This is a genomic window from Mycolicibacterium arabiense (genome assembly GCF_010731815.2).
In the GTDB taxonomy this organism is placed as follows: Bacteria; Actinomycetota; Actinomycetes; order Mycobacteriales; family Mycobacteriaceae; genus Mycobacterium; species Mycobacterium arabiense.
This window is the reverse complement of record NZ_AP022593.1, coordinates 2,757,826-2,812,971: the sequence shown is the minus strand read 5'-3', so window position 1 is coordinate 2,812,971 and position 55,146 is coordinate 2,757,826. Positions and strand designations below refer to the sequence as shown.

Below are 55,146 nucleotides of genomic sequence, written 5' to 3'. Positions count from 1 at the left end.
CCCGCGGCCTGCGGGCGCTGGTCGCCGACGACGGCTGGGTGTCGATCGAGGTGCACCACGCGCTCGCCCTGATCACCCAGGCCCAGTACGACACGATCTACCACGAACACTTCCAGTACTACACCGTGGCATCGGCGACCAATGCGCTCGCCACCGCGGGCCTGACCGTGGTCGACGTCGAACTCATCGAAACCCATGGCGGCTCGATCCGGCTGTGGGCCCGGCCCGCCGCGGCCGCGGGTCCGCCCAGCGCGCGGGTCGCCGACGCGCTCGCGATCGAGGCCGACGCCGGCCTGCACGACGTCGCGGGCTACGTCGGTTTGCAGCACCGGGTGGAGCTGCAGCGCCAGCAGCTGCTGGGCTTCCTGCTCGAGTGCCGCACAGCGGGCAAGCGCGTGGTCGGCTACGGCGCACCCGGCAAGGGCAACACCCTGCTGAACTACTGCGGCATCCGGTCCGACCTCATCGAGTACCTCGTCGACCGGAACCCCTACAAGCACGGGAAGTTCACCCCCGGCGCACGGATCCCGGTCCATCCGGTCGAGGTGCTCGACAAGGACCGGCCCGACGTCATCGTCGTGCTGCCGTGGAATCTCGAGGCGGAGATCACCGCCCAGTTGGCCTACACCGCGGAGTGGGGCGCCGTGCTCGTCTACCCGCTACCGAACCTCCACGTCGTGGACGCGCTCTCCGGAGCCAAGGAAGGAATGCAGTCATGAAGGTCGTGCTGTTCTGCGGCGGTTACGGAATGCGGATGCGCAACGGGGATGACGACACGATCCCCAAGCCCATGCAGATGATCGGGCCGCGGCCGTTGATTTGGCACGTCATGCGCTACTACGCGCACTTCGGGCACAAGGACTTCATCCTGTGCCTCGGCTACGGCGCCGCGCACATCAAGAACTACTTCCTCTCCTACCAGGAGTCGGTGTCCAACGACTTCGTCATCCGCGGCGGGCAGGTGGAACTGCTGCAGTCCGACATCAGCGACTGGTCGATCACCTTCGTCGACACCGGCCCGGAGTCGCCGATCGGCGAGCGGCTGCGCCGCGTCAAGCCGTTCGTGGAGGACGAGGAGTACTTCCTGGCGAACTACTCCGACGTGCTGACCGATGCGCCGATGAACGAGATCATCGACGAGGTACGCGAATCCGGCGCCGCAGCCTCCATGCTCGTCGTCCCACCGCAGTCGTCGTTCCACTGCGTCGACATCGAGGGTTCCGGCGCGGTCACCGGGATCACACCGGTGTCGCGGCTGCCGATCTGGGAGAACGGTGGCTTCTTCGTCCTGTCGAACGAGGTCCTGAACATGCTCACCGAGGACTGCGACCTCGTCGAGGACGTGTGCGGTGCACTCGCCGCCCAGGGCCGGCTGCACGGGTACAAGCACCTGGGCTTCTGGAAGCCGGCCGACACCTTCAAGGAGCGGGCCGAACTCGACGCGGGATACGCGCGCGGCGACCGACCGTGGATGCTCTGGGAGCACGCCAAGGACGCCGTGCCGGAGTTCGCGGTCACGTGATCTCCCTGCATGCAGGCGATCTCGCCGAGATCGCGGTGCTCGGCGCGCACTGCGACGACATCGCCATCGGCATGGGCGGGACGCTGCTGGCCCTGGCGCGGTCGCGTCCCGGCCTGCGGGTGCACGCACTGGTGCTCAGCGGCGGTGGCACCGAACGCGAGGCCGAGGAGCGCGCGGCCCTTCATGCGTTCTGCCCCGGCGCCACGGTCGCGTTGACCGTGCTCGACCTGCCCGATGGCCGAGCCCCGCAGCACTGGGATCGAATCAAGCAGGCGCTGGCGGACTTTCGCCGCACCTGTGAACCCGACGTGGTGTTCGCCACCCAACGCAACGACGCCCACCAAGACCACCGGCTGCTCGCCGAATTGGTGCCAACGGAGTTCCGCGACCACCTGACGCTGGGCTACGAGATCCTCAAGTGGGAGACGGACACCCCGACCCCCAACGTGTTTCATCCGCTCGGTACCGAGATCGCCGAGGAGAAGGTGAAGCTGCTGCACGAGCACTACCCGTCCCAGGTGGGTCGGGACTGGTTCGACGACCTGTCGTTCCTCGGCCTGTCCCGGTTGCGCGGCGTGCAGTGCCGCAGCCCGCACGCCGAGGCGTTCGTGGTGGACAAGACGATCATGACCCTTGGAGTGAACACATGAGCCAGCGCGTCCTCGTCACCGGTCACCAGGGATACCTGGGCACCGTCATGGTGCCCGTCCTGCGCAACGCCGGGCACGACGTCACGGGTCTCGACAACGGCTACTTCGCCGACTGCGTGCTCGGCCCGGAGCCCGTCGACCTGTCGAACCTACCGGTCGACCTGCGCGACGTCACCGCCGAGCACCTGCGGGGCTTCGACGCGGTGATCCACCTCGCGGCGCTGTCGAACGACCCGTTGGGCGCACTCGACCCGCAGATCACCTTCGACATCAACCACCACGCGTCGGTGCGACTGGCTCACGCGGCCAAGGAGGCAGGCGTCTCACGCTTCCTCTACGCCTCGACGTGTTCGGTGTACGGGGCGGCTGGCCGTGATCTCGTCGGCGAGGACGCCGAGCTGAACCCCATCACGCCGTACGCCATCAGCAAGGTCCGCGTGGAGGACGACGTCGCCGCGCTCGCCGATGCACGCTTCACGCCGGTGTTCCTGCGCAACGCAACGGCATTCGGGTTCTCGCCCCGCTTGCGCGCCGACATCGTGCTGAACAACCTGATGGGACACGCCGTGCTGTCCGGTGTCGTGCGGGTGCTCTCCGACGGCACGCCGTGGCGTCCGCTGGTCCACGCCGCCGACATCGCCCGGGCGTTCGCGGTGTGCCTCGACGCCCCGGCCGACGTGGTGTCGTGCCGCGCCTACAACATCGGCACCGAGGCCAACAACCTGACGGTCGCCCAGATCGCGGACGCAGTGTGCGAGACCGTGCCTGCCGCGATGCTGTCGATCACCGGGGAGAGTGGCGCCGATCCGCGGTCCTACCGGGTCGACTTCGCCAGGGCGCGTACCGAACTCGGCTTCGATGCGCAATGGTCGGTCGCCGACGGTGCTCGCGAGCTGTACGAGGCCTACACCGCGTACGGGTTGACCACCGACGACTTCGGGCAGAACTTCACCCGGCTGGCGCGACTGCAGGCGCTGCGTTCGAGTGGCTCGATCGACGGGGCGATGCGCTGTGTCAGCGCAGCAGTGTGAGCAGATCCTGCCAGCTGCCCGCCGCGGCGTCCCGCGCAGACACGACGCTCACCGGCAGGGGCCAGCCCAACGCGAGGTCGGGGTCGTCGTGAGCGACGGCGACGTCCTCACTCGGGTCGTGCGGCGTGTCGATGCGATAGCAGACGTCCGCCGTCTCGGTCAGCGCCTGGAATCCGTGCAGCATTCCCGGCGGTACGTAGAGATGCCGAAACTCGCTGTCGTCCAACGTGAATGCCTCATGGCGGCCGAACGTGGGGGAATCGGGTCTGGCATCGACCAGCACGTCGTGCACCGCGCCGTTGGCGCACCGCACCAGCTTGGCCTCACCCCGCCCGCGCCTGCCGTGCATGCCCCGGATCACGCCGCGGCGCGACCGCGACTGCGAGTCCTGCACGAACCGCGCCGCAGTGCCGGGCGCACCCGCCCAGTCGTCGAACACGTCGGCGTCGAAGGTGCGGGTGAACAGTCCCCGGTCGTCGTGGAACGGCTGCGGGACCAGGACGACGACGCCCGCCAGGGACGTCTGCTCGATGCGCACCGGGTCATGGTCGCATGAGTGTCTGCCGGGCCTGCGCTGCGCCGCAGCCACATCGCGTGCTGGACCTCGGTGCGGTGCCCGCCGCCGACCACTTCCCGCCGGCCGGTCTGCCCGTGCAGCCCGGCGAGGCCGACCATCCGTTGGCGATGGACCTGTGCACCGCGTGCGGGCTCGCACAACTGGCCGACGACGACACCGTCACCGCCGAACCGCGCGGCGTCGAACCGCAGGCGCTCGTCGACCAGGCCGCCGACGCGGTCGCCCGGGTGAGCGCCGACGGCTGGCTCACCGGGACGTCGGTGCGCGAGTTCGGCAGCCCGCACGGCGGCAGTTGGCTGCCGCTGCTGGCCGAGCGCGGCATGGCGTCCACCGACGGCCGGGCCGACGTCGTCCTCGACTGCTTCGGCATCATGCACGAACCCGACCAGCGGGCGGCGTTCGCGCGGCGGGCGGCCGCCACCGCGCCGGACGGCGTCCTGCTACTGCAGTACCACGAACTCTCGGCCATCGTCGACGGCGGTCAGTGGAATGCGTTGCGGCACGGACACTTCGCCTACTACTCGATGGTGGCGCTGCGGATCCTGCTCGCGGGCGCAGGTCTGCGTCCCATGGCGGCATGGCGATTCCCGCTCTACGGCGGCACCGTGCTGGTGGGCGCGGTGCACCGCGGTTCGTCGCGCGACGGGACACCCGACCCGGAGATTGGCAAGCTCACCGCTGCGGACGCGACCGTGGCCCGGCCCGAGGGTCTCGCCCCGCTGCAGTCCGCCGCCGACCGGCACGCCAACGCCCTGCGCTCCTATCTGCGGTGGCAGCGCGATGCGGGCCGGCGGGTGTACGCCTACGGTGCGGCCTCGCGTGCGGTGGCGCTGTTCGCGCGCGCCGGGCTGGACTCCGGGCTCCTCGGTGCGGTCGCCGACGCGTCAGCGGCCAAGCAGGGCCGCCGCATGCCCGGCACCGACATCCCGATCATCTCGCCCGACGCGCTCGTCGCCGCCACGCCCGACGTGGTGCTGCTGACCCTGGCGGACCTGCTGCCCGAGGTGTCGGCGCGGCTACCGGAACTCGCCGGGCGCTGGGTGACCGACGAAGCGGTCGCCATGGCTTCGACAGGAGGAGGCCGGCCATGACCGACCCAGGAATTCCGCCGCGCACGTTTGCGCGGTCGCGCGCGATGCAGGACCGGTTGCACGACCTGGTGCCGGGCGGCGCGCACACCTACGCCCGCGGCTCCGACCAGTTCCCCGAGTTCATGGCGCCGGTGCTGGTACGCGGACAGGGCTGCCGGGTGTGGGACGTCGACGGCAACTCCTACGTCGAGTACGGCATGGGCCTGCGCTCGGTGACGCTGGGGCATGGCTATCAACCCGTCGTCGACGCGGTCACCCGGACCATCGCGCACGGGGTGAACTTCAGCAGGCCGACGGAGCTGGAACTCGCTGCCGCAGAGGACTTCCTAGGCCTGGTGCCCGCGGCGGACATGGTGAAGTTCGCGAAGAACGGCTCGGACACCACCACCGCGGCCGTGCGACTGGCACGCGCGGTCACCGGGCGGACCAAGGTCGCCGTCTGCAGGCAGCCGTTCTTCTCCACCGACGACTGGTTCATCGGCACCACCGCGATGAACGGCGGCATCCCCGCCGCCGCGGTGGAGACGACCGTCCGGTTCGACTACAACGACCTGACCTCGGTCGCCGCGGCGCTGGCGGGTGACGACGTGGCCTGCGTGATCCTCGAGGCAGCCACCGCGTTGGCCGAACCGCAACCAGGGTTCCTCGAAGGTCTTCGTGCGCAATGCGACTCGCACGGCACGCTGCTGGTGTTCGACGAGATGATCACCGGCTTCCGGTGGTCGGCCGGCGGCGCGCAGGGGGTCTACGGCGTCGCGCCGGACCTGTCGTGCTGGGGCAAGGCGATGGCCAACGGCTTCCCGCTCTCCGCTCTGGCCGGCAAGCGGGAGTACATGGAACTCGGTGGGCTGCGAACCGAGGAGGACCGCGTGTTCCTGCTGTCCACCACGCACGGCGCCGAGACGTCGGCGCTCGCGGCGTTCCGCGCGGTCGTGCACGCTTACCGCACGCAGAACCCGATCGGCCTGATGGAGGCCGCGGGCAGGCAGCTGTCCACCGAGATCACCGCGGCCGTGCGCGACGCGGGACTGGACTACTACGTGGAGGTCCTCGGCAGGCCGTCGTGCCTGCTGTTTGCCACCCGCGGTCCGGACGGGCAGCCGTCGCAGGCGTACCGCACCTTGTTCCTGCAGGAGCTGCTGCGCCGGGGCGTGCTCGGCCAGTCGTTCGTCACCTCCGCCGCGCACGCCGCAGCCGACGTCGACCAGACGGTGGCCGCGGTCACCGAGGCGCTGGTGGTCTATCGCCGCGCCATCGAACGCAAGACCGTCGAGGGGCTGCTGGAGGGTCGCCCGGTGGCGCCGGCGATCCGGCGCACCGCCGAGCCTCGGTACATCGCCCGGGCGTGACCGTCAGTGCGCGGCGCGGGTAGCGGGGTGCACGGCGATCAGGCCGAGGCCGCCGCGGCGCTTGCACAGCGCCGCGAGTTCCGCATAGGCCTTCGCGCCCAGCAGCACGGTCAGCTCGGGGGCGTAGGACTCCCACACCGGCCGTGAGCCGACGTGCGCGGCGGGGTCACCCGTGCAGTACCAGTGCAGGTCGGCGCCACCCTCGCCCCACCCGCGGCGGTCGTACTCGGTGATGGTGGTCTTGAGTACCTGCGAGCCGTCCGGCCGCTCGACCCACTCCTCGGTGCGGCGGATCGGCAGCTGCCAGCAGACCTCGGGCTTCATCGTCAGCGGCTCCACGCCCAGCTTCAGCGCCTTGGAGTGCAGCGCACAGCCGATGCCGCCCGGGAAGCCGGGGCGGTTGAGGAAGATGCAGGCGCCCTTGTACTTCCGCGTCCGCAGGTTGGGGGTGCCGTCGATCTCGTCCATCTCGAGGTATCCCTTGCGGCCAAGACCCTTGTCCCGGAACTGCCAGTCCTCGTCGGTCAGTTGCGCTGCCGCGTCGTCCAGGCTCGCCCGGTCGTCGTCGTCGGACAGGAACGCGCCGTGGGAGCAGCAACCGTCGTCGGGCCTGCCCTCGACGGTGCCCTGGCAGGCGGGTGTGCCGAACACGCACGTCCACCGCGACAGCAGCCAGGTCATGTCCGCCGCGATCAGACGTTCCGGGTCGTCGGGATCGAAGAACTCCACCCATTCGCGCGCGAAGTCGAGTTCGACCTCTCCCGGCGGGGTTGAACTGCTCTTCGCGCCAGCGCTCATCGCTACACCGCTCACGGAAAGCAACGGTAGACCCGATAACGTGGGCACCGTGCGATTGGGCGTGCTCGACGTGGGCAGCAACACAGTTCATCTGCTCGTCGTCGATGCGCGACGGGGTGGTCATCCGACGCCGATGAGTTCCACCAAGGCGTCGCTGCGGCTGGCCGAGTCCATCGACGGCTCCGGCAAGCTGGTCCGCAAGGGTGCCGACAAGTTGGTCGACACCATCGACGAATTCGCGAAGATCGCCGCGAGTTCCGGGTGCTCGGAGCTGATGGCGTTCGCCACCTCCGCGGTGCGGGACGCGACGAACTCCGACGACGTGCTGGCCCGGGTGCGCAACGAGGCGGGCGTCAACCTCAAGGTGCTCAGCGGCGTCGACGAATCACGGCTGACCTTTCTGGCCGTGCGCCGGTGGTACGGCTGGAGCGCTGGTCGCATCATCAACATCGACATCGGCGGCGGATCACTGGAACTGTCCAGCGGCGTCGACGAGGAACCCGACGTGGCGCTGTCGTTGCCGCTGGGCGCGGGCAGGCTGACCCGCGAGTGGCTGCCCGACGATCCGCCGGGCCGCCGCCGCGTCGCGATGCTGCGCGACTGGCTGGACACCGAACTGGCCGAGGCGGGCGCGAAGGTCCTCGACGCCGGTACCCCCGACCTCACCGTGGCGACGTCGAAGACGTTCCGGTCGCTGGCGCGACTCACCGGTGCCGCGCCTTCCGGCGCGGGACCCAGGGTGAAGAGGACACTGACAGCAGCGGGCCTGCGGCAGCTCATCGCCTTCATCTCTAGGATGACCGCCGCGGACCGAGCGGAACTGGAAGGGGTGAGCGCTGAGCGCGCGCCGCAGATCGTGGCAGGCGCACTGGTAGCCGAGGCGAGTATGCGGGCACTGTCGATCGACACGGTCGACATCTGTCCCTGGGCGTTGCGAGAGGGGTTGATTTTGCGGAAACTCGACAGTGAAGCCGACGGGGCCGCATTCGCCGACGGAGTGGGCATCTCAGCCGTGGTGAAGAGATCCGCCGACTCAGCCAAGGCCAGAGGCGACAAACGATGACAGATCCAGACGACAGCGCCACCCGGCCGATCTCCGTCGCCGAGCTGCTGGCGAGGAACGGCACCATCGGCGCGCCGCCGGCAGGTGGTCGACGCCGTCGCAGGCGCGGCAACTCTGATTCCGTGACCGTCGCCGAACTCACCGGCGAGATTCCGATCGTCAGCGCCGCACCCGAGCAGCTCGTCCAGGAACGTCGGGAACCTGCCCCGACCCCGGAGCCGGTCGTCGAGGAGCCGCCGCGGCACGAGGAGCCTGCGGCAGAGGCCGAGCCCGAGGCCGGCGTCGAAGCGGAAGCCGAGCCCGAGGTCGAGCCGGAGGTCGTCGCCGAGTCCGAGGAGTTCAGCGAGCTGGCGCCCGCCGAGGTGGACGCCGACGAAGCAGCCGAGCAGCCGACCGACGAGGCGCAGGCTGACGAGGCGCAGGCCGAAGACGTCAGGGCCGATGCCGACCTCGAAGCCGAGTACGCCAGCCACCTCGAACAGCGCGACGCCGATCCGCTGCCGATCGAGTTCACCCCGCTGCCCCGCCGGTCGCGGACTGCCACTGCCTACGACGCCGCCGGCGGCGCCGAGCAGATGAGCCCGGACCCGGTCACCGACGACGATGACGACGCAGCCGACGACCTCGAGCTGGACTTCGCCGGGATCGCCAGCAGCGCGACGGACACCAGGGACGACACCGACGCAACGAAGGACACCAAGCCGTCCTATCTGCGCTCGGGTGCCGACACGCTGTTCGGGGGCGGCCAGTCCGTCGCCGATGACATCGCGCGCCGCAGCAGGCAGCCGGGTCCCGAGGAGATCGACCTCGGCGACGACGCGCGCGCCGACGGCACGGTCGACGTCACCCCGGACGAAAAAGTCGAGTCGCCCGGGTCGACGTTCCTGAGCGGCCTGTGGATCGTCGCGCAGTGCGTCCTGGCCGTCGCGTTCGGCGCCGGTCTGTTCGTCGCCTTCGATCAGCTGTGGAAGTGGAACAACATCGTCGCGCTGGTGCTGTCGGTGCTCGTGATCCTCGGGCTCGTCGTCGGCGTCCGCGTCGTACGCAAGACCGAGGACATCGGAAGCACCCTGATCGCGGTGGCGGTGGGAGCACTGGTCACGCTGGGCCCGCTGGCGCTCCTGCAGTCCAACTGACCCGACGAGACGAACGGGTTTGGATTCAGTGCGCCCCGCCATCAAGGTTGGTCTCTCGACCGCCTCGGTCTATCCGCTGCGGACCGAGGCGGCGTTCGAGTACGCGGCGCGGCTCGGATACGACGGCGTCGAACTCATGGTGTGGGCCGAGACCGCCAGCCAGGACGTCGACGCGATCGCCAAGATGTCGGCGCAGTACGACGTGCCGGTCCTGTCGGTGCACGCGCCCTGTCTGCTGATCTCGCAGCGGGTGTGGGGCGCCAACCCGATCCCGAAACTCGACCGCAGCGTGCGCGCTGCCGAGGAACTCGGCGCCCAGACCGTGGTCGTGCACCCGCCGTTCCGGTGGCAGCGCCGCTACGCCGAGGGCTTCGCCGACCAGGTCGCCGAACTCGAGGCGTCCAGTGACGTGATGGTGGCGGTGGAGAACATGTTCCCGTTCCGCACCGACCGCTTCTTCGGCGCGGGGCAGTCGTCGATCGAGCGGATGCGCCGACGCGGCGGCACGCCGGGGGTCGCCGTCTCCGCGTTCGCGCCGTCCTACGACCCGCTCGACGGCGACTACGCGCACTACACGCTGGACCTGTCGCACGCTGCGACGGCAGGTACCGACGCCATCGAGATGGCGAGCCGCATGGGCGTCGACGGACCCGACGGCCTGGTGCACCTGCACCTGTGCGACGGCAGCGGCGCCGCCACTGACGAGCACCTGGTGCCCGGCCACGGCTCCCAGCCTGCCGCCGAGATCTGCCAGATGCTCGCGGCGAGTTCGTTCGCCGGGCACGTCATCCTCGAGGTCACCACGTCGCGGGCGCGTACAGGCGCCGAACGCGAGCAGCTGCTGACCGAATCACTCGAGTTCGCGCGAGAACACTTGCTGCGCTGACGGATTGGAAATCCCTTGACCACCGATTCGACTTCCACTGGCGTGTCCGCGTCGACGTCGTTCACCGATGCCATGCGGCTGACGCCGGTGTCGAGCGACGGGACCGTCAGCCGCTTCGACGGCGAGCTGAACGAGAATTGGACCATCGGGCCCAAGGTGCACGGCGGCGTGATGCTCGCGCTGTGCGCGAATGCGGCGCGGACGGCTTTGCGCGGCGGGCAGGAGCGCAGCGACTCGGGGGATCAGCACGGCGGGCAGGGCGTCGAGCCCATCGCGGTCTCGGGCAGCTTCCTGTGGGCACCGGATCCCGGGCCGCAGCGAGTGACAGCGACGATTCGCAAGCGCGGCAGGCGAGTCAGCCTCGTCGACGTTGAGCTGAGCCAGGGCGACCGGGTGGCCGTGCACGCGGTGATCACGCTCGCCGAACTCGAGACCGACGACGCACCGCTGCTGTCGGACAATCCCGTCATCCCGCTGATGACGCCTGAGCCGCCGCCCGGACTCGACCCGATCGGTCCTGGCCACCCGATGGCCGACATCGTGCACCTGGCGCGCGGCTGCGACATCCGCCCGTCGCTGACCACGATGCAGCCGCGTTCCGACGGTGGGCCGCCGGTCATCGAGTACTGGGTCCGGCCGAGGGACTGCGCGCCGGACGTGCTGTTCGCGCTGGTGTGCGGCGACGTGTCGGCGCCCGTCACCTTCGGGGTCAACAGGTTCGGCTGGGCGCCCACGGTGCAACTGACGGCCTACCTGCGCGCCGTGCCCGCCGACGGCTGGCTGCGCGTGCTGTGCACGACGATGCAGATCGGCCACGAGTGGTTCGACGAGGACCACGTCGTGGTGGACGCCAAGGGCCACGTCATCGTTCAGTCACGCCAGCTGGCGATGGTGCCTGCCGAGGCGTGAGCCCGCGGGCGTGGGATGCTTCACCCCGTGTCGAGAATCGCGATTATTGGCGGCGGAAGCATCGGTGAAGCGTTGCTGGCCGGGTTGATCCGGGCCGGGCGGCAGGCGAAGGACCTCGCCGTCGCCGAGAAGAGCCCCGAACGCGCCAAGCACCTGTCCGAGACGTATTCGGTGCTGCTGACGTCGGTGGCAGACGCGGCGGAGAACGCCACCTACGTCATCCTGGCCGTGAAGCCGGCCGACGTCGCGGGCGTCGTCAACGAGATCGCCGACGCCGTGGGCCGTGCGGAGGACGACAGCGCCGAGCAGGTCGTCGTCTCGGTGGCCGCAGGCGTTGGCACGACGTACTTCGAGTCGAAGCTGCCCGCCGGGTCGCCGGTGATCCGCGTGATGCCCAATGCGCCCATGGTGGTCGGCGGGGGAGTGAGCGCGCTGGCGCGCGGCCGCTACGCCACCGACGAGCAACTCAAGGACGTCGCCGCGATCTTCGACGCCGTCGGCGGTGTGGTCGTGGTCCCCGAGGCCCAGATGGACGCCGTGACGGCGGTGTCCGGCTCCGGGCCTGCGTACTTTTTCCTGATGGCCGAGGCGCTCGTCGACGCCGCCGTGGACGCCGGGCTGCCGCGTCAGGTGGCGACCGACCTGGTGGCTCAGACGATGGCGGGTTCGGCGGCGATGCTCCTCGAGCGGCTCGACACCCAGCCGTCGGAAGGGGGCGCAGCAATGGACACCAGCCCGGCGCAACTGCGGGCCACCGTGACGTCTCCGGGGGGCACCACTGCCGCTGGTCTGCGGGAACTCGAACGGGGTGGGCTGCGCGCTGCGGTCGGCAACGCCGTATCGGCGGCAAAAACCCGCTCTGAGCAGCTAAGAATTACATCTGAGTAGTTCATGAATTTCAGACGGATTACCCCACACCCGTCGCAATAACATCACCCGCCACGCTATTCTCCTCGTTGTATGCACGTACCTGCGCCAGCGGTGGGGAAGCCGCTGGCAAGGACGTGCCTGATTGATTGGGTTGCGATGACGTCTATGAACGGTCCATCGGCGCGCGATTCTGCTGGCGGCAAGGGTGCGCGTGACGCTGCCGCCGGCAGCGGCGACGGCGGCCAACCGGCACGTGCTCAGCAGTTCCTCACCGTCGCCGAGGTGGCCAGCCTGATGCGGGTCAGCAAGATGACGGTCTACCGACTGGTCCACAACGGCGAACTCCCCGCCGTCCGGGTCGGCCGGTCCTTCCGGGTGCACGCCAAGGCGGTGCACGACCTCCTGGAGACGTCGTACTTCGACGCTGGCTAGCCAGGTCGCACCGAGTCGGCCACCGACGGGCGTTTTCGCTCCGCCGGTGCCTGCCGGGTAAGGTGACCAGGTCAGTTCACGGGGCGTATTCGAGATCGTCAGCCTCGGTTGTCTTCGGTTTTGCATAGGTAGCGGAGTAAATGGGTTCAGTCATCAAGAAGCGGCGCAAGCGCATGTCGAAGAAGAAGCACCGCAAGCTGCTTCGTCGCACGCGGGTGCAGCGCAGAAAACTCGGTAAGTAGTCCTTATTCGCGGCCGTTAGGCTGACGCGATGGATGCTGACGGGCGCTCGGGCGGGCGGCCCCCACAGGGGCCGGGCCAGAGCGGAACTGCCGAGCCACGGGATCCGGCGCTCCACCCGAAGGTGGTTCTGGTCACCGGCGCATGCCGGTTCCTCGGTGGCTACCTCGTCGCGCGTCTCGCGCAGAATCCCCAGATCGATCACGTCATAGCGGTCGACGCGGTGACGCCGAGCAAGGATCTGCAGCGGCGGATGGGCCGGGCGGAGTTCGTCAGGGCCGACATCCGAAACCCGTTCATCGCGAAGGTGATTCGCAACGGTGACGTCGACACCGTGGTCCATGCGGCCGCGGCGTCCTACGCTCCACGGTCGGGTGGCCGGGCAGCGCTCAAGGAACAGAACGTCATGGGCGCGATGCAGTTGTTCGCCGCGTGCCAGAAGGCGCCGTCGGTGCGCCGGGTCGTCCTGAAGTCCACCTCGGAGGTCTACGGCTCGAGCGCGCACGACCCGGTGATGTTCACCGAGGACAGCAGCTCGCGCAGGCCGCCCGGTGAGGGCTTCGCCCGCGACAGCATCGACATCGAGGGCTATGCCCGCGGGCTGGCGCGACGCAGGCCGGACATCGCGGTGACGATCCTGCGGTTGGCCAACATGATCGGCCCCGGCATGGACACGGCGCTGTCGCGCTACCTGGCAGGACCGGTCGTGCCGTTCGTGCTGGGCCGCGACGCCCGCCTGCAGCTGCTGCACGAGCAGGATGCGCTCGGGGCGATGGAGCGCGCGACGATTGCCGGCCGCGCGGGCACCTTCAACATCGGCGCCTCGGGCATCATCATGATGTCGCAGGCCATCCGCCGTTCTGGCCGCGTACGGCTGCCGGTGCCGAAATCGGCACTGTCTGCCGTTGATTCGCTGAGACGGGCGACCCGTTACACTGAGGTCGATCGCGAGCAGTTGAACTACTTGAGCTACGGACGTGTCATGGACACCTCGCGGATGCGCAAGGACCTGGGTTATATCCCGAAGTGGAGCACGGCGGAGGCTTTTGACGATTACGTGCGCGGGCGCGCTTTGACACCGATCATCGACCCGCGCTGGGTACGCTCGGTGGAGAATCGCGCGGTAGCAGTGGCGCAACGATGGGGCCGGTAGGGCAGGGGTCTGAACCGGGGTGGAAGAGGGAAACGACGTGGCGGGTGACTCGAAGGCGAAAGTAATTCCGCTGCACGGCAATTCAGGGCGGGCTTCGGCTGCGCGCCGGTCCGCCGCGCGGGCGGAGAGTTCGCGCAGACACCCGTCCCTGATGGCCGACGCCGGCACTCGCGCCTCGGCCGAGCAGATCGCCGCGGTGGTCCGCGAGATCGACGAGCGGCGCAGTTCGGTCGGCGGCTCACCGGAGTCCGACGATGCGCCCAACGAGCTGGCCCAGCGCATCTCCGCGGTGGCCGAGTTCGTCCGCAAGCGCATGAGCGGTGACTACGAGGTCGACGAGTTCGGCTTCGACCCGCACCTCAACAACGCGATCTTCCTACCTTTGCTGCGCGGGCTGTTCAAGTCGTGGTTCCGCGTCGAGGTGAGCGGTATCGAGAACCTGCCGCTCGACGGTGCGGCGCTCATCGTCGCCAACCACGCAGGCGTGCTCCCGCTCGACGGGCTGATGGCCTCGGTGGCCGTCCACGACAACCATCCCGGTCACCGGGATCTGCGACTGCTGGCCGCCGACATGGTGTTCGACATGCCCGTCATGGGCCAGGCGGCGCGCAAGGCCGGGCACACCATGGCATGCACCGCCGACGCGCATCGCCTCCTCGCCGCCGGTGAGCTGACGGCCGTGTTCCCCGAGGGCTACAAGGGCCTCGGCAAGCCGTTCCGGGACCGCTACAAGCTGCAGCGATTCGGTCGCGGCGGGTTCGTCTCGGCCGCGCTGCGCGCCCGCGCGCCGATCGTGCCGTGCTCGATCGTCGGGTCCGAGGAGATCTACCCGATGCTCGCCGACGTGAAGCTGCTGGCGCGCCTGTTCGGGCTGCCGTACTTCCCGGTGACACCGCTGTTCCCACTCGCGGGTCCGCTCGGCCTGGTGCCGCTGCCGTCGAAGTGGCACATCCAGTTCGGCGAGCCGATCGTCACCGAGGACTTCGACGAGTCGATGGCCGAGGACCCGATGGTCACGTTCGAGCTGACCGATCAGGTGCGCGAGACCATTCAGCAGACGCTGTACCAGTTGCTGGCCAACCGCGGCAACACGTTCCTCGGCTAGGCGGGCCTACTCCGCGGCGGGGCCTTGCGACCTCTGCCCGGCGACCATCCTGACGAGGGCCGCGTCGCGGCCTGCGGCGATCTTTGCGCTTACCTCGTCGGATTCGTCGCGGGTCGCCTCGCCGAACATCGTGACGATCGAGGTGAGCACGGGCTTGCCCTCGTCGTCGGTGACCTCGGCGCGGACCTCGGTGATCACGGCACCGTGCGACTCGATGACCGAATCCAGGTACGAGTCGAACCACAGCTTGTCGCCCACCACGATGGGACGGTGGAAGATCAGCTTCTGGTCGCGGTGCAGCACGCGCTCGAGGTTGATCGGCACGTCGAACTGCCTGAAGATCTCGAGCTGCACGCGTCGCCCGGCCACCGCGACGAACGTCAGTGACGCGATCAGCGCGTCGTAGCCGCACTCTTCGGCAGCGGCCTCGGTGTAATGCGCGGGATGGTCGTCCTTGACGGCCTTGGCGAACTCGCGGACCTTCTCGCGGTCCACCTCGAAGTAGTCCGGATACCGGTAGTGGGTTCCGATGATGTCGGCGGCGATGCTCATGGTTCGTGGTGCTCCCCGGGCAGTCGGGCTTGGCAGTCCAAGCGGCGCGAGCCTATCAGCGCCGGTCGGGGCGGCCTGCTCAGTTGCCGTCGCGGCGGGAGACCACCGCGGCCAGCGCTCCGCCCACCGCCCCGAGTGCCAGCGCCGACGGCACGCCGATCCGGGCGGCCTTGCGGGCGGTGCGGAAGTCCCGGATCTCCCAACCACGCTGGCGTGCGAGGTCGCGCAGCGCGCCGTCGGGGTTGATCGCGACTGCGGTCCCGACCAGCGACAGCATCGGCACGTCGTTGTAGCTGTCGGAGTACGCGGTGCAGCGCTTGAGGTTGAGGCCCTCGCGGATGGCCAGCGATCGCACCGCGTGGGCCTTGCCTGCGCCGTGCAGGATTTCGCCGACGAGCCGGCCGGTGAACACGCCGTCGACGGACTCGGCGACCGTCCCGAGCGCACCGGTCAGGCCGAGCTTCTTGGCGATGGTCGCGGCCAGCTCGTAGGGCGTCGCGGTCACCAGCCACACCTGCTGGCCCGCGTCGAGGTGCATCTGGGCGAGCGCGCGCGTGCCGGACCACAGCTTGTCGGCGATGATCTCGTCGAAGATCTCCTCGCCCAGCTCGGCGAGTTCGGACGTCTGGCGGCCCTCGATGAAGGCCAGCGCCTTGCGTCTGCCCTCGGCGACGTCGTCGCTGTTCTCCTTGCCGGTCAGCTGAAACTTGGCCTGGGCGTAGCCGAACCGGGCGAGGTCGCCATAGGTGAAGTACTTGCGCGCCGCCAGGCCCCTGGCGAAGTGCACCAGCGAGGACCCCTGCACCAGGGTGTTGTCGACGTCGAAGAACGCGGCCGCGGTCAGATCGGGAGGCGGTGCCTGCGGGGCGGTCGCCTGCGCCAGCACGCCGTTCTGGTCGACCAGCACCTCCGCGGTGGGATCGGCGTCAGCCCTGGAGTCGGACACGGTTCAACAGTAGGGGACGCGATACTGGCAGTCATGAGGCACTCATGAGCACCGGCGGGCAGGAGCGCAGCGACATGGGGGATGGGCACAGCGTGGAGTTGCTCACGCGTGCCGGCTGCAGCCTGTGCGCGCGGGCGGGCACACAGCTCGCGAGCCTCGCCACCGAGCTGGGGTTCGAGATGACCACCACCGACGTCGACGCGGCCGCCGCGGCCGGGGACGCGACGCTGCGCGCCGAGTACGGCGACCGGCTGCCGGTGGTGCTGCTCGACGGGCGCGAGCACAGCTACTGGGAGGTCGACGAGGCGCGGCTGCGCTCGGACCTGTCGGGGTGAAGGCGCGAAACGGCGGGTGTGATGTACGACCGGCTGTGACGTTGCTCAGCAATTTGGTTTCGTGACTAACCAACGACTACCTTTGGAAATCGTGGTGACGAGGCCATGAGCGTTCTCCTATTCGGCGTTTCGCACCGCAGCGCGCCTGTGACCGTGCTCGAACGTCTGAGCACCGACGAGTCCGATCAGGCCAAGATCGTCGAAGAACTCCTGCGATCCTCCCTGGTCACCGAGGCGATGATCCTGTCGACCTGCAACCGGGTCGAGGTCTACGCGGTGGTCGAGGCGTTCCACGGCGGCCTGTCGGTCGTCGGTCAGGTGCTCTCCGAGCATTCCGGAATGTCGCTGGGCGATCTCACCAAGTACGCCTACGTTCGCTATGCCGAGGCTGCCGTCGAGCACCTGTTCGCCGTCACCAGCGGACTGGACTCGGCCGTGATCGGCGAGCAGCAGGTGCTCGGACAGGTCCGCCGCTCCTACGCCGCCGCCGAGGCCAACCACGCCGTCGGCCGCACTCTGCACGAACTGTCCCAGCGCGCGCTGTCGGTCGGCAAGCGCGTGCACTCCGAGACGGGCATCGACGCCGCGGGCGCCTCGGTGGTGTCCGTGGCGTTGGACATGGCAGGCGCGAAGTTGGGTTCGGGAGCGCAGGAGCGCAGTGACCAGGGAGGTGTGAACGGCCTGGCCGGTCGCAGCGCCGTCGTGGTCGGCGCGGGCTCCATGGGTGCTCTGGCGGCCGCACACCTGGTGCGGGCCGGCATCGGCCGGGTACACGTGGTGAACCGCTCGCTGCCGCGCGCCGAGCGCGTAGTGGCGAACCTGCGCAGCCAGGGCGTCGACGCGCATGCCTTCCCGTTCGACCATCTGCCGCCGCTACTGACCGACGCCGACGTGGTCGTGAGCTGTACCGGCGCGGTGCGCCCGGTCGTGTCCCTGGCCGACGTGCACCGCGGCCTGGCCCACGGCCAGGAACCCAAGCAACTGGTCATCTGCGACCTCGGCATGCCGCGCGACGTCGATCCCGCGGTGGCAGGCCTGCCAGGGGTCTACGTCATCGACATGGACCGCATCCAGCGCGAGCCGTCCGCGCGCGCGGCCTCGGCCGACGCCGAGGCGGCGAAGGCGATCGTCGCGGCGGAGGTCGCCAACTATCTCGCAGGCCAGCGGATGGCCGAGGTGACGCCCACCGTGACGGCGCTGCGCCAGCGGGCGGCCGACGTGGTCGAGGCCGAACTGCTGCGACTCGACAACCGGCTGCCAGGGCTCGACTCCGTGCACCGCGACGAGGTCGCCCGTACCGTGCGACGCGTCGTCGACAAGCTGCTGCACGCTCCGACGGTGCGGGTGAAGCAGCTCGCGGGTGCGCCGGGCGGCGACAGCTATGCCGAGGCGCTGCGCGAACTCTTCGAACTCGACCCGCAGGCCGTCGATGCCGTCGCCGGTGGCGAATTGCCCTTGGTCGCAGAAGATTTGATCGCAGGCGATCTGGCGCTGGACCTGCCCTCCGACGTGGACAAGACCGAGTAGCGCTTGCCCACCTCCGCATCGAGCAACGACACGATCATCCGGATCGGCACCCGAGGCAGCCTGCTCGCCACTACACAGGCCGGGACCATCCGGGACGCTCTGATCGCCAGGGGGCACGCCGCCGAACTGGTCATCGTCTCCACCGACGGAGACCGCTCCAGCGCGCCCATCGCCGACATCGGCGTGGGCGTGTTCACCCAGGCCCTGCGCGAGGCGATCGCCGACAACCGGGTCGACATGGCGGTGCACTCGTACAAGGATTTGCCGACCGCCAACGACGAGCGCTTCGTGATCGCCGCGATACCCGTCCGCGAGGACGCCCGCGACGCCCTGGTGGCCCGCGACGGCATGGTGCTGGGGGAGTTGCCGCCCGGGTCCGTGATCGGCACGTCGAGCCCGCGGCGGACGGCGCAGCTTAGAGCACTGGGTCTCGGTTTGGAAATTCGCCCCCTACGAGGCAACCTAGACACCAGGTTGAACAGGGTTACTAACGGTGATCTCGACGGCGTCGTCGTCGCCCGTGCGGGTCTCGCCCGCATCGGTCGGCTCGACGCAGTCACCGAGACGATTGAGCCGGTGCAGATGTTGCCGGCGCCGGCTCAAGGTGCGCTTGCGGTGGAGTGTCGTGCGGGCGACGTCGAGTTGGCCGCGCTGCTCGGGCAGTTGGACGATCCCGACACGCGCGCCGCGGTCACCGCCGAGCGTGTCCTGCTCGCCGAACTGGAGGCGGGGTGCTCCGCGCCGGTGGGAGCGATCGCAGAAGTGGTCGAGTCCATCGACGAGGAGGGCAATGTCTTCGATGAGTTGTCGTTGCGCGGCTGCGTGGCGACGCTGGACGGATCCGACGTGATCCGTGCGTCCGGCATCGGGGCTCCCGATCGGGCACGAGAGCTAGGGCTCTCGGTGGCCGCGGAGTTGTTCGAGCTGGGTGCGCGAGATCTGTTGGCGGAGCGGACTGAAAGCGGGAGCGAAGGATGACCATCCGAGGGCGCAAGCTGAAGCCCGGCCGCATCACCTTCGTCGGTTCAGGCCCGGGTGACCCCGGCCTGCTGACGACGCGGGCACGCACAGTGCTCACCAATGCTGCGCTGGCCTTCACCGACCCAGACGTGCCCGAGGCGGTGCTGGCCCTGATCGGGTCGGACCTGCCTCCGGCATCGGGTCCCGAAGCGCCGGTGGACGACCCGGCGGGCGACACCGACGCCGTGCCGACCGGTGCAGGGCTGCCGAGTGGCGTGGACGTGCGTCCCGCGCTCGGAGACCCGGCCGAGGTCGCCAAGACCCTGGTCAACGAGGCTCGCACCGGCGTCGACGTGGTGCGACTGGTCGCGGGCGATCCGCTGTCGGTGGACGCCGTGCTGGCCGAGGTGACCGCGGTGGCGCGGACGCAGGCGAACTTCGAGATCGTGCCCGGGCTACCCGCCACGACGGCCGTGCCGACGTATGCCGGTCTGCCGCTGGGCTCTTCGCACACCGTCGCCGACGTGCGTGGCGACGTGGACTGGGCTGCGCTGGCCGCCGCCCCCGGCCCTCTGATCCTGCACGCCACGGCGTCGCACCTGCCGGAGGCCGCCCGCACGCTGATCGAGTACGGCCTGACCGACACCACGCCCTGCGTGGTCACCGCGAACGGCACCACGTGCCAGCAGCGTTCGGTCGAGACGTCGCTGTCGGGTCTGCTCGACAAGGCCACTCTCACGGGCAGTGAGCCTGCCGGACCGCTGGCAGGCCCGTTGGTGGCGACGATCGGCAAGACCGTCGCCAACCGCGCGAAGCTGAACTGGTGGGAGAGCCGGGCGCTGTACGGCTGGACCGTGCTCGTCCCGCGCACCAAGGACCAGGCCGGCGAGATGAGCGATCGCCTCGTCGGCCACGGCGCGCTGCCGATCGAGGTGCCGACCATCGCCGTCGAGCCGCCGCGCAGCCCCGCCCAGATGGAGCGTGCGGTCAAGGGTCTGGTCGACGGCCGGTTCCAGTGGGTCGTGTTCACCTCCACCAATGCCGTTCGCGCCGTGTGGGAGAAGTTCAACGAATTCGGTCTGGACGCGCGGGCCTTCTCCGGCGTCAAGATCGCGTGCGTTGGACAGGCCACCGCCGACCGGGTGCGCGCGTTCGGGATCAATCCGGAGCTGGTGCCCTCGGGTGAGCAGTCCTCGCTGGGCCTGCTCGACGAGTTCCCGCCGTACGACGACATCTTCGACCCGGTGAACCGGGTGCTGCTGCCTCGTGCCGACATCGCCACCGAGACGCTGGCCGAGGGTCTGCGCGACCGCGGCTGGGAGATCGAGGACGTCACGGCCTACCGCACGGTGCGTGCCGCACCGCCGCCGGCCCAGACCCGCGAGATGATCAAGACCGGTGGCTTCGACGCGGTGTGCTTCACGTCGAGTTCGACGGTGCGCAATCTCGTCGGCATCGCGGGCAAGCCGCACGCCCGGACGATCGTGGCGTGCATCGGGCCCAAGACCGCCGAGACCGCAGCGGAATTCGGCCTCCGCGTCGACGTGCAGCCCGAGACGGCGGCCGTGGGCCCGCTGGTCGAGGCGCTCGCCGAGCACGCAGCGCGGCTGCGGGCCGAGGGTGCACTGCCGCCTCCGCGCAAGAAGAGCCGTCGCCGGTAGATCCGGTAGACCTCAGTGGCCTTTCCCCGTCACCGTCCCCGGCGGCTGCGCAGCACCCCGGCCATGCGCCGGCTGGTGGCCCAGACGTCGCTGGAGCCACGGCATCTGGTGCTGCCGATGTTCGTCGCCGACGGCATCGGCGAACCGCGCGCCATCGCGTCGATGCCCGGCGTCGTGCAGCACACCCGCGAATCGCTGCGGCGCGCCGCCACCGATGCGGTGGCGGCGGGCGTCGGCGGACTGATGCTCTTCGGCGTGCCGCGGGACGAGGACAAGGACGCACTCGGGTCGGTCGGCATCGCGGAGGACGGCATCCTCAACGTCGCGCTGCGGGACCTGTCGGCCGAGGTCGGTGACGCCACGGTGTTGATGGCCGACACCTGCCTCGACGAGTTCACCGACCACGGCCACTGCGGCGTCCTCGACGTCGAGGGGCGGGTGGACAACGACGCCACCAACGATCGGTACGTCGCTCTCGCTGTAGCGCAAGCCAATTCGGGTGCCCACGTGGTCGGCCCCAGCGGCATGATGGACGGCCAGGTGGCCGCGATCCGCGATGGACTCGACGCCGCGGGCCACACCGACGTCGTGATCCTGGCCTACGCCGCGAAGTTCGCGTCCGGCTTCTACGGCCCGTTCCGCGAGGCGGTGGCGTCGAGCCTGGCGGGGGACCGGCGCACCTATCAGCAGAACCCGGGCAACGCGCGCGAGGCCCTGCACGAGGTGGAACTCGACATCGACGAGGGCGCCGACATCATCATGGTGAAGCCGGCGATGGCGTACCTCGACGTGCTCCGCGCGGCCGCCGACACATCGCCGGTTCCCGTTGCCGCGTATCAGGTGTCGGGCGAGTACTCAATGATCAGCGCCGCCGCCGCGAACGGCTGGGTAGACCTGCCCACCGTGGCGCTGGAGACGTTGATCAGCATCCGGCGCGCGGGGGCCGACATCGTGCTGACCTACTGGGCGGCCGAGGCCGCCACCTGGCTGGCGTGAACCCGACCGAACCCACCGACCAGACCCCGGGCGGCCCACCCGAGGACGTGGTGACCGGCTTCTGGTTGTGGGCGGTTGCGCTGCCGCTGATGACGGCGGGCTACGTCATCGACCAGGTCACCGCACCCACGCGAGCGATGAGCGGGATCGTCGACGCCTTCGCGGGCTTCGTCGCGGTCGTGGTGCTGGTGCTGGTGTCCACGCTGCTGCTGTTGATGCGCGCACGGTACCGGTGGGCGCGTACCGTCCTGACCGGTGGCGGCGCCGCGTCGGTGGTCTACGTGGTCGGCAACCTGTTCGGCAGCGAACGGTCCGCGGTCGCCGCGTCGGCGTATGCGGTGTGCGTGATCCTCGGCGCCGTGCTGATTGCGGGAGGCATCTACCTGTTGCACCGCAAGGACGCTCACGGGTTCTTCACCCGATAGGCTGGCCCGACCATGCCCGACACCCCTGCGCAGCGCCCGCGCATCGTGGACACCGCGTTCTGGTGCTGGGTGACCGCAGCCGTCCTGATCGCCGCGTTGGGCATGCTGACGCTGAGCCAGGGAGGCGCGCCCCTGGTGATCGTCACCGGCGTCCTGCTGATCGCGGCAGGCCTCGCGCAGGGTTACCTCGCGGGCCGGGCTCGTCGGGGTGAGGCCCGGTTCGCCAGCGCGGGCGTCGGTCTGGCCATGGCGTCGGTCGCGTTCATGGCGCTGCTGCTGCTGCTCGGCGCGGGCATCGCGGTGATCGCGATCGTCGGCGTCTCGATGATCCTGTTGATCACCGGTGCCCTGCTGCTGCGCCGCGAACCGGTCCGCGAGTGGTTCGGAGCCAAGACGTGACCGCCACCGACCAGCAGGTGCTGTTCCGCGAGCCCGGCGCCACGTGGTGGTGGGCCGCGGCCGGGCCCGCATCGGGCGGCGCCATGCTGCTGATCCAGGTCTGGGCCGGGTACGGCATCGACCTGCTGGTGCCGTTCGTGTTCTTCGTCCTGGTCACCGGCTTCCTGTCGATCCAGGTGAAGGCGGCTCGCATTCACACCTCGGTCGAGCTGACCCCGGAGTACCTGCGCCAAGGCGCCGAGACCATCCGGATCGCCGAGATCGTCAGGATCTACCCGGAGGCCTCCGGGTCGGAGGTCGAGAAGTGGCAGTCGGCGCGCGCGATCGGCGAACTGACCGGCGTGCCCAGGGGCCGCACGGGCATCGGATTGAAGTTGTCGAACGCCAGGACCGCGCAGGCGTGGGCACGCAAGCACCGACAGCTGCGGGCCGCACTCGAGTCGCTGGTGGACGAGTCGTGAGGGTGCGCGCGATCGTCGAACTCGTTGTCGCCGTGCTCGCGGCGGTGGGATGCGTGGCGTGCTGGATCGCCGCCCGTTCGAACCAATTGGCGCCGCCGGTCGCGGCCAACGAGCCGCTGCGGACCATCGACGCCTACGACCCCTCGCTGATCACGCTGTCGCTGGTCCTGGCCACGGTCGCCGGGGTCCTCGCCGTGGTCGGGGTGGCTCGCGCGCGCGGTCGGTGACCCTGCTCACACCAGCATTGGTACAAAGTACGGAATCTGTAACACTGTTCCGATGACCGAACTCGCCGAGAATGGACGCCGCGCCGACGCGTCGCCCGCCGCGCACGACGACGCACTGCCGCTGGGTCCCGATTCGCTGGTGTGGAAGTACTTCGGCGACAACCGGATGTACCTGATCGGACCCCGGCCCGCCGTGCTGCAGAACATGCTCGCCGAGCTGGGCCAGGGCGTCCTGGATCACTCGGTCTTCTTCGACGACACCGCCGCGCGGGTCAAGCGCTCCATCCCCCCGATCATGACGACGGTCTACGGCAGCGACGACGACCATCCCGGTACGCAGGTGCGCGACTTCCACCGGGACATCAAGGGGGACATGCCGAGTGGCGACAGGTACCACGCACTCGACCCCGAGACGTACTTCTGGGCGCACGCCACGTTCGTCGAGCAGGTGCTGTACTTCGCCGACACGTTCGTCAAGCGTCTGACCGACGCCGAGAAGGAACGGATCTACCTTGAGTCGAAGACGTGGTACCGCCGCTACGGCGTCAGCGACCGGCCCATGCCCGCCGACTACGCCGGCTTCGTCGAGTACTGGGACCGGATGATGAACGAGATCGTCGTCGCGCATCAGACGGCCCGGTACGGCGTCGGCTACGTCACCAAGGGATTCCCCAAGCCCAAGGGCGTCGCACCGCTGGTGTGGCGCGTCGTCGCGCCGCTGTTCAACCCCGTCGCGGCGTTCCTCACCACCGGCGGACTGCCGCCACGGGCCCGTGACCTGCTCGAGCTGCCGTGGACCGACCGACAGGAGAAGGCGTACCAGGCGTTCGCCGCGCTGTGGCGCTCCGCGCCGGTGAACTGGGTGTGGAACCGGCTGCCGATGAAGGTGCGCTACAACACCTACGCGCAGACCGGCTATGGCCGGGTCTGACGCGACGGAGCTGATCCTCGACGCCGCCCTCGTCGAGTTCGAGCGGCACGGCTTTCGGCGGGTGGCCCTCGACGACGTGGCGCGCCGCGCCGGGGTCAGCAGGACCACGATCTACCGCCGGTTCGCCAACCGCGACGAACTCGTGGGCGCCGTCATCGAGCGCGAGAACGTGGCGCTGTTCGCCGACATCGCGCAGGAGCTGAGCCAGGCCGGACCGCAGTCGAACTACTACGTCGAGGCCTTCACGAGCGCGATCCTGCGGTTCCGCGGTCACCGGGTGCTCAACCGGATGATGACCGAGGAGCCCGCGCTGGTGCTCGACCTGGCGCGCCAGCACTACCCGGCGGCCATCGAGCGGATGGCCGAGGCGCTGCGGGTGATCTTCCCGCCCGGCTTTGCCGACCGGGTGGGTGCCGACGTGGTCGACGACCTCGCCGACACGATCCTGCGGTACGCGGCCATGGCGCTGTTGCTGCCGACCGCCGAGCGCCTCGACACCCCCGACCAGATCCGCGAGTTCGCTGCGCGGCACTTCCTGCCCAGCCTGCCTCTCGCACTGAGAGGTGCCCGGGTCTGACCGGCGCACTGTTTCGTAGATCACAGTTTTGGGCAGCCAGTGGTCATGACGGACCAGGACACGAGCGACAAGAGCGAGCAGGACGCCGACGGCCAGGAGAAGCAGCTGACCGAGAAACCCGAGGTCACCGATGAGCATCGCGAGGCTGCCAAGGAGATGGCGCGCAGCCAGGACGACACCCGGGAGACGCGCGTGATGCCGGGCACCAGCAACACCGTCACGGGTACAGCGGTCGCCGATTGGCTGGACGACGACGGCAACCCGAAGTACGGCGAGGTCGCCGAAGGCGGGATCAAGCGTGAGGACGTGATGGGCGGCGAGCAGAACGCCAGGGGTCACGAAGCGGACGAGTAGCCCCCTAGGCTTGGGGCGTGAACTCGCTCGTTCGAGTCGCGCCTGCGTTCCGCGACATGGCACATTCCATCGTGTGGGCGTCGGTCGCGACCGTCGACCCCGACGGCAGGCCGCGCACCCGCATCCTGCATCCCATCTGGGAGTGGGACGGAACCGACCTGACGGGCTGGATCGCCACCGTGCCGACGCCGATCAAGCGGGCCCACCTCGATGCCCATCCCGAGATGTCGGTGAGCTACTGGGCGCCCACGCACGACACCTGCAGCGCCGACTGCGCCGCGCAGTGGCACACCGACGACGAGACCCGAAAGGCCGTGTGGGACAAGTTCCTTCACGGTCCCGAGCCCGTGGGCTACGACCCGAGGATCATCCCGATGTGGGCGGACGGACCCACGACCGAGCAGTTCGCGGTCCTGCGCCTGCGGCCGTACCGACTGCGAGTAATGGCGGGCACCGTGATGACCAAGGCCGAGGGCGAGCCGCTGGTGTGGCGCGAGAGGGAGACCGCGTGACCGATCCGGCCGCGCTGCCGCTGGTGCCGCGCAACCCGCTGCCCTACCGCGAGCTGATCAAGGCGGTCCGCAACCTCGACTCCGGCCAGGAGGTCATCCGCGCCGCGGGCGGCCGCATCACGCGCGTTGCGATCGGACCCAAGTGGCTGGTGCCGCCGCTGGTGTCGGTGATGTCGCCGAGCGCGGTGCGCGACGTCCTCGGCCGCAGCGACGCCTTCTCCGAACGCTGCATCGTGCACGAGGAAGTACGCCACATGGCGGGCGACAGTTTGTTCGTGCTGCCCAACGAGCAGTGGCGGCCCCGCCGCCGCGCGCTGCAGCCGGTGTTCACCAGGCCGCACGTGAAGGCCTTTGGCGGCCACATGTCGCGTGCCGCTCAGGTCTTCGTCGACGAGTGGCGATCCCGCGGTGCCGCCACCACTGCCGGTGCCGACATCGACCTCGATCTGGCCTGCCGCAGGATCACCATGCAGTCGCTCGGCCGATCGGTGCTGGGGATCGACCTCAACGAACGTGCCGACGAGATCGCGGCGCACATGCACGTCGCCTCGTCCTATACCGCCGACCGCGCGCTGCGGCCGTTCCGCGCGCCGCGCTGGTTGCCCACCCCGGCACGCCGGCGCGCCCGCATCGCGGTGGCCGCGATGCGCAAGGTCACCGACGACATCCTGGCGGCGTGCCGCGCGGACCCGAGCCGGGACGCCCCGCTCGTCCACGCCCTGATCGCCGCGACCGACCCCGAGACCGGGCGCCCGATCTCCGACGACGACATCTCCAACGACCTGCTGATCTTCATGCTGGCAGGCCACGACACCACGGCGACCGCGCTGACGTATGCGCTGTGGTCTCTGGGTCACCACCAGGACGTGCAGGACCGCGTCGCCGCCGAGGCCGCTGCACTCGGCGACCGCGAGATCACGTCGGCCGACGTCGGCCGGCTCGGCTACACCGTGCAGGTGCTGCGTGAAGCGCTGCGGCTGTGCCCGCCCGCCGCCGGTGTCGGACGGCTGGCCACGCGCGACATCGAGGTCGACGGCTACCGGGTGGAGAAGGGCACGCTCGTCGCCGTCGGGATCTACGCCCTGCACCGCGACCCCGAAGTCTGGGACGACCCGCTGACCTTCGACCCGGACCGCTTCACTCCCGAGCGGATGAAGAAGCGCAACCGCTGGCAGTTCATCCCGTTCGCCGGCGGTGCGAGGTCCTGCATCGGGGAGCACTTCGCGATGCTCGAGACCACGCTCGCGCTCGCGACCATCGTCCGCGCGGTCCGGGTGCACTCGCTCGACGCCGAGTTCCCCGTCGACGTGCCGTTCACCACCGTGGCGAAGGGGCCGATCCGGGCGCGCGTGCAGCCCCGGTAGGCGACGTGTGCAGGCCCACTACACCCTGTAGTTGACGCTGCAGGGCCGACTGGGAGACTGGAGTCATGCCAGTTAGCGACCGGACGGCCAAGCGATCCACCGAGGTATCGGCGCGCCTGTTCGCCGAGGCCGCCGCCGTCATCCCGGGCGGGGTCAACTCGCCGGTGCGGGCGTTCAACTCCGTCGGCGGCACCCCGCGCTTCATCACCTCGGCCAAGGGCTACCGGCTCACCGACGCCGACGGCAACGAGTACGTCGACCTGGTCAACTCCTGGGGTCCCGCGCTGCTCGGGCACGCGCACCCCGAGGTCGTCGAGGCGGTCCGGCGGGTGGCGGTGGACGGTCTGTCCTTCGGTGCGCCGACACCGGCGGAGACCGCACTCGCCACGGAGATCATCGAGCGGGTGGCGCCGGTCGAGCGCATCCGCCTGGTGAACTCGGGCACCGAGGCGACCATGAGCGCGATCCGGCTGGCGCGTGGCTTCACGGGCCGGCCGAAGATCGTCAAGTTCTCCGGCTGCTACCACGGGCACAGCGACGCCCTGCTGGCCGACGCGGGCTCGGGTGTGGCGACGCTGGGCCTGCCGTCCTCACCGGGTGTCACCGGCGCTGCGACCGTCGACACCATCGTGCTGCCCTACAACGACGTCGCCGCCGTCGAAGCCGCGTTCGCCGAGTTCGGCGATCAGATCGCATGCGTCATCAGCGAGGCCGCGGCGGGCAACATGGGCACCGTCGCCCCGCTGCCGGGCTACAACGCCGAACTGCGCCGCATCACCGACGCCCACGGCGCCCTGCTGATCCTCGACGAGGTGATGACGGGTTTCCGGGTCAGCCGCGCGGGCTGGTTCGGCATCGACGGCGTCGCCGCGGACCTGCTGACGTTCGGCAAGGTGATGAGCGGTGGGCTGCCCGCCGCGGCATTCGGTGGCCGCGCCGACGTGATGGAGCGGCTCGCACCGATCGGCCCCGTGTACCAGGCGGGCACGCTGTCGGGTAACCCCGTCGCGATGGCCGCCGGGCTCGCCACGCTGCGCGCCGCCGACGATGCCGTCTACGCCAGGGTCGACGCCAACGCCGACCGGCTGTCGGGCATGGTGAGCGACGCGCTCACCGAAGCCTCGGTGGCACACCGCATCTCGCGCGCGGCCAACATGTTCAGCGTGTTCTTCTCCGATGCCCCGGTCACCGACTTCGCATCGGCCAAGGCGACCGACACGTGGCGGTTCCCTGCGTTCTTCCATGCCCTGCTCGACGCGGGCGTGTACCCGCCGTGCAGCGCGTTCGAGACGTGGTTCTGCTCGGCGGCCCTCGACGACGAGGCGTTCGAGCGCATCGGCGCGGCCCTGCCTGCCGCGGCGCGCGCCGCAGCAGAAGCAGAGCAGCCCGCATGAGCGACATCACGACGGTGCACGTGATGCGCCACGGCGAGGTGCACAACCCCGAGCAGGTGCTCTACGGCCGACTGCCCGACTACCACCTGTCGGACCGGGGCCGGCGCCAGGCGCAGTCCGCCGCAGACTGGTTGGCGCGCAACGACGTCGTGTACGTGGTCGCCTCGCCGCTGGAGCGTGCGCAGGAGACCGCCGCGCCGATCGCGGCCGCGCACGGTCTGCCCATCGACACCGACGCCGACCTCATCGAGTCGTGGAACCAGTTCGAGGGTGAGAAGGTGGCGCCCGGTGACGGCGCGCTGCGCGACCCGCGGAACTGGCTCAAGCTGCGCAACCCGCGCAGGCCGTCGTGGGGCGAACCGTACGAGGAGATCGCGCCGCGCATGATGGCCGCGCTGCACCGCGCCAGGGCACGCGCTGTCGGTCACGAGGCGGTGTGCGTCAGCCACCAGTTGCCGGTCGAGACGCTGCGACGGGCGATGACGGGCCGCAAGCTGCCGCATCTTCCGTTGCCGCACAGCAGGTTGTGCAACCTCGCGTCGATCACGTCGTTCACGTTCGCCGGTGACGAGCTGGTCCGCTGGGGCTACACGGAGCCCTGGGGACTCTAGTGAGACGTCTGCTCGCGTGTGTGGTGGCGCTGTCGGCGGTGCTGCTCAGCGGATGCTCCACCGGGGACGACGCCGTCGCGCAGGGCGGGACGTTCGAGTTCGTGGCGCCCGGCGGCAAGACCGACATCGTCTACGACCCGCCGGAAGCGCGCGGCAAGCCGGGTTCGATCAAGGGCCCGGAGCTGCGGGACCCGGCGAAGACCGTGTCCCTTCAAGACTTCGAGGACCAGGTCGTGGTGATCAACGTCTGGGGGCAGTGGTGCGGTCCGTGCCGGTCGGAGATGCCGGAGCTGCAAAAGGTGTACGACGCGACCAAGGCCAAGGGCGTGGCGTTCCTCGGCATCGACGTCCGCGACAACAACCGCGACGCCGCCGTCGACTTCGTCGTCGACCGCAAGATCACCTTCCCGTCCATCTACGACCCCGCGATGCGGACGATGATCGCGTTCGGCGGCAAGTACCCGACGACGGTGATCCCGTCGACGATCGTGCTGGACCGCCAGCACCGGGTCGCCGCGGTGTTCCTACGCGAACTGCTCGCCGAGGACCTGCGGCCCGTCGTCGAGCGGCTGGCGGCCGAGAAGTGAAGTCCCAGCCGCAGTGACCGTTCTCGCCGCCACCTTCGACCAGGTCGACCAGTTGATGGCGACCGGGCCGTTGGCGTTGGCGCTGGCGGTCAGTGCGCTCGCCGGGCTGGTGTCGTTCGCGTCGCCGTGCGTGGTGCCGCTGGTGCCCGGCTACCTGTCCTACCTCGCGGCGATCGTCGGCGTGGAGGACGAGCCGGGCGGCGGCCCGAGCACGAACACCGCGGTGCGCACCGCGCGGCTGCGGGTCGCCGGCGCGACGACACTGTTCGTGGCGGGCTTCACCGTGGTGTTCGTGCTCGGCACGGTGGCCGTGCTCGGCATGACGACTACGCTGATCGCGAACGAGGTTCTGCTGCAACGCATCGGCGGCGTGGTGACGATCGTGATGGGCCTGGTGTTCATCGGCTTCGTCCCCGCGCTGCAGCGTGACACCCGGTTCACCCCGAAGCGGGTGTCGACGCTGGCCGGGGCGCCGCTGCTCGGTGCGGTGTTCGGGCTGGGCTGGACCCCGTGCCTGGGTCCGACGCTGGCAGCGGTGATCGCGATGGCCTCGGCGACCGAGGGCGCCAACGTCGCCCGCGGCGTGACGCTGGTGATCGCGTACTGCCTGGGTCTCGGCATCCCGTTCGTGGCGTTGGCCTTCGGCTCGGCGCGGGCGATGCGCGGGCTGGGCTGGCTGCGCAGGCACACCCGGACCATTCAGCTCTTCGGCGGCGCGCTGCTGATCCTCGTCGGCCTCGCGCTGGTGACGGGGCTGTGGGCCGAGTTCGTGTCCTGGGTGCGCGACGCGTTCGTCAGTGACGTCAGGTTGCCGCTGTGAGACGCGTCTTCGCGCTGATCCGCAACACGTGGCGGACGCTCACCTCGATGGGCACCGCGCTCGTGCTGCTGTTCCTGCTGGCGCTGGCCGCGATCCCGGGCGCGCTGTTGCCGCAACGCTCGCTGAACCAGGGCAAGGTCGACGAGTACCTCGCCGAACACCCGACGATCGGACCGTGGCTGGACCGACTGCAGGCGTTCGACGTATTCGCCAGCTTCTGGTTCACCTCGATCTACGTGCTGCTGTTCGTGTCGCTGGTCGGGTGCCTCACGCCCCGACTCGCCGAGCACGTCCGCAGCCTGCGGGCCACGCCGGTGGCGGCTCCGCGCAACCTGGGCAGGCTGCCCAAGCACCACCGCGCCGACGTACCCGGTGAGCCCGCGACCGTCGTGGCCGAGGTGGAACGCAACCTGAAGGGCTGGCGGCGCACCACCCGCACCGATGGCGACGTCACCGAGATCTCTGCCGAGAAGGGCTATCTGCGCGAGTTCGGCAACATCGTCTTCCACTTCTCGCTACTCGGACTGCTCGTCGCGATCGCCGTCGGCAAGCTGTTCGGGTACGAGGGCAACGTGATCGTCATCGCCAACGGCGGGCCCGGATTCTGCTCGGCGTCGCCTGCGGCGTTCGACTCGTTCCGCGCGGGCAACACCGTGGACGGCACGTCGCTGAATCCGATCTGCTTGCGCGTCAACGACTTCGACGCCGACTACCTGCCCAGCGGTCAGGCCCTGTCGTTCGCCGCGAACGTCGAGTACCAGGCGGGCGAGGACTTGAACTCCGACACCTGGCGGCAGTACCGGCTGGAGGTCAACCACCCGTTGCGCCTCGGCGGCGACCGCATCTACCTGCAGGGCCACGGTTACGCGCCGACGTTCACCGTGACGTTCCCGGACGGCCAGACCCGCACCCAAACCGTGCAGTGGCGGCCCGACGAGGCACTGACGTTGCTGTCGTCGGGAGTCATGCGGTTCGACCCGCCCGGCGGCACCTACCCCGACGACCGCGAGCGGCGCCGCAACCAGATCGCCATCCAGGGCCTGTTCGCGCCGACTCAGCAGCTGGACGGGACGCTGCTGTCGTCGAGCTTCCCCGCGCTCAACGACCCCGCGGTGGCCATCGACGTGTACCGCGGTGACACCGGCCTCGACACCGGAAGGCCGCAGTCGATCTTCTCGCTCGACCCGCGCCTGATCGGCCAGGAGCGGCTGAAGAAGGAAGCGCGCGTCAACCTCGCCGAGGGGGAGTCGACCCGGCTGGCCGACGGCACGGTGATCCGCTTCGACAGCGCCGAGCCGTTCATCAACCTGCAGGTCTCCCACGATCCGGCGCAGGTGTGGGTGCTGGTGTGGTCGATGACGATGATGGCCGGTCTGCTGGTGTCGCTGTTGGTGCGCCGACGGCGCGTGTGGGTTCGGATCACGCCTACTGGGGCGGGTACCGTTGGCGTCGAGCTGGGCGGCCTCGCACGCACCGACAACTCCGGCTGGGGCGACGAGTTCGAGAAGCTGACCGAACGGCTGCTGCCGGGGTCGCAAGACAAGCAAGGCGGGATCGCGTGAACACATACGACATCGACATAGGCCTGGCCCGCTACTCGGACTGGGCGTTCACGACGTCCGTCGTCGTGCTGGTCGCCGCGCTGCTGCTGCTGGCCGTCGAACTGGCCTACAGCCGGAGCCGCAAGGTCGAGGCCCGCGAGCTGGTCACCTCCGGCGGCGGCGCCGTGACCGCCGACAGCGCCCGGCCCGGCGTCGTGACCGACGCGCCGCGGCGTCCGGTCGACGAGAGAATCGGCCGCGCCGGTCTCGCGCTGGCCTACGTCGGCATCGCGATGCTGTTCGTCTGCATCGTGCTGCGCGGCTTCGCCACCTCGCGCGTGCCGTGGGGCAACATGTACGAGTTCATCAACCTGACCTGCTTCTGCGGGCTGGTGGCGGCCGCGGTCGTGCTGCGCCGCCCGCAGTTCCGCGCGCTGTGGGTGTTCGTGCTCGCGCCGGTGCTGATCCTGCTGACGGTGTCGGGCAAGTGGCTCTACACCCACGCCGCCCCGGTGATGCCCGCGCTGCAGTCGTACTGGCTGCCGATCCACGTGTCGGTGGTCAGCCTGGGATCCGGGGTGTTCCTCGTCGCAGGCGTGGCCAGCATCCTGTTCCTGGTCAAGATGTCGAAGCTCAACGACCCGGGCCGCGATGGCGTCATGGCGACCATCGTGTCGCGCCTGCCCGACGCCCAGACCCTCGATCGCATCGCCTATCGCACGACGATCTTCGCGTTCCCGATCTTCGGGTTCGGCGTGATCTTCGGCGCGATCTGGGCCGAGGAGGCGTGGGGCCGGTACTGGGGCTGGGATCCCAAGGAGACGGTCTCGTTCATCGCCTGGGTCGTCTACGCCGCGTACCTGCACGCCCGGTCGACCGCAGGCTGGCGCGACAAGAAGGCCGCGTGGATCAACGTCGTGGGCTTCGTGGCCATGGTGTTCAACCTGTTCTTCATCAACCTGGTGACCGTCGGGTTGCACTCGTACGCAGGGGTCGGCTGAGTTGAGCTTTCGGGCCCAGGGCCGGTTCGTCGACCCGTCGGAGACCGTGCCACCCGAGTGGACTGCACCGACGCCGCCGCACGGCATACCCGTCGCCCCGCTGCGGGCCGCGGCCGCCCAACCCGCGCCACCGGCCACCGAGCCCGCGCTGCCCGCGCCGTACCTCGACCCGACGACCGTCGCGCTGCTCGGCCGGCCCAAGCAACAGCCGCCCAACGGCTGGCGCCGCTGGGTCTACCTGGGCACCGGCACGCTCGTCAACGTCGGCGAGGGGCCGAACGAGCTTCGGCGCAGGACGCTCACCGCGCAGGTGGACCGGCCGCTGCGCGGGTGCTACCGGATCGCACTGCTGTCGCTCAAGGGCGGTGTCGGCAAGACCACCGTCACCGCGACGCTCGGCGCGACGTTCGCGTCGATCCGGGGTGATCGGGTCATCGCCGTCGACGCCAACCCCGACCGCGGCACGCTGAGCCAGAAGGTTCCGCTGGAGACGCCGTCGACGGTGCGCCACCTGCTGCGCGACGCCGAGGGCATCACCAGCTACAGCGACGTCCGGCGCTACACCTCCCAGGGGCCGAGCCGCCTCGAGGTGCTGGCGTCGGAGAGCGACCCCGCGGTGTCGGAGGCCTACAGCTCGGCGGACTACCAGCGCACGCTCGAAGTGCTGGAGCGCTACTACAGCCTGGTGCTGACCGACTGCGGTACCGGCATGCTGCACTCGGCGATGTCGGCGGTGCTGGACAAGGCCGACGTGCTGATCATCGTCAGCTCGGGCGCGGTCGACGGTGCCCGCAGTGCGTCGGCGACGCTGGACTGGCTCGATGCCCACGGCTACCAAGATCTGGTGCGCAACTCCATCGTGGTGGTCAACGCGGTCCGCGGACGCCGGGGCAGGGGCGGTACCCGCGTCGACATGGAGAAGGTGGTGGACCACTTCGCCCGGCGTTGCCGGGCGGTCCAGACGCTGCCATTCGACCCGCATCTGGAAGAGGGCGCAGAGGTCGACCTGGAACGGCTGCGGGCAGAAACCCGCGAGGCGCTGGTCGAGTTGGCGGCCACGGTTGCCGGCGGATTTCCCCCGGCTGGCTGAACCCCGCGCCGCACCCGCTCAGGTGCGGCTGTCGGGGTCCGGATGGTTGAGCCTGCGAAGGAAGTCCGGGTCGTCGTCCGGGCCCACGATCTTCGGCCTCGGGGCACTGGCGGATGCGCGCATCAACCGCCACGCCGCGTACGCCAAACCCGCCAGAATGAGGACGAGGAGTAAATACTGCACGAAAACCTCCTTGCCACCAGCATACGCGTCGTCGGTAGTGTCAGACCCGTGTCTGATGGTCGGCCCGGATCCCGAATGCTGCTCGACGTGGTGGCTTACGCCGCCGCACGCCTCGTGCTCGTGGCAGTGCTCACGGGGGTGATCTACGCGGCCGGCAGCCTGGTGGTCGACCAGTTCCCGCTCGTCGTCGCGCTGCTGTTTGCGATCGTCGTCGCACTGCCCCTTGGCATCTGGGCCTTCGCGCCGTTGCGCCGCCGGGCCACGGCCAGCATCGCGGCGTTCGACGAACGCCGTCGCACCGAACGGGAACAGCTGCGCGCCCGGCTGCGCGGCGACGACTCCACCTCGGGGTGACGAGTTGATGACGTCCGGCAGCCCTGCCGCCCGCCACGCCTTCGGTGCCGAGTTCCCCGGCGCGGTCGGCTTTCTGAATTCGCCGACCTACGGGCTGCCGCCCACGTTCCTGACCGACGAGCTGTCCGAGCATCTGAGGCAATGGCAGGCGGGCACCATGGCGCCGCCGTCGTTCGACGAGCACGTACTGCGCGGGCGGACGGCGTATGCGGCGCTCACTGGAACCCGGACCGAGTCGGTGGCGATGGGCGGCAGCGTCTCGGCACTGCTCGCACTGGTGGCCGCGGCGGTCCCGGATGGCAGCCGGGTCGCGACGCTGGCCGGCGAATTCACCAGCACCACCTTTCCGTTCGCCGCGCACGTGGGCCGCGGCGTCACCGTCACCGAACTGCCGCCGGAAGAGTTGCTGGACGCGGCCGACGCCTACGACGTCGTGACGGTCAGCCTGGTGCAGTCCGCGAGCGGCGCCGTCCTCGACGCCGAGGCGCTGCGCTCGCGCCTGGCGGGCACCGACGTGCTGTCGGTGGTCGACGTGACCCAGGCCGTCGGCTGGAAGCGGCTGGATCTGGGGTGGGCCGACGTCACGGTCGGAGCGGTCTACAAGTGGCTGCTGGCGCCGCGCGGCACCGCGTGGATGTCTCTGAGCGACAGGGTGGCCGACGCGATGACACCACTGGCGGCCAACTGGTACGCCGGTGAGCACCCGTGGTCGACGATCTACGGGCTGCCGCTGCGGTTGGCGGGCGACGCGCGCCGGTTCGACGCGTCACCGGCGTGGTTCGGGGCGCTCGGATCGGGGTTGACGTTGCCGTGGCTCGCCTCGCTGGACGCCGCCGCGGTCGAGGCGCACTGCGTCGGGCTGGCCAACCGGTTGCGGGCCGAGCTGTCCCTGCCACCGTCGGCGCCGGGCTGCGAGTCGGCCATCGTGTCGATCCCCGCGGGCGTCTCGGCCGACGCGGCGGAGCTACTGGCCGGCGCAGGCATCCGCGCCGCGGTGCGGGCGGGTGCGGTGCGAGTGGGCTTCCACCTCTACAACACCGCGGACGACCTGGACCGGTTGGTCGACGCGCTGGGCTAGCCCGGCGTCAGCCGAAGGCGAGCGCCGCGGCCACCGCGACCGACCACACCAGCATCGTGAGCCCGGTGTCGCGCAGCACGGGGATGAGGTCGCGGCCGCCGAGGCCCTTGCGCACGGGGGCCGAAGCTCGCACGGCCAGCGGCAGCGCCAGCAGCCCGGCCGCACACCACGGCGTCGCGAGCACCAGCACCAGTGCCGCCACGACGGGGACGGCCAGCAGCACGTGGAACAGCACGCGGGTGCGGGGGTCGCCGAGCCGCACGGCCAGGGTGATCTTCCCGGACTCCCGGTCGGTCGGGATGTCGCGCAGGTTGTTGGCGACCAGCACGGCCGACGACAGCGAGCCGACGGCCACCGCGGCCGCGGCGCCGACCCAGTCGATCCGCAGCGCCTGGGTGTACTGGGTGCCGAGCACCGCGACCAGGCCGAAGAACACGAACACCGCGACCTCACCCAGCCCGAGGTATCCGTACGGCTTGGAGCCACCGGTGTAGAGCCAGGCGCCCGCGATGCAGGCGGCACCCACGGCGATCAGCCACGGCTGGCTGACGATGGCCAGCGCGAGGCCTGCTGCGGCGCCGATGCCGAGGCTGACGAGCGCGGCGGTCAGCACCGCGCGGGGTGACGCCACCTTCGACCCGACCAGGCGCAGCGGGCCCGCGCGCACGTCGTCGGTGCCGCGGATGCCGTCGGAGTAGTCGTTGGCGTAGTTGACGCCGACGATCAGCGCCAGCGACACGACCAGCGCCAGCAGCGCCTTCCACCACACGGCCTCGCCGAGCCAAGCCGCCGCGCCCGTGCCCGCTATCACCGGGGCCACCGCATTCGGCAGCGTCCTGGGGCGGGCGCCTTCGATCCACTGCCCGACGGTCGCCATGCGCGACATCGTGCCACGCCGGGCGTCGTCACCTCTCCGGCTGCACCGCCGGGACGCCGTGAATCCCGGGCACCAGGCGTCGTGTGACGGCGTGGGAGTAGTCGTCGACGGCGGTGGTATCGGGCGGCAAAAGCAGGCCGCCCCAGTCGACCTCGGGTCGGCCGCGCAGCCGCGTCGGCATCTCGTGCAGGTCGTCGAAGGCGACGAGTCCGGCGAAGCTGCCGCCGATGTCGGCCTTCCGGTCGTCGGCGGAGTACGGCCGCGGCGACTCGATCACCGCCCGCGGTGTCTGGACGACGCCCGCGACGATGGTGGGCGCGTCGCGCACGCACGGGAAGAGGAACGCCTGCGGCCAGCTGACGAGCACTGGGCCGCGGGTGTCGAGGAAGCGGTTCAGCGGCACCACTGATCGCAGTCGCGGGCCCGTCACCGCAAGCCAGCCCAGGGCGTCGGTGCGGCCGTCGTCAGCGCGGATCCTGACGCGGTCGGCGCCTGCGGGGACGTCAGGTGCGTCGATGCCGATCGACCGCCACAGCGGTTCGGCCGAATCCTCGTCGGATGCGGGCCGGTCGGCGGGGGAGCGCTCACCCAGCGGCGTCACGTCGGCGCCGTCGGCGCGGCCGAAGTCGAAGACCAGTCGGTTGCCGTCGTCGGTGCGGCCCGCCACCGACACGGCCAGGCCACCGTCGGCGGCGAGTGCGGGCACCGCGAACCAGCGGCTCGTCAGCGACGCCCGGCCGGGGTCGGGTTCGGCCCAGCTGCCCCAGAGGAATTCCGACGTGCCCACGCCGGGCGGGTCGGGAGGCGCGGCGTCGGGTGGGTAGCCGTCGGCACGGACGAAGCCGTCGAGTTGGTCGGCGTCGGCGTCGCGGTCGGGGTCGGTGTCGGGGGCGGCGCGCAGCACCGGACCGTCGGGCAGCACCTCCACGTCGTCGGCAAGGCCGCACACCCGCTCCCCGGTGAGCCGACCGATGTTAGCCCTCGCGAGCGAGCCCTCCGGCCGCCGCAGCGGCGCGGCAACGAAGGAGCCCAGCATGACGGCCACCGACGTAGCAAGGGCGACGACGACGAGTGCCGCGGGCGCTTCCGTTACCCGCCCGCTGGCTAGTAATACCAGCGCCGCGCCGGCGATTATCAGCCACACCAGTGAAATACCCTGCGGCGCAGGAGATTCCGTCGGCCACGGCACGTCGTAGACCGCGGGGACCCACCATGCGTTGGGTCCGGCGAACGACACCACCGCAGCCCACGTCAGGAGCGCGGAGCCGAATGCCGCGGCCACGACGGTACGGCGGTCCGGCGTCCGCGCCCGCCGCGCGACGAGCACCACCGCGACCACCAGCAGCGCGGCGAACGGTCCTGCCGCCGCGCCCAGGTGGTACGACCACTTCGACGGGGCCAGCGAGAACAGTGCCAGCGTCAGCAGCACGACCGCGGCGAGGCGGGCCGCCGCCCGCGCCACGAAGTCCGGACGTCGCCACCGCAACACCAGGACTACGAGAACCATTGCGACGGTAAGCAGTACGGCCGCCCGCTTGGCGAAGCTGCCCTGCTGATCGGACTGGAGTAGGTACGCGTAGCGATCGGGCTCCTCATACCACGGAAGCGCCGGCCCGTAGAACGTATGCCAGTCGGTGGCGGTGATCAGCGCGTCCGACGTCTGGTCGCCGAAGACGAGCACCACGGACACCGCGGCCACCGACGCGAGCGTCAGCACGTAAGCCGCGGCCCACGATCGCGATGCCGCACCCGACCGCAGCGCCGCCCACAGCGTCGGGGCGAACACCACCACCGGCGCGACCACCAGCGCGCCGTTGGGGCTGATCGGCACGACGAGCGCGGCCGACAGGATCACCAGTCCGACGTCACGAGGCGAACGAGCACGCATCGCCAGCGCGAGAACGGCGGTGACGCCGAGGGCGACGTAGGACTCCGGCCGCGTGCCGAGGTTGAACGGCAGCCACGTGGCGAGCAGGCACAGCGCCGCGAGCAGTCGTCCACGGACCGTTGCCGACCGCACCGGCAGCGCCGCGCCGAGGACGCCGCGGCTGAGCACGAACCACGTGGCGATCGCCAGCGCGGTGCTCGGCAGCCGCAGCCACAGCGGTGCGACGCTGACAGTCGTCAGCCCCGACAGCAGTTCCTGGCTGAATGCGAACGGCACCTCGGCGGCGTTCCACCAGCGGTAGTAGTTGCCCGGATTGCCGGTGGCGGCGACGTTGCGGGCGATCATCGTGGCCCAGCCGTCGTCGACCGCGAGCGGTCCGATCACCGCCCAGCCGGCGAGAACGCCGACCACCCCGGCGTCGACCCACCACACGCGGCGCGGTCGCCACCTGGGTCGTCTCGAAGGCCGCCGCGACGGCGATCCCGGCAGAAGGACCAGGCTCCCCGTCGCGGCCAGCAGCGCCACCACGATAAGCGCCCACTTCAGCGGCGACGGCGAAGTCGTGAACCGGTCGATCGTCGACAGCGTCACGGTCAGGCCCGCGGCATCGGCCTCGTCGAGTGCGGTCTGGAAGCCGAACACCCGGGGCACGGGTGCGCTGGCCAGCGTCACGGTCCGGCCGTCGGCGGTGTCGACGGCCATGCCGTCGGGCGTCGACCGGATGACGGTGCGGCAGTCACCGGGCGGGACCGGGACGGTGACGCGCTGGTCGCCGACGATCGCGGCCGCGCCGGCGGCGTCGGCGGTAACGAGGACGCCACCGCCGCCGGTGTCGAGCACCGTCGGCGCGTTCCGGTCGGCTGCGGCGCGCAGCGCCGAGCACGGGACGACGGCGGTCACGCTCGCCGGCCGGTACGGGACGATCATCGCGGTGCTCGACGCGGTCTCCCGCGTCGGGTTCGACGTGGCTGCCCGGTCCGGGTCCGGCCACGTCAGCGTGCTCGACGCCACCCACACCGGCGCGAACGGCAGCGCCAGCGCGGCCAGCACGCCCACCAGCCCGACGATCAGTGCAGGCCACGGGCTCTGGGCGGAACGGTCGGGTCTCGTTTGTATCGTCGTCACGTCCCCTCGAGGCTGTCACCCGTAGGCCGCGTCGTGCACGGCAAGCGTGCGAAGTCACCCCGGCGTCAGAAAGTCGGCCGACGGGTATGGGCGATGATGGAGCTGAATCGACGTGAGGAGCAGTGCATGCTGGGTGTGATTGGTGGCAGCGGTTTCTACTCCTTCTTTGGAGAGGACGCCCGTAGCGTCAACCTCGACACCCCTTACGGACCGCCGAGCGCACCGCTCACGGTCGGCACGGTTGGCGAGCATGAGGTGGCGTTCCTGCCGCGTCACGGCGCCAACCACGAATTCTCGCCGCACACCGTCCCGTACCGCGCCAACATGTGGGCGCTGCGGGCGCTGGGCGTGCGGCGGGTGTTCGGTCCCTGCGCGGTCGGCAGCCTCAAGGCCGAACTCGGACCCGGCTCGATGGTGGTACCCGATCAGCTCGTCGACCGCACCAGCGCCCGCGCCGACACCTACTTCGACTCCGGCGGCATCCACGTGGGCTTCGCCGATCCGTACTGTCCGACGCTGCGGAGCGCGGTGACGGGCCTGCCCGACGTCGTCGACGGCGGTACCATGGTCGTCATCCAGGGCCCGCGCTTCTCCACTCGCGCTGAGAGCCGCTGGTTCGCGAGTGAGGGCTTCTCTCTGGTCAACATGACCGGCTACCCGGAGTCTGTCCTCGCGAGAGAACTCGAGATGTGTTATGCCGCAATCGCATTGGTGACTGACCTGGACGCGGGTATCGAGACCGGCGCGGGCGTGACCGCGGTCCACGTCTTCGCCGAGTTCGAGAAGAACCTGGTGCCGTTCAAGCAGTTGGTGCACGAGGCGATCGCCCAGGTCGACGTCGAGAACGCGTGCACGCACTGCTCGCCGCACGCGGGCGTCCACTTGCCGATCGAGCTGCCATGAGGGTCTTGCTCACCGGCGCAGCCGGTTTCATCGGATCGCGCATCCGCGCAGCGCTCACCGACAAGGGCCACGAGGTCGTCGCCGTCGACGTGATGCTCGACGCCGCCCACGGTGCCGGGGCGAGCGCACCCGACGGCGTGCTCGACGTCGACGTGCGCGACGGCGCCGCGCTGGCGGCGGTGTTGCCCGGCGTCGACGTCGTCTGCCACCAGGCAGCGGTGGTCGGTGCGGGCGTCGACGCGTCGGACGCCCCGTCGTACGGCAGCCACAACGACTACGGCACCACGGTCCTGCTGGCCGAGATGTTCGCCGCGGGCTGCCGCAAACTGGTGCTTGCGTCTTCGATGGTGGTCTACGGTCAGGGCCGCTACGAGTGCGCCGAGCACGGCACCGTCGACCCGCTACCGCGGGAGCGCGCGGCGCTCGACGCCGGTGACTTCGAGCACCGCTGCCCCTTGGGCGGTGAGTCGCTGCAGTGGCGGCTGGTCGACGAGTCGGCCGCGATGCGGCCGCGCAGCCTGTATGCGGCCAGCAAGGTCGCCCAGGAGCACTACGCGCTGGCGTGGGCCGAGGCGACCGGTGGCTCGGTGGTCGCGCTGCGCTACCACAATGTCTACGGCCCGCACATGCCGCGCGACACCCCGTACTCCGGGGTCGCGGCGATCTTCCGCTCGGCGATCGAACGGGGCGAGCCGCCAAGGGTTTTCGAGGACGGCGGTCAGATGCGCGACTTCGTCCACGTCGACGACGTGGCGGCGGCCAACGTCGCCGCGGTCTCCGACGGTGCGGGCGGGTTCGCGGCGTTCAACGTCTGTTCGGGCAAGCCGATCGCCATCCGCGACGTCGCGGCACGGCTGTGCGAGGTCCGCGACGGGGAGCCGCCGGTGGTCACCGGGCAGTACCGCAGCGGCGACGTCCGCCACATCGTCGCCGACCCGGCGCGGGCGGCCGAGGTGCTCGGTTTCCGTGCGGCGGTCGATCCGCGCGACGGCCTTGCGGACTTCGCGTTTGCGCCTTTGCGCGGCTGAGCCGTACGGCATGCGCATACTGACGGTGTGAAACTCGACATCTGTCAACAATTCGGCATCGACTTTCCGCTGTTCGCGTTCAGCCATTGCCGCGACGTCGTCGCCGCGGTCACCAACGCCGGCGGTTTCGGCGTGCTCGGTGCGACGGCGTACACGCCCGAGCAGCTCGACCGGGAACTGTCCTGGATCGACGATCACGTACACGGCAAGCCCTACGGCGCGGACATCATCGTGCCCGCGAAGTTCGAGGGCAAGGGCGAGAAGCTGTCGAAGGGCGACCTGGCCGGCCGCATCCCGGTCGAGCACAAGGAGTTCGTCGCCGGCCTGCTCGCTGAGCACGGCATCGAGCCGGAGGCCTCGCCGCGGATCGGCGGCACGATGCTCTCGGGTGACACCGGTCCCGAGCTGCTCGAGGTCGCGATGAGCCACCCGATCAAGCTGATCGCCAACGCGCTCGGCGTCCCCCCGGACTACATGCTCGAGGCGGGCCGGGAGCGCGGCGTTCCGGTGGCCGCGCTGGTCGGCGCCAAGGAGCACGCGCTCAAGCAGGCGGCGGCCGGGGTCGATCTGATCGTGGCCCAGGGCACCGAGGCAGGCGGACACTGCGGTGAGGTCAGCACGCTGGTGCTGATCCCCGAGGTGCTCGACGCACTCGAGGCCAACGGCAGCGACATCCCCGTCCTCGCGGCGGGTGGCATCGTCACCGGACGGCAGATGGCCGCGGCCGTGGCGATGGGCGCCTCCGGTGCGTGGACGGGTTCGGTGTGGCTGACCACCGAGGAGGCCGAGACCGCGCCGCACACCGTTCAGAAGATGCTCGCCGCGACCTCCCGTGACACCGTGCGGTCGGCGGGCCGTACGGGCAAGCCGTCGCGACAACTGGTCTCGGACTGGACTAACGCGTGGCTGCCCAACGACGAGGGCCGCAAGCCCCTGCCGTTGCCGCTGCAGTCGATGCTCAGCGAGCCCGTGTTGCGCCGCGTCGACGCGCTCGCCGAGCAGGGTCACCAGGGCGCCCAAGCGCTCGCGACGTACTTCGTCGGTCAGGGCGTCGGGATGATGAACAAGGTGAAGCCCGCGCGCGAGGTCGTCGCCGACTTCATCGAGGACTACCTCGCGGCCGCCGAGCGGCTGGGGCGCTCGCTGCCGGAGTGACCCTGGGGCCGGGCTATTCCTCGCCTGCCAGCGGTAGGCGCACCTCGAAGCGTGCGCCGGTGCCGAGGTTGTACGCCGACACCGTGCCGTGGTGGGCCTGGACGAGCCCGGCCGCGATCGCCAGGCCCAGGCCCGAGCCGCTCGGCAGCGACGAATCCGACCGCGGCACCCTGCCGTTGGACCCCCGGTAGGCGATGTCGAACACGCGGGTCAGGTCGGCCTCGTCGATGCCGACGCCAGTGTCGTCCACGCGGGCCCATGCACCCCGCTCGTCGGCGCCGATCGCCAGTTCGACCGTCCCGCCCGACGGGGTGTGCGCGATCGCGTTGGCCACGAAGTTCGACAGCACCCGCACCAGGGCGCGGTCGCTGCCGATGACGCGCACGGGCTCGACGGGCAGGTCGGCGCGCAGCACGACACCGGCGCGTTCGGCCGCGATCCTGTGGGCGGCCAGCACGTCGTCGACGACCTCGTCGAGCGCCACGCGGTCGTAGTTCATCTGCACCGCGCCGGCATTGATCTTCGACATCTCGAACAGGTCGTCGACCATCTCGGCCAGCCGGATCGTCTCGTGCTCGATGTGCTTGGCGTGGTCGCGCACCTCGTCGTCGGCCACCACCCCGTCGGCGATCGCCTCGGCGACGGCGCGAATCCCGGCCAGCGGCGTCCGCAGGTCGTGGCTGACGAATGCGACGAGACGGCGCCGGGACTGCTCGGCGGCCTGTTCCGATTCGCGGATCTCCTGCTCCCACACCATTCTTCGGGCCTGGTAGCGCGCCAGCATGATGGCTGCCGGGATCGTCACCACCGAGACGATGACGAGGACCACCGCGATGCGCTCGAACCATTCCGAGGCCATGAAGACGCCCGCCCCGAGGAACCCGGTGAACGTCGCCAGCGTCGGGATCAGGATCAGCACGATCATGCTCAGCGTCAGCGACCACGACCGCGCAACGCGGATGACGATGCCGCCGAGCACAACGACGGGGACCGAGCACGCGAGCGCGATGCCGACGATCTCCCAGAGATCAGTCGACGGCATCCTGCGTCCCACTCCACATGTAGCCACGACCCCACACCGTCTGCACGCGATGCTCGTCGCCGAGCTTGGACCGCAATCTCTTGACGTGCACGGTGACCGTGGAGAGGTCACCGAAGTCCCACTGCCACACGCGCTTCAAGAGTTCTTCGCGGGTGAAGACCACGCCGGTGTGGGTCAGGAAGAACACCAGCAGGTCGAATTCGCGATTGGTCAGGCTGATCGGCCGGTTCCGGATGGATACGGTGCGCGACGCGGCGGACACCGTCATGTCGCCGACGGTCAGCACGACCGGGGGTGCGCCGACGGCCGAGGGGGCGCGGCGCAGCACCGAGCGCACGCGCAGGGCGAGTTCTCTCGGACTGAACGGCTTGGTGAGGTAGTCGTCGGCGCCGGCCTCGAGTCCGGCGATGCGGTCGTCCTCCTCGCCGAGGGCCGTCAACAGGATCACCGGAACGGTGTAGCCCCCGCGCTCGCGCAGCGTCTCGCACAGCGCCAAACCACTGGGCCCGGGCATCATCACGTCGAGCACGGCAACGTCGATGCGTTCCGAGCCAAGGAGCCGAAGGGCTTCGTGTCCGTCCCTCGCGACGGCGACGTCGAGACCGTCCCGTTCGAGGTATCTGCGCACGACATCGCGTACGACATTGTCGTCGTCGGCGATGAGGACGCGGGTCACGACATCCCACAATAGCCCCGAATACGGGATTAACTGCACCAACGTCATTAATTCGTCAGCTAACCGAGGGTTGGATGCCAGGGTGCGCGGTTAACCTCGCGTGGTGCACGGATCCCACGTCACGGTCGTGTTGCCGTGTCTCGACGAGGCGCTGCCCCTGCCCGGCGTACTGGCGGCGATGCCCGAGGATTACGTCGCTCTGGTCGTGGACAACAACAGCACCGACGGCACCGCCGAGGTGGCCCGCCGCTGCGGCGCCCGCGTGGTCAGCGAGTCACAACCCGGGTACGGCGCCGCGGTGCACGCGGGCATCGTCGCAGCCACGACGCCATTGGTCGCGGTGATCGACGGTGACGGTTCGCTCGACCCCCGCGACCTGCCCATGCTGGTGGAGGCCGTCGAGGCTGGCGCCGACATGGCGATCGGCCGCCGGCGGCCACGACCCGGCGTGGGCTGGCCGTGGCACGCGAGGCTCGGCACGGCTGCGGTGTGCTGGCGGCTGCGGCGGCGTCACGGTCTGCCGGTGCACGACATCGCCCCCATGCGCGTCGCGCGTCGGGACGCCCTGCTGGCGCTCGACGTGGCCGACCGGCGGTCGGGCTACCCGCTCGAGCTGCTGATGAAGGCCGCCGCCGCGAACTGGAAGGTCGTGGAGCTCGACGTGCCCTACGGCGTGCGCACCGGCGGGAAGTCGAAGGTGAGCGGATCGCTGCGCGGCAGCGTCACCGCCTCGTACGACTTCATGCGGACGATCTCGTGACCACCCCGGTCGCCCTGCTGGTCGTCGCGAAGGCGCCGATCCCGGGCCTGGCCAAGACGCGGCTGGCCGCCACGCTCGGCGACGTCGCGGCCGCCGACATCGCTGCGGCCGCGTTGCTGGACACCCTCGACGCCGTCTCCGCGACGCCGGTGGCCCGCCGGGTCGTGGCCATGACGGGCGACCTGGCCCTGGCGTGCCGCAGCGCCGAGATCGCCGAACGCCTCTCCGACTTCACGGTGGTGGAGCAGCGCGGGGATGGCTTCGCCGACCGCCTCGCCAATGCCCACGCCGACGCGTCGCGCGTCGCCGACGGGCTGCCCGTGCTGCAGATCGGGATGGACACCCCGCAGGTCGACGCGGATCTGCTGGGACGGTGCGCGCGTGAACTGGTAGGCACCGACGCCGTGCTGGGGATGGCCCGCGACGGCGGATGGTGGGTGCTCGGCGTGACGTCACCGTCGAGCGCGGAGTGTCTGCGCGACGTGCCCATGTCGACGGCGGAGACGGGCGCCGTAACGCTTGCCGCTCTGCGCGACACGGGACTGGCGGTGACGTTGGTGCCGGAACTGGCCGACGTCGACACGATCGACGATCTATCCGACGTCCGGCGGGCATGCCGCCCGGACAGCCGGTTCCACGCAGCGACCCAGACCGCGGAGGTATGACGTGTTCGGCAATTTGTACGACGAGGCACTCACGGGCGAACGATGTTGGCTGCGGCACGAGGACGGCAGCGTGCACGGGCTGGCCGTACACAGCTGGCTGGGCAATCGTCGCGCCGACCGGGAGTTCGACCGCGCCGTGCTGGGTAGGTGCAACGGCCCCACCATCGATCTCGGTTGTGGCCCAGGCCGATTCGTTGCGCACCTGATCAAGCGCGGGGTGCCCGCGCTGGGCGTCGATCAGTCCGCGACCGCCGTGGAACTCGCCCGCCGCCGCGGGGCGCCCGCCCTGCGACGCGACGTGTTCGACCCCCTTCCCGGTACCGGACGCTGGTCGACGGTGCTGCTGGCCGACGGCAACGTGGGACTGTCGGGCGATCCGCGCCGCGTCCTGCAGCGCGCTGCCGAACTCCTGCGGACCGGCGGCCACTGCATCACCGAGTTCGACGGCAACACCGACGGCGTGGTGGTGCGCTGGGTACGGCTGGAGTCGTCGCGCACCATCGGCCCGTGGTTCAAGTGGGCGACCGTCGGACTCGACGGCGCCCGCAAGCTGGCCGACGACGTCGGCCTGACGATCTCCGCCGTGCAACCGATCGGCACTCGCGTCTTGGCGACCCTCGCAGCGGCGTAGGGCCGCCGGCTGCTACCAGTTCGTGAAGATCAGGTGGTTGAGCACCAAGGCCCCGATGACGTTGAGCGCCAGCCACCATCGGTGTGATCGCGGGGGGAGCAGGGCCGTCGCGGCCACCAGCCACACCGTGAACGGCAGCCAAATCCGTTCCACCTCGGCCTTGCTCAGCATGCTCAAGTCCGCGCACGCGATGGCCAGCAGCGCGCCGATCACGACGAGGTGAAGGCCGGACCGTCGCTTGATCGCCGCAACGTCGAACACCCGCCCGATGCCCGCCACCGTGCCCAGCCCGACCGCGCAGACGACCGCTGCGAGGTTGCCCCACACCCAGTACTGGAACGGCCGGTCCAGCGCGATGCCCTGCCAATAGCGTTCCTGCACCAGGTGGTATCCGTCGAACCACCAGAACCCGGCTGCGGCGAACACCCCGACGACCACCAGTGCGGCGACGACGGCCGGTACGAGCGCGCGCAGAGCCGAGCGTAGGTCCGGGGCGGCGATGAGCACGGCGACGGCGACCAATGCGATGAGGCCCAGGCCGTAGTTGAGGAAGATCGCCCACCCGAGCAGCAGTCCCGCGGCGATGGCCGCCACCACGGGGACCCGGGCGGTTCTGCGCGCGGCGAGTGCCAGCAGCGCGATGCCCCATGCGGCGACGCCTGCGAAGTAGCCGTCGGCGGAGACGGCGATCCAGATGGCCGTCGGCGCCACCGCGAGGAATGGCGCCGCCAGCCGTGCGGTCGACTCGTCGGCCAGCGCGCGCACGGCGACGACGATGGCAGCCGCCGCGCTCGATCCGACGAGCAGGCACAGCATGCCCGCCCACCCGCCGCCACCGAGGCCGATGCGGTCCAGCCACACGAAGGTGAGCAGCGCGCCGGGCGGGTGACCCGAGACGTGGGTGATCCACGAGTCGGGCTGGTAGTCCAGGATGCGGCTCGCGAACGTCCGGACCGTCTCGGGGATGTCGTCGATGGTTGGTACCTGGCGCAGGTACTCGTGGCGGGCGGTGAGCCTGCCTGCGAATCCGCGCTCCCAGCCGTCGATCATGGCCAGCGAGAACGCCCATGCCGCCGCGGTCGCCCACGTCGCCAACGGCACCGCGCGCCATGGCAGCCGCGCGGCGACACTCTGGCCCGCCAGCACGACGGCGACGGCTATGACGATGGCGGGCACGGTGCCCCACCCGACGTGCGCCTCCCACCACCCGAAGACGGGTGCGGTGCCGGCGAAGTCGCGGAAGCGTTCGGGGGTCGCGTTGATCAGCGGGGTGAGGCTGCCCAGGTGCAGGTGCGGGATGACGAACGCGGCGACCACCAGCACCACCGCCACCGTGACGGCGACTACCTCCTTGGCGATCGACCCGTCATTGCGCCCGCCTGGAGTACCCACGCCTTCCCACCCTAGGTGGGTAGCTCGTGAGCCCGGGCTGACGGTTCGGTGACGCTCGCCGAGTCGCTGATGCCGAGCCGGTCGGTCAGGAACAGGAACGCGGCAGCGAAGTCGTTGTCGGCCGTCGCCTCACGCACCGTCGACCAGTCGACCTGCTCACGCACTGCACGGGCCGCGGGCAGCAGCGCCGCGAAGTTGCAATGGTGTTCGTGCAACGACCTCAATTTCTGCGTGAAGACGACGGTCGGCGCCAGCACGGGCATCGGGATTGCCAGCACGTCGCGGCGCGCGGCCGAGGCGATCAGATCGTGGGTCACCACCTCGCCGTTGACCCGGTGCAGGACGTCGACGAAGACCGATCCCGACGTGCCCTTGAACAACCAGTCCTCGGGTGTGCGCTCGACGTCGAACCCGGCGTCGGACAATGTCGACACCGCGGCTTCGACGTCGACCTCCGCGACCACCATGTCGACGTCGTGGACGGGCTCGGGTGCACCGTGCACCCACAGCGCATAGCTGCCTGCCAGCGCGAACTCCGGTCCGTGGGCCTTCAGCGCGGACGCGGCGCGACGCAGCGCCTCACGCAGTTCTTCGTGATCGCCGGGTATTGCGCTGCACTCGGCAGGTGGATGAATCGTCATGGTGGGTACCTAGTACCCCATGCGGATGGCGACATTCAACATCTTGCACGGGCGAACCGTGGGCGACGGGGTGGACCTCGACCGCCTGCGCGACTGCGTGCGGGCCATCGACGCCGACGTTCTGGCTCTGCAGGAGGTGGACTTCGAGCAGGAGCGGTCGGGGATGGCCGACCTGACGGCCGTCGCGGCCGAGGCGATGGGGGCCGTCAGTCACCGGTTCGTGGCGGCGATCTCCGGTACTCCGGGTGCGACGTGGATGGCCGCCACCGGCGACCATCAGCCCGGCACCGCCGCCTACGGGGTGGCGCTGCTGTCGCGTTACCCGTCGACGTCGTGGCAGGTCGTGCGGTTGCCGCGGATCCCGATGAAGTTTCCGATGTACCTGCCAGGCCCCAATCGCGTGATGGTGGTCGACGAAGAACCTCGCGCCGCGGTCATCGGGCGGTTCGACACGCCAATCGGGACGCTCACGGTGGCGAACACCCACCTGTCGTTCGTGCCCGGCTGGAACCGCAGCCAGTTGCGCAGGCTCGTCCGCGACCTGAAGGGGCTGCCCGGTCCGCGGATCCTGACCGGCGACCTCAACCTGAACGCGAACTCGGCGCGGCGCTGGTCGGGCCTGCGCTCACTCGGTGACCCGTCGCCGACGTTTCCTGCGACCCAGCCCGACCGACAGCTCGACCACCTGCTCACCGACGACCCGACCCTGGTGGCGCGCGCCACCGCGACCCCGGAGATGGCGATATCCGATCACCGCCCGTTGATCGTCGACCTCGATGTTTCCAGCCGATGATCACGGGGCACTGCCTGCCATGAACCCTGCGAGAGGAGTGACCTCATGACCAGCAGCACGCGAGACACGGGATCTCGGTCGGACGCACCGATCGCAGAACTCGTCAGTGACCTGTCCGCTCAGACGTCCCGTCTGGTGCGCGACGAAATGCGTTTGGCGACAGCCGAACTCAAGGAATCCGCGAAGCACGCGGGCGTCGGTGCCGGGCTGATCGGCGCCAGCGGCCTGATGGCGGTGTTCGGAGTCGCCGCGCTCGTCACGGCCGCCATCGCGGGGCTGGCCCTGGTGCTCCCGGTGTGGGCCTCGGCGCTGATCGTCGCCGTCGTCCTGTTCGTGATCGCCGCCGTCGCCGCGCTGATCAGCAAGGCACAGGCGAAGAAGGTGCCGCCGCCGCTGCAGGTGAGTACCGAGAGCGTGAAGAAGGACATCCAAGAAGTGAAGGGATCGGCGACGTCATGACCGACACCAGCGGCAGTGCGGGCAACCCCTCGGAACCGGCGCCCGACGCCGGCGTCGAGGAGATCCGCGCCGACATCGAGGAGACCCGTGCGGCGCTCGGCGAGACCGTCGCGGCGCTGACCGACAAGATGGACGTCAAGGGCCGCGCCGAGGACAAGGTGCACGAGAAGGTCGCCGACGCCAAGGTCGCCGTTGCCCGCACCAAGCACGTCGTCACCGAGAACGCACGCGCCTACCCTGCGGTGCCGTGGGTTGCAGCCGCCGTGGTCGCGGTGCTCCTCGGCGGCGTGGTCGTCATCCGGCGCCGCCGCCGCTGAGCGAGCCCGCTCAGCCCGGCAGGGTCTCCCCGCCGATGGGCGCGAGCACCTCACCGCTGTAGTACGACGACATCCGTCCGGCGGCGAAGAACACGTAGGACGGGGCGATCTCGTCGGGTTGAGCAGCGCGCCCCATCGGCGTCTGCTTGCCGAACGACTCGGCCTTCTCCTTGGGCATGGTCGCCGGAATGAGCGGCGTCCAAACCGGTCCCGGAGCAACGCAGTTCACCCGGATGCCGCGCTCCTGTAGTGACTGGGCGAGCGAATAGGTGAGCGCGATGACGGCCCCCTTGGTGGCCGAGTAGTCGATCAGGGTCTTGTTGCCCCGCAACCCGTTGATCGATGCCGTGTTGATGATCGACCCGCCCTCGGGCAGGTGCGCCAACGCAGCCTTGGTGACGTGGAAGAAGCTGTCGACGTTGACGGCGAACGTGTGGCGCCACTGCTCGTCGGACAGTTCGGCGAAGTCCTCGACGGGGTTCTGGTAGGCGGCGTTGTTCACCAGCACGTCGAGACCGCCGAGGGCCTCGGCGGTCTCGGCCACCACCTCGCGACAGCGCTGCGGGTCCGACAGGTCGCCGGGCAGTCGAACCGCCTTGCGGCCCTCGCGTTCCACGAGTTCGACGGTGTGCTTCGCGTCGTCGTCCTCCGAGAGGTAGGCGATCGCGACGTCGGCGCCCTCCTTGGCGAACGCGACCGCGACGGCACGGCCGATGCCGGAGTCACCGCCGGTGATCAGGGCGCGCCTGCCCGAAAGCAGGCCTCGTCCCTCGTAGTCGCGCATCTCGTCGGAGGGACGGTCGGACATCTCGCCGGTGCGACCGGGGTACTCGGTGTCGTTGGACATGAGCGCCCGGTACCCGGGGCCGAAGCCGCCAAACGCCTCGGGGCCTAGACTGAGGCGACTACTGGAGCACGGGGGTCCGCAATGCCGTTCGATGCGACCGAATTGGCGGGTCACGTCGAGTCGTTGCTCCGTCAGGTGCAGGGTGGTAAGACCACCGCACCCGAGACGATCCTGGGTGACCTGGTCGCCACGGCGCGCAGCGGTGTTCCCGCCGCCGGCGACGTGGGCATCACCGTGGCGTCCAAGCGCGGCGACGTCCGGACACTCGCGGCGACCGGCCCCGTGGCCAAGGTCCTTGACGAAATCCAGCGGCGGCATCAGGAGGGCCCATGCGTCACCGCGGCGTGGGCGAACCACATGGTGCGCGTCGACGACCTCGGCACGGACACGAGGTGGCCCGCGTACGCCAAGGATGCGTCCGCCCAGACGTCGGTCCGGTCGATCCTGGCGTTCCAGCTGTTCGCCGACAACCAGACGATGGGCGCGCTGAACTTCTACGCCGATCAGCCCGGTGCCTTCGACGACGAGGACGTCGAGACGGGATTGCTGTACGCAACCCACACAGCGCTGGCGTGGAACCTCGTCCGGCGCGACGAGCAGTACCGCGGTGCGCTGGCCAGCCGCGACGTCATCGGACAGGCCAAGGGCATCCTGATGGAACGGTTCTCGGTCGATGCGGTGCAGGCCTTCGACCTGCTGCGGCGGCTGTCGCAGCAGTCCAATAAACCGCTGGTCGACATCGCGCACCGCGTGGTCGAGAACCCGGGCGACGCTACTGAGCGACGACCTCCATCAGCAGCATCGCACCGGTGACGCCGAACCCGGTGGTGTGAAAGGCGGAGCACGTCACTCGCACCCGGGTCGGCTTGCCCCGACGGTTGAAGGTGTCGACGACGGCTTCACCCGAGGCGTCGGGATCGACGAAGGCGGCGCCGATCAGCGGCTTGAGGTCCTCGGTGGGGAGCCCAACGTCCAGATCCAGCAGTGCCTGGCCGATCGCCTCCTCGGTTCGCAGGCCCCAGAGTTCCTCGCAACCGCGGTTCCACACCGCCACCCGTAGTTGCTGATCGACGACGACCAAGCCGAGTCGGATCGAATTGATCAGGGAGTCCGAGAAGATCTTCGCCTCGTCGAGTTGCATGCCGCGCTCGGTGAGCGCGTCGTTGATCGTGTGCAGTTCGTCGTTCGTGGACTGCAACTCCTCGTTCATGGTCTCGAGTTCTTCGTTGGTGGACTGCAGTTCCTCGTTGGTGGTCTCGAGTTCCTCGACCGTCGACTGCAGTTCCTCGTTGGTCGTCTCGAGTTCTTCGTTGGTGGACTGGAGTTCCTCGTACGCGGTCTCCAGTTGGTGGTTGGTCTGCACCACCTTGTCGAGCAGGGCCTTGGTGGCCGTGACGTCGAAGAACACGATCGAGACGCCGGCGAACCCGTCGGCGGCGTCGATCAGCGGGTTGACGTGCACCTCGAACCACACCGGGTCGGCGCCGGGCTGTTGCCATCGCACGTCCTGGATTCGGGCGGAGCGCCGCTCCGTCCGAGCCCGGTCGACGTAGGTGCGGAGTTCGACCGGACGGTAGGACACCTCGAGGTCGCGCAACAGCCTGCCGACGTCGCGCCCGGTCAGCCCGAACAGCGCCTCGGCCTGGTGGTTGATCATGGCGACCGTGTCGTCGCCCGTGACGACGAGCTGTGCCACCGGGCTGGCGCGGAAGGCCAGTTCGCGTACGCCCTGCAGCCCCGGTAGGTCGCCGTGCCGTTCCACCGGGGAGGCGACGAGGTCGCCGCGCTCGACGGTGACGTGGGTCCCCGCGGCCTTGCGGAAGACCCGGTTGGGCAGGTCGAGCGCCGTGAACCGCTCGGTGTGGCTCAGCAGCATCTCGGCGTGGCCCAGGAACAGGGTGCCGCGGGGGCCGAGCGCGAAGTGCAGGCGCTTGACGATGTTCCGTTGAGTCTCGGCGTTGAAGTACATCAGCGTGTTGCGGCACACCAGGAGATCGACGCGCGAGATGGGTGCGTCCTTGACGAGGTCGTTGCGGCCGAAGACGACCGCTCGCCGCAGGTCCTTGTCGAACGCGTAGTGCCCGCCGACGTGTTCGAAGTACTTCTCTCGTAGCGCCTGCGGAACCGACTCGACCTGCCGTGCGTCGTAGGTTGCCAGCCGGGCCTCGGCGAGCGCCTCCTCGTCGACGTCGGTCGCGTAGATCTTGACGCGTTGCCGGAGGGCCTCCTTGCCCATCGCCTCGGCGAACACCATGGCGATGGTGAACGGTTCCTGGCCGGTCGCACAACCTGCGCTCCACACCCGGATGGGGTCCGTCGGCGAGCGCTCGGCCAGCAGACCGGCCACCACCTCGCCGGCGATGACGTTCCATGCGTCCGCGTCCCGGAAGAACGAGGTGACGTTGATCAGAATCGTGTTGAACAGGGCGTCGAACTCGTCGGAATCGGCCTGCAGTACGTCGAGGTAGTCGTCGAAGCTCTCGCAGCGCGCCTGGTCCATCCGGTGCCGCACCCGGCGCATCAGGGACCCGCGCTTGTATCCGGTGAAGTCGAAGCCGCGGGAATCGCGGACGAACCGCAGCAGTGCCTCGAACGACTCGTCGGCGGCGTCCAACGCGTCGTCGGTTCGGCGTGATCCCGTCAAGGCTCGAACCTTACCGGTCACAACCGGTTCTCCGGCCCCAGGATCGCCCACACCGTCTTGCCGGTCGAGGTGGGCGCCGACCCCCACGTCCGCGACAGTGAGTTGACGATGGCGAGCCCGGCCACCACGTCCGTGCCACCTTCGGTGCTCTCGCGCCGCACGGCCGGGGACGAACTGGCGTCCTCGACCGCGATGGTGATGACGCCACCGATCTCCTCGACGATGAGGATCGGATCGCCGAGCGTGTGTTCGAGCACGTTGTCGACCAGCAGCCAGGCCACCGTCGCGGCGGCAGGGGACATGTCGTCGGACCCCCATGCGTGCAGGCTGTCGGCGACGAACCGCCTTGCCTCGGCACGGCCCAGCGGGCGGGGAATGGCCGTCCGAGCGCGGCGCCGCACCGATCCGCGGGGCCGGTCGAGCGCGGCCACCGCCGACGCGAGGTCGGCGTACGCGGGTACGTACCGGGTGATGCCGTTGCGCTGCAGGACGAGTCGGCCCCGTTCGTGCTCGCAGACGAGTGTTATCGGGACGTCCGGCCACGTACTCACGTGCCAGCGCGCGCTGGTGAACACCGCCCATGCCGAGGGGGACGGCGCGGCGAGGCGAGTCACGTCCACGACCACGCCCGCGGGCCGATCGAGCGCGGACTTCACGACCGTGTCGCGCAGTGTCCGGTAGGTCGAGGCGTCGAGGACGCCCTCCGCGATGAGGACGCACGCGTTCGGTGCGGCGTTCGCGGTGATCCGCAGCGGCGCGACGCTACTCACGGCCCGGTAGGCCGATGCTCGACAGCCGGTCGCGCAGCACCGTGAGCGCTCGATCCGCTTCTTCGGCAGCGGCGGTGTAGCGGGTGGCCATCATGCCCGGCCCCACCTTGTCGGCGAGAGTCCGCGACAGCTTGGCCTTCTCCTGAAGGCTGCGTACCGCCACCCACAGCGCGCCTTCGATCTCGGTGTCCCGGGCGTCGAGCAGGGCGTCGGCAGTCCAGGCGTGGCCGACCTGGCATCGGAAGCCCCGGTCCTCGACGCTCTGCAGCGATCCATTGCAGTCGGGGCAGGTGTAGCCCGACGGCGGTCCGAGGGCTTCGGTGTCGATGGGCGCACCGAATTGCGGTGCCATCGCTATCCGGTTTTCCAGTTCCATCGCGGTGTCACGGGGCATGGATGCCACCTCGAACTCTCGTCCGCTCATCTGTTTGAGTATCCCGCTGATCTCCGGCACGGGGACCGAGTGATCCACGACGCCGGCATCGAGGGCGTTGCGCGGCAGGGTCGGGAACAGCGCGTCGTCGGGTGACTGACAGATCGTGGTACCGCCGCGGGCCTTGATGGCCCGCAGTCCGAGCACGCCGTCGTCGAGCACACCCGAGAGCAGCACGCCGACCGCGCGCGGTCCGAAGGCCAGCGCTGCCGAACGAAACAGTGCGTTGATCGCGGGCCGGTGGCCGTTCTCGGTGGGGCCCTTGGTCACCGCGACGTGATGGTCGTCGAGCAGCAGGTGATGGTCTGGCGTGGAGACGTACACGTGTCCGGCCTGAAGGTGGGTGCCATGCTCGGCGGGCACCGCGGGCAGCGGCCCGGCACGGTCGACGATGCGGGCAAG

At 70.0% G+C, this 55,146-nt stretch carries 63 protein-coding genes (2 of these 63 cut by a window edge); 48 read left to right on the top strand and 15 right to left on the bottom strand.

The window, feature by feature from the left end:
• The 4 genes in view from G6N61_RS15200 to G6N61_RS15185 are tightly spaced (each overlapping or abutting the next) and all read left to right on the top strand, a layout consistent with a single transcriptional unit that may run on beyond the window.
• Positions 1-719, top strand: partial view of a class I SAM-dependent methyltransferase gene (locus G6N61_RS15200; RefSeq protein ID WP_163919262.1) — the 3' portion only. It extends 538 nt beyond the left edge of the window; the window shows 719 of its 1,257 coding nt (coding positions 539-1,257); its start codon lies beyond the left edge, outside the window; its stop codon occupies positions 717-719.
• Entirely contained in the window at positions 716-1,522 is an 807-nt protein-coding gene (locus G6N61_RS15195; RefSeq protein WP_163919261.1) for a glycosyltransferase family protein, read from the top strand. The genes G6N61_RS15200 and G6N61_RS15195 overlap by 4 nt, the downstream gene beginning before the upstream one ends.
• Entirely contained in the window at positions 1,519-2,172 is a 654-nt protein-coding gene (locus tag G6N61_RS15190; RefSeq protein WP_163919260.1) for a PIG-L deacetylase family protein, read from the top strand. Before G6N61_RS15195 ends, G6N61_RS15190 begins: the two co-directional genes overlap by 4 nt.
• Positions 2,169-3,203 (top strand): NAD-dependent epimerase/dehydratase family protein, encoded by a 1,035-nt coding sequence (locus G6N61_RS15185; RefSeq protein ID WP_163919259.1) that lies wholly within the window; start codon positions 2,169-2,171, stop codon positions 3,201-3,203. The genes G6N61_RS15190 and G6N61_RS15185 overlap by 4 nt, the downstream gene beginning before the upstream one ends.
• Here G6N61_RS15185 and G6N61_RS15180 read toward each other — a convergent pair.
• Complete coding sequence (locus G6N61_RS15180) at positions 3,187-3,741, bottom strand: dTDP-4-dehydrorhamnose 3,5-epimerase family protein (protein ID WP_163919258.1); 555 nt, start codon at positions 3,739-3,741, stop codon at positions 3,187-3,189. The genes G6N61_RS15185 and G6N61_RS15180 overlap by 17 nt on opposite strands.
• A gap of 14 nt (positions 3,742-3,755) precedes the next feature.
• On the opposite strand from G6N61_RS15180, the gene G6N61_RS15175 reads away from it, so the two are divergent.
• Together G6N61_RS15175 and G6N61_RS15170 are read left to right on the top strand one after the other, a co-directional pair.
• Entirely contained in the window at positions 3,756-4,871 is a 1,116-nt protein-coding gene (locus G6N61_RS15175; RefSeq protein ID WP_163919257.1) for a class I SAM-dependent methyltransferase, read from the top strand.
• Complete coding sequence (locus tag G6N61_RS15170) at positions 4,868-6,220, top strand: glutamate-1-semialdehyde 2,1-aminomutase (RefSeq protein ID WP_163919256.1); 1,353 nt, start codon at positions 4,868-4,870, stop codon at positions 6,218-6,220. The genes G6N61_RS15175 and G6N61_RS15170 overlap by 4 nt, the downstream gene beginning before the upstream one ends.
• 3 nt (positions 6,221-6,223) lie before the next feature.
• Here the strand turns inward: G6N61_RS15170 and G6N61_RS15165 are convergent, their stop codons facing one another.
• Positions 6,224-7,018: a DUF3109 family protein gene (locus G6N61_RS15165; protein ID WP_163924848.1), complete on the bottom strand. Its 795-nt coding sequence runs from the start codon at positions 7,016-7,018 to the stop codon at positions 6,224-6,226.
• A gap of 49 nt (positions 7,019-7,067) precedes the next feature.
• On the opposite strand from G6N61_RS15165, the gene G6N61_RS15160 reads away from it, so the two are divergent.
• The 9 genes from G6N61_RS15160 to G6N61_RS15120 all read left to right on the top strand — a co-directional run bounded on the left by G6N61_RS15160 (position 7,068) and on the right by G6N61_RS15120 (position 14,812).
• On the top strand, positions 7,068-8,081 hold the full coding sequence (locus G6N61_RS15160; RefSeq protein WP_163924847.1) for a Ppx/GppA family phosphatase: 1,014 nt from the start codon (positions 7,068-7,070) through the stop codon (positions 8,079-8,081).
• The gene (locus G6N61_RS15155; RefSeq protein WP_163919255.1) at positions 8,078-9,217 is read left to right on the top strand and encodes an Rv0497 family membrane protein; all 1,140 of its coding nucleotides are present in this window, start codon (positions 8,078-8,080) and stop codon (positions 9,215-9,217) included. The genes G6N61_RS15160 and G6N61_RS15155 overlap by 4 nt, the downstream gene beginning before the upstream one ends.
• Before the next feature lie 28 nt (positions 9,218-9,245).
• Complete coding sequence (locus tag G6N61_RS15150; RefSeq protein WP_163924846.1) at positions 9,246-10,103, top strand: sugar phosphate isomerase/epimerase family protein; 858 nt, start codon at positions 9,246-9,248, stop codon at positions 10,101-10,103.
• A gap of 42 nt (positions 10,104-10,145) precedes the next feature.
• Complete coding sequence (locus tag G6N61_RS15145; RefSeq protein ID WP_163924845.1) at positions 10,146-11,012, top strand: thioesterase family protein; 867 nt, start codon at positions 10,146-10,148, stop codon at positions 11,010-11,012.
• A gap of 27 nt (positions 11,013-11,039) precedes the next feature.
• On the top strand, positions 11,040-11,900 hold the full coding sequence (proC, locus tag G6N61_RS15140) for a pyrroline-5-carboxylate reductase (RefSeq protein WP_179973629.1): 861 nt from the start codon (positions 11,040-11,042) through the stop codon (positions 11,898-11,900).
• Between the two features lie 138 nt (positions 11,901-12,038).
• Positions 12,039-12,314 carry a helix-turn-helix domain-containing protein gene (locus G6N61_RS15135; RefSeq protein WP_163919253.1) on the top strand — a complete coding sequence of 92 codons (276 nt, stop codon included), beginning with the start codon at positions 12,039-12,041 and terminating at the stop codon, positions 12,312-12,314.
• A gap of 140 nt (positions 12,315-12,454) precedes the next feature.
• Positions 12,455-12,556, top strand: a complete 102-nt coding sequence (locus tag G6N61_RS15130) for a 30S ribosomal protein bS22 (protein ID WP_003402602.1) — start codon at positions 12,455-12,457, stop codon at positions 12,554-12,556.
• 29 nt (positions 12,557-12,585) lie between these two features.
• Entirely contained in the window at positions 12,586-13,707 is a 1,122-nt protein-coding gene (locus G6N61_RS15125) for an SDR family oxidoreductase (protein WP_163919252.1), read from the top strand.
• Between the two features lie 37 nt (positions 13,708-13,744).
• Entirely contained in the window at positions 13,745-14,812 is a 1,068-nt protein-coding gene (locus tag G6N61_RS15120) for a lysophospholipid acyltransferase family protein (RefSeq protein WP_163919251.1), read from the top strand.
• 6 nt (positions 14,813-14,818) lie between these two features.
• Here G6N61_RS15120 and G6N61_RS15115 read toward each other — a convergent pair whose 3' ends face one another.
• Entirely contained in the window at positions 14,819-15,364 is a 546-nt protein-coding gene (locus G6N61_RS15115) for an FAS1-like dehydratase domain-containing protein (RefSeq protein ID WP_163919250.1), read from the bottom strand.
• Between the two features lie 79 nt (positions 15,365-15,443).
• Complete coding sequence (locus G6N61_RS15110) at positions 15,444-16,271, bottom strand: HAD family hydrolase (RefSeq protein WP_235887639.1); 828 nt, start codon at positions 16,269-16,271, stop codon at positions 15,444-15,446.
• Between the two features lie 83 nt (positions 16,272-16,354).
• Here G6N61_RS15110 and G6N61_RS15105 point away from each other — a divergent pair, with 83 nt between their 5' ends.
• The 21 genes from G6N61_RS15105 (at position 16,355) to G6N61_RS15005 (ending at position 34,083) form a co-directional block, all read left to right on the top strand.
• Positions 16,355-16,645 carry a glutaredoxin family protein gene (locus G6N61_RS15105; RefSeq protein ID WP_407666458.1) on the top strand — a complete coding sequence of 97 codons (291 nt, stop codon included), beginning with the start codon at positions 16,355-16,357 and terminating at the stop codon, positions 16,643-16,645.
• 105 nt (positions 16,646-16,750) lie between these two features.
• Positions 16,751-18,172 (top strand): glutamyl-tRNA reductase, encoded by a 1,422-nt coding sequence (locus G6N61_RS15100; RefSeq protein ID WP_163919249.1) that lies wholly within the window; start codon positions 16,751-16,753, stop codon positions 18,170-18,172.
• 33 nt (positions 18,173-18,205) lie between these two features.
• Positions 18,206-19,150, top strand: a complete 945-nt coding sequence (gene hemC, locus G6N61_RS15095) for a hydroxymethylbilane synthase (RefSeq protein WP_163924843.1) — start codon at positions 18,206-18,208, stop codon at positions 19,148-19,150.
• Positions 19,147-20,793, top strand: a complete 1,647-nt coding sequence (locus tag G6N61_RS15090) for a bifunctional uroporphyrinogen-III C-methyltransferase/uroporphyrinogen-III synthase (RefSeq protein ID WP_163919248.1) — start codon at positions 19,147-19,149, stop codon at positions 20,791-20,793. The genes hemC and G6N61_RS15090 overlap by 4 nt, the downstream gene beginning before the upstream one ends.
• A 15-nt stretch (positions 20,794-20,808) precedes the next feature.
• Positions 20,809-21,789, top strand: coding sequence for a porphobilinogen synthase (gene hemB, locus G6N61_RS15085; protein ID WP_163919247.1), 981 nt, complete (start codon positions 20,809-20,811; stop codon positions 21,787-21,789).
• Complete coding sequence (locus G6N61_RS15080; RefSeq protein ID WP_163919246.1) at positions 21,786-22,214, top strand: hypothetical protein; 429 nt, start codon at positions 21,786-21,788, stop codon at positions 22,212-22,214. The genes hemB and G6N61_RS15080 overlap by 4 nt, the downstream gene beginning before the upstream one ends.
• 12 nt (positions 22,215-22,226) lie before the next feature.
• Positions 22,227-22,613, top strand: coding sequence for a hypothetical protein (locus tag G6N61_RS15075; RefSeq protein WP_163919245.1), 387 nt, complete (start codon positions 22,227-22,229; stop codon positions 22,611-22,613).
• Positions 22,610-23,074 (top strand): transport-regulating membrane protein Mce1N, encoded by a 465-nt coding sequence (locus tag G6N61_RS15070; protein ID WP_163919244.1) that lies wholly within the window; start codon positions 22,610-22,612, stop codon positions 23,072-23,074. Before G6N61_RS15075 ends, G6N61_RS15070 begins: the two co-directional genes overlap by 4 nt.
• Positions 23,071-23,301, top strand: coding sequence for a hypothetical protein (locus tag G6N61_RS15065; RefSeq protein WP_163919243.1), 231 nt, complete (start codon positions 23,071-23,073; stop codon positions 23,299-23,301). Before G6N61_RS15070 ends, G6N61_RS15065 begins: the two co-directional genes overlap by 4 nt.
• Before the next feature lie 52 nt (positions 23,302-23,353).
• On the top strand, positions 23,354-24,232 hold the full coding sequence (locus G6N61_RS15060) for an oxygenase MpaB family protein (protein ID WP_163919242.1): 879 nt from the start codon (positions 23,354-23,356) through the stop codon (positions 24,230-24,232).
• Positions 24,219-24,809: a TetR/AcrR family transcriptional regulator gene (locus G6N61_RS15055; RefSeq protein ID WP_163919241.1), complete on the top strand. Its 591-nt coding sequence runs from the start codon at positions 24,219-24,221 to the stop codon at positions 24,807-24,809. The genes G6N61_RS15060 and G6N61_RS15055 overlap by 14 nt, the downstream gene beginning before the upstream one ends.
• A gap of 45 nt (positions 24,810-24,854) precedes the next feature.
• Complete coding sequence (locus G6N61_RS15050) at positions 24,855-25,163, top strand: hypothetical protein (protein WP_179973628.1); 309 nt, start codon at positions 24,855-24,857, stop codon at positions 25,161-25,163.
• Positions 25,164-25,219: 56 nt separating this feature from the next.
• Complete coding sequence (locus tag G6N61_RS15045) at positions 25,220-25,675, top strand: pyridoxamine 5'-phosphate oxidase family protein (RefSeq protein WP_276078542.1); 456 nt, start codon at positions 25,220-25,222, stop codon at positions 25,673-25,675.
• Complete coding sequence (locus tag G6N61_RS15040; RefSeq protein WP_235887554.1) at positions 25,672-27,039, top strand: cytochrome P450; 1,368 nt, start codon at positions 25,672-25,674, stop codon at positions 27,037-27,039. Before G6N61_RS15045 ends, G6N61_RS15040 begins: the two co-directional genes overlap by 4 nt.
• Positions 27,040-27,104: 65 nt before the next feature.
• The gene (hemL, locus tag G6N61_RS15035) at positions 27,105-28,433 is read left to right on the top strand and encodes a glutamate-1-semialdehyde 2,1-aminomutase (RefSeq protein ID WP_163919239.1); all 1,329 of its coding nucleotides are present in this window, start codon (positions 27,105-27,107) and stop codon (positions 28,431-28,433) included.
• Positions 28,430-29,044: a histidine phosphatase family protein gene (locus tag G6N61_RS15030; protein WP_163919238.1), complete on the top strand. Its 615-nt coding sequence runs from the start codon at positions 28,430-28,432 to the stop codon at positions 29,042-29,044. The genes hemL and G6N61_RS15030 overlap by 4 nt, the downstream gene beginning before the upstream one ends.
• Positions 29,044-29,631, top strand: coding sequence for a TlpA disulfide reductase family protein (locus G6N61_RS15025; RefSeq protein WP_235887553.1), 588 nt, complete (start codon positions 29,044-29,046; stop codon positions 29,629-29,631). The genes G6N61_RS15030 and G6N61_RS15025 overlap by 1 nt, the downstream gene beginning before the upstream one ends.
• 55 nt (positions 29,632-29,686) lie before the next feature.
• Positions 29,687-30,451, top strand: a complete 765-nt coding sequence (locus G6N61_RS15020; protein ID WP_163924839.1) for a cytochrome c biogenesis CcdA family protein — start codon at positions 29,687-29,689, stop codon at positions 30,449-30,451.
• A gap of 47 nt (positions 30,452-30,498) precedes the next feature.
• Positions 30,499-32,013: a cytochrome c biogenesis protein ResB gene (locus G6N61_RS15015; RefSeq protein WP_163924840.1), complete on the top strand. Its 1,515-nt coding sequence runs from the start codon at positions 30,499-30,501 to the stop codon at positions 32,011-32,013.
• Complete coding sequence (gene ccsB, locus G6N61_RS15010; protein WP_163919237.1) at positions 32,010-32,993, top strand: c-type cytochrome biogenesis protein CcsB; 984 nt, start codon at positions 32,010-32,012, stop codon at positions 32,991-32,993. The genes G6N61_RS15015 and ccsB overlap by 4 nt, the downstream gene beginning before the upstream one ends.
• Before the next feature lies 1 nt (position 32,994).
• Positions 32,995-34,083: a MinD/ParA family ATP-binding protein gene (locus tag G6N61_RS15005; RefSeq protein WP_163919236.1), complete on the top strand. Its 1,089-nt coding sequence runs from the start codon at positions 32,995-32,997 to the stop codon at positions 34,081-34,083.
• Positions 34,084-34,101: 18 nt separating this feature from the next.
• On the opposite strand, the gene G6N61_RS15000 is transcribed toward G6N61_RS15005, so the two are convergent.
• A complete protein-coding gene (locus G6N61_RS15000; protein ID WP_170314472.1) occupies positions 34,102-34,266 on the bottom strand; it encodes a hypothetical protein in 165 nt (54 codons plus the stop codon).
• Between the two features lie 75 nt (positions 34,267-34,341).
• On the opposite strand from G6N61_RS15000, the gene G6N61_RS14995 reads away from it, so the two are divergent.
• The gene (locus G6N61_RS14995) at positions 34,342-34,620 is read left to right on the top strand and encodes a DUF4229 domain-containing protein (protein WP_163924838.1); all 279 of its coding nucleotides are present in this window, start codon (positions 34,342-34,344) and stop codon (positions 34,618-34,620) included.
• A gap of 7 nt (positions 34,621-34,627) precedes the next feature.
• A complete protein-coding gene (locus tag G6N61_RS14990; RefSeq protein ID WP_163919235.1) occupies positions 34,628-35,698 on the top strand; it encodes an aminotransferase class V-fold PLP-dependent enzyme in 1,071 nt (356 codons plus the stop codon).
• Positions 35,699-35,705: 7 nt separating this feature from the next.
• On the opposite strand, the gene G6N61_RS14985 is transcribed toward G6N61_RS14990, so the two are convergent.
• Positions 35,706-36,575, bottom strand: a complete 870-nt coding sequence (locus G6N61_RS14985) for a 1,4-dihydroxy-2-naphthoate polyprenyltransferase (protein WP_163919234.1) — start codon at positions 36,573-36,575, stop codon at positions 35,706-35,708.
• 28 nt (positions 36,576-36,603) lie between these two features.
• Positions 36,604-39,588, bottom strand: coding sequence for an arabinosyltransferase domain-containing protein (locus tag G6N61_RS14980; RefSeq protein WP_163919233.1), 2,985 nt, complete (start codon positions 39,586-39,588; stop codon positions 36,604-36,606).
• A gap of 126 nt (positions 39,589-39,714) precedes the next feature.
• Here G6N61_RS14980 and G6N61_RS14975 point away from each other — a divergent pair, with 126 nt between their 5' ends.
• From G6N61_RS14975 to G6N61_RS14965, 3 genes are read left to right on the top strand one after another with little or no spacing between them, the layout of a single operon-like run.
• Positions 39,715-40,491, top strand: a complete 777-nt coding sequence (locus G6N61_RS14975; protein WP_163919232.1) for an S-methyl-5'-thioadenosine phosphorylase — start codon at positions 39,715-39,717, stop codon at positions 40,489-40,491.
• Entirely contained in the window at positions 40,488-41,519 is a 1,032-nt protein-coding gene (locus G6N61_RS14970; protein ID WP_163919231.1) for an NAD-dependent epimerase/dehydratase family protein, read from the top strand. Before G6N61_RS14975 ends, G6N61_RS14970 begins: the two co-directional genes overlap by 4 nt.
• A 27-nt stretch (positions 41,520-41,546) precedes the next feature.
• On the top strand, positions 41,547-42,674 hold the full coding sequence (locus tag G6N61_RS14965) for an NAD(P)H-dependent flavin oxidoreductase (protein WP_163919230.1): 1,128 nt from the start codon (positions 41,547-41,549) through the stop codon (positions 42,672-42,674).
• Positions 42,675-42,687: 13 nt separating this feature from the next.
• Here G6N61_RS14965 and G6N61_RS14960 read toward each other — a convergent pair whose 3' ends face one another.
• Complete coding sequence (locus G6N61_RS14960) at positions 42,688-43,716, bottom strand: sensor histidine kinase (RefSeq protein WP_163919229.1); 1,029 nt, start codon at positions 43,714-43,716, stop codon at positions 42,688-42,690.
• Positions 43,703-44,392: a response regulator transcription factor gene (locus tag G6N61_RS14955; RefSeq protein ID WP_163919228.1), complete on the bottom strand. Its 690-nt coding sequence runs from the start codon at positions 44,390-44,392 to the stop codon at positions 43,703-43,705. Before G6N61_RS14955 ends, G6N61_RS14960 begins: the two co-directional genes overlap by 14 nt.
• Before the next feature lie 103 nt (positions 44,393-44,495).
• Here G6N61_RS14955 and G6N61_RS14950 point away from each other — a divergent pair, with 103 nt between their 5' ends.
• From G6N61_RS14950 to G6N61_RS14940, 3 genes are read left to right on the top strand one after another with little or no spacing between them, the layout of a single operon-like run.
• Positions 44,496-45,152, top strand: a complete 657-nt coding sequence (locus tag G6N61_RS14950; RefSeq protein WP_170314471.1) for a glycosyltransferase family 2 protein — start codon at positions 44,496-44,498, stop codon at positions 45,150-45,152.
• Positions 45,149-45,817: a TIGR04282 family arsenosugar biosynthesis glycosyltransferase gene (locus G6N61_RS14945; RefSeq protein ID WP_163919226.1), complete on the top strand. Its 669-nt coding sequence runs from the start codon at positions 45,149-45,151 to the stop codon at positions 45,815-45,817. The genes G6N61_RS14950 and G6N61_RS14945 overlap by 4 nt, the downstream gene beginning before the upstream one ends.
• Before the next feature lies 1 nt (position 45,818).
• Positions 45,819-46,448 (top strand): methyltransferase domain-containing protein, encoded by a 630-nt coding sequence (locus tag G6N61_RS14940; protein WP_163919225.1) that lies wholly within the window; start codon positions 45,819-45,821, stop codon positions 46,446-46,448.
• A gap of 12 nt (positions 46,449-46,460) precedes the next feature.
• Here G6N61_RS14940 and G6N61_RS14935 read toward each other — a convergent pair whose 3' ends face one another.
• Together G6N61_RS14935 and G6N61_RS14930 are read right to left on the bottom strand one after the other, a co-directional pair.
• The gene (locus tag G6N61_RS14935; RefSeq protein WP_170314470.1) at positions 46,461-47,840 is read right to left on the bottom strand and encodes a hypothetical protein; all 1,380 of its coding nucleotides are present in this window, start codon (positions 47,838-47,840) and stop codon (positions 46,461-46,463) included.
• Positions 47,841-47,851: 11 nt separating this feature from the next.
• A complete protein-coding gene (locus tag G6N61_RS14930) occupies positions 47,852-48,481 on the bottom strand; it encodes a nucleotidyltransferase family protein (protein ID WP_163919224.1) in 630 nt (209 codons plus the stop codon).
• Between the two features lie 19 nt (positions 48,482-48,500).
• Here G6N61_RS14930 and G6N61_RS14925 point away from each other — a divergent pair, with 19 nt between their 5' ends.
• The 3 genes from G6N61_RS14925 to G6N61_RS14915 are packed head-to-tail and all read left to right on the top strand — an operon-like array spanning position 48,501 to position 50,050.
• Entirely contained in the window at positions 48,501-49,274 is a 774-nt protein-coding gene (locus G6N61_RS14925; protein ID WP_163919223.1) for an endonuclease/exonuclease/phosphatase family protein, read from the top strand.
• A 45-nt stretch (positions 49,275-49,319) separates the two neighbouring features.
• Entirely contained in the window at positions 49,320-49,733 is a 414-nt protein-coding gene (locus G6N61_RS14920; protein WP_163919222.1) for a phage holin family protein, read from the top strand.
• Positions 49,730-50,050, top strand: a complete 321-nt coding sequence (locus G6N61_RS14915; protein WP_163919221.1) for a DUF3618 domain-containing protein — start codon at positions 49,730-49,732, stop codon at positions 50,048-50,050. Before G6N61_RS14920 ends, G6N61_RS14915 begins: the two co-directional genes overlap by 4 nt.
• Positions 50,051-50,060: 10 nt before the next feature.
• Here the strand turns inward: G6N61_RS14915 and G6N61_RS14910 are convergent, their stop codons facing one another.
• The gene (locus G6N61_RS14910) at positions 50,061-50,897 is read right to left on the bottom strand and encodes an SDR family oxidoreductase (protein ID WP_163919220.1); all 837 of its coding nucleotides are present in this window, start codon (positions 50,895-50,897) and stop codon (positions 50,061-50,063) included.
• Between the two features lie 81 nt (positions 50,898-50,978).
• On the opposite strand from G6N61_RS14910, the gene G6N61_RS14905 reads away from it, so the two are divergent.
• Positions 50,979-51,710: a GAF and ANTAR domain-containing protein gene (locus G6N61_RS14905; RefSeq protein ID WP_163919219.1), complete on the top strand. Its 732-nt coding sequence runs from the start codon at positions 50,979-50,981 to the stop codon at positions 51,708-51,710.
• Here the strand turns inward: G6N61_RS14905 and G6N61_RS14900 are convergent.
• The 3 genes in view from G6N61_RS14900 to G6N61_RS14895 are tightly spaced (at most 47 nt apart) and all read right to left on the bottom strand, a layout consistent with a single transcriptional unit that may run on beyond the window.
• Complete coding sequence (locus G6N61_RS14900; protein WP_235887638.1) at positions 51,670-53,511, bottom strand: CheR family methyltransferase; 1,842 nt, start codon at positions 53,509-53,511, stop codon at positions 51,670-51,672. The genes G6N61_RS14905 and G6N61_RS14900 overlap by 41 nt on opposite strands.
• A gap of 47 nt (positions 53,512-53,558) precedes the next feature.
• Entirely contained in the window at positions 53,559-54,311 is a 753-nt protein-coding gene (locus G6N61_RS30870; RefSeq protein ID WP_235887552.1) for a sulfate transporter, read from the bottom strand.
• A protein-coding gene (locus tag G6N61_RS14895; protein ID WP_163919217.1) for a chemotaxis protein CheB crosses the window boundary here: on the bottom strand, positions 54,304-55,146 show its 3' portion. The gene runs 153 nt beyond the window's last position; only the last 843 of its 996 coding nucleotides appear in the window; its start codon lies off the right edge, out of view; the stop codon is at positions 54,304-54,306. Before G6N61_RS14895 ends, G6N61_RS30870 begins: the two co-directional genes overlap by 8 nt.

Excerpts from the sequence above, each read along its gene's own strand:
- G6N61_RS15195 (WP_163919261.1), top strand. The coding sequence starts at position 716 with ATGAAGGTCGTGCTGTTCTGCGGCGGTTACGGAATGCGGATGCGCAAC.
- G6N61_RS15185 (WP_163919259.1), top strand. The coding sequence starts at position 2,169 with ATGAGCCAGCGCGTCCTCGTCACCGGTCACCAGGGATACCTGGGCACC.
- G6N61_RS15175 (WP_163919257.1), top strand. The coding sequence starts at position 3,756 with ATGAGTGTCTGCCGGGCCTGCGCTGCGCCGCAGCCACATCGCGTGCTG.
- G6N61_RS15170 (WP_163919256.1), top strand. The coding sequence starts at position 4,868 with ATGACCGACCCAGGAATTCCGCCGCGCACGTTTGCGCGGTCGCGCGCG.
- G6N61_RS15165 (WP_163924848.1), bottom strand. The coding sequence starts at position 7,018 with ATGAGCGCTGGCGCGAAGAGCAGTTCAACCCCGCCGGGAGAGGTCGAA.
- G6N61_RS15155 (WP_163919255.1), top strand. The coding sequence starts at position 8,078 with ATGACAGATCCAGACGACAGCGCCACCCGGCCGATCTCCGTCGCCGAG.
- G6N61_RS15135 (WP_163919253.1), top strand. The coding sequence starts at position 12,039 with ATGACGTCTATGAACGGTCCATCGGCGCGCGATTCTGCTGGCGGCAAG.
- G6N61_RS15130 (WP_003402602.1), top strand. The coding sequence starts at position 12,455 with ATGGGTTCAGTCATCAAGAAGCGGCGCAAGCGCATGTCGAAGAAGAAG.
- G6N61_RS15125 (WP_163919252.1), top strand. The coding sequence starts at position 12,586 with ATGGATGCTGACGGGCGCTCGGGCGGGCGGCCCCCACAGGGGCCGGGC.
- G6N61_RS15115 (WP_163919250.1), bottom strand. The coding sequence starts at position 15,364 with ATGAGCATCGCCGCCGACATCATCGGAACCCACTACCGGTATCCGGAC.
- G6N61_RS15105 (WP_407666458.1), top strand. The coding sequence starts at position 16,355 with ATGAGCACCGGCGGGCAGGAGCGCAGCGACATGGGGGATGGGCACAGC.
- G6N61_RS15100 (WP_163919249.1), top strand. The coding sequence starts at position 16,751 with ATGAGCGTTCTCCTATTCGGCGTTTCGCACCGCAGCGCGCCTGTGACC.
- G6N61_RS15090 (WP_163919248.1), top strand. The coding sequence starts at position 19,147 with ATGACCATCCGAGGGCGCAAGCTGAAGCCCGGCCGCATCACCTTCGTC.
- G6N61_RS15075 (WP_163919245.1), top strand. The coding sequence starts at position 22,227 with ATGCCCGACACCCCTGCGCAGCGCCCGCGCATCGTGGACACCGCGTTC.
- G6N61_RS15060 (WP_163919242.1), top strand. The coding sequence starts at position 23,354 with ATGACCGAACTCGCCGAGAATGGACGCCGCGCCGACGCGTCGCCCGCC.
- G6N61_RS15055 (WP_163919241.1), top strand. The coding sequence starts at position 24,219 with ATGGCCGGGTCTGACGCGACGGAGCTGATCCTCGACGCCGCCCTCGTC.
- G6N61_RS15050 (WP_179973628.1), top strand. The coding sequence starts at position 24,855 with ATGACGGACCAGGACACGAGCGACAAGAGCGAGCAGGACGCCGACGGC.
- G6N61_RS15045 (WP_276078542.1), top strand. The coding sequence starts at position 25,220 with ATGGCACATTCCATCGTGTGGGCGTCGGTCGCGACCGTCGACCCCGAC.
- hemL (WP_163919239.1), top strand. The coding sequence starts at position 27,105 with ATGCCAGTTAGCGACCGGACGGCCAAGCGATCCACCGAGGTATCGGCG.
- G6N61_RS15030 (WP_163919238.1), top strand. The coding sequence starts at position 28,430 with ATGAGCGACATCACGACGGTGCACGTGATGCGCCACGGCGAGGTGCAC.
- G6N61_RS15020 (WP_163924839.1), top strand. The coding sequence starts at position 29,687 with ATGGCGACCGGGCCGTTGGCGTTGGCGCTGGCGGTCAGTGCGCTCGCC.
- G6N61_RS15015 (WP_163924840.1), top strand. The coding sequence starts at position 30,499 with ATGGGCACCGCGCTCGTGCTGCTGTTCCTGCTGGCGCTGGCCGCGATC.
- G6N61_RS14995 (WP_163924838.1), top strand. The coding sequence starts at position 34,342 with ATGCTGCTCGACGTGGTGGCTTACGCCGCCGCACGCCTCGTGCTCGTG.
- G6N61_RS14990 (WP_163919235.1), top strand. The coding sequence starts at position 34,628 with ATGACGTCCGGCAGCCCTGCCGCCCGCCACGCCTTCGGTGCCGAGTTC.
- G6N61_RS14985 (WP_163919234.1), bottom strand. The coding sequence starts at position 36,575 with ATGGCGACCGTCGGGCAGTGGATCGAAGGCGCCCGCCCCAGGACGCTG.
- G6N61_RS14975 (WP_163919232.1), top strand. The coding sequence starts at position 39,715 with ATGCTGGGTGTGATTGGTGGCAGCGGTTTCTACTCCTTCTTTGGAGAG.
- G6N61_RS14970 (WP_163919231.1), top strand. The coding sequence starts at position 40,488 with ATGAGGGTCTTGCTCACCGGCGCAGCCGGTTTCATCGGATCGCGCATC.
- G6N61_RS14960 (WP_163919229.1), bottom strand. The coding sequence starts at position 43,716 with ATGCCGTCGACTGATCTCTGGGAGATCGTCGGCATCGCGCTCGCGTGC.
- G6N61_RS14930 (WP_163919224.1), bottom strand. The coding sequence starts at position 48,481 with ATGACGATTCATCCACCTGCCGAGTGCAGCGCAATACCCGGCGATCAC.
- G6N61_RS14925 (WP_163919223.1), top strand. The coding sequence starts at position 48,501 with ATGCGGATGGCGACATTCAACATCTTGCACGGGCGAACCGTGGGCGAC.
- G6N61_RS14920 (WP_163919222.1), top strand. The coding sequence starts at position 49,320 with ATGACCAGCAGCACGCGAGACACGGGATCTCGGTCGGACGCACCGATC.
- G6N61_RS14915 (WP_163919221.1), top strand. The coding sequence starts at position 49,730 with ATGACCGACACCAGCGGCAGTGCGGGCAACCCCTCGGAACCGGCGCCC.
- G6N61_RS14910 (WP_163919220.1), bottom strand. The coding sequence starts at position 50,897 with ATGTCCAACGACACCGAGTACCCCGGTCGCACCGGCGAGATGTCCGAC.
- G6N61_RS14905 (WP_163919219.1), top strand. The coding sequence starts at position 50,979 with ATGCCGTTCGATGCGACCGAATTGGCGGGTCACGTCGAGTCGTTGCTC.